At 73.0% G+C, this 57,671-nt stretch carries 47 protein-coding genes; 29 read left to right on the forward strand and 18 right to left on the reverse strand.

Translation table 11 applies throughout. From position 1 onward, the window contains the following. Positions 1-168: 168 nt before the first annotated feature. The 4 genes from DFQ13_RS15780 to DFQ13_RS15795 form a co-directional block, all read right to left on the reverse strand. Positions 169-2,496 carry a SulP family inorganic anion transporter gene (locus tag DFQ13_RS15780; protein WP_110080342.1) on the reverse strand — a complete coding sequence of 776 codons (2,328 nt, stop codon included), beginning with the start codon at positions 2,494-2,496 and terminating at the stop codon, positions 169-171. Positions 2,497-2,827: 331 nt separating this feature from the next. Continuing rightward, complete coding sequence (locus DFQ13_RS15785; RefSeq protein WP_110080552.1) at positions 2,828-4,483, reverse strand: glycoside hydrolase family 13 protein; 1,656 nt, start codon at positions 4,481-4,483, stop codon at positions 2,828-2,830. A gap of 57 nt (positions 4,484-4,540) precedes the next feature. After that, a complete protein-coding gene (locus tag DFQ13_RS15790) occupies positions 4,541-5,665 on the reverse strand; it encodes a S1 family peptidase (RefSeq protein ID WP_110080343.1) in 1,125 nt (374 codons plus the stop codon). Positions 5,666-5,799: 134 nt separating this feature from the next. Beyond that, a complete protein-coding gene (locus DFQ13_RS15795; RefSeq protein ID WP_233438432.1) occupies positions 5,800-6,642 on the reverse strand; it encodes a lysophospholipid acyltransferase family protein in 843 nt (280 codons plus the stop codon). A gap of 142 nt (positions 6,643-6,784) precedes the next feature. Here DFQ13_RS15795 and DFQ13_RS15800 point away from each other — a divergent pair, with 142 nt between their 5' ends. After that, the gene (locus tag DFQ13_RS15800) at positions 6,785-9,310 is read left to right on the forward strand and encodes an FtsK/SpoIIIE family DNA translocase (RefSeq protein ID WP_110080345.1); all 2,526 of its coding nucleotides are present in this window, start codon (positions 6,785-6,787) and stop codon (positions 9,308-9,310) included. A gap of 90 nt (positions 9,311-9,400) precedes the next feature. Further along, entirely contained in the window at positions 9,401-9,868 is a 468-nt protein-coding gene (locus DFQ13_RS15805) for a DUF5684 domain-containing protein (RefSeq protein ID WP_181400000.1), read from the forward strand. On the opposite strand, the gene DFQ13_RS15810 is transcribed toward DFQ13_RS15805, so the two are convergent. From DFQ13_RS15810 to DFQ13_RS15820, 3 genes are all read right to left on the reverse strand, one after another. Beyond that, the gene (locus DFQ13_RS15810; RefSeq protein ID WP_110080346.1) at positions 9,862-12,966 is read right to left on the reverse strand and encodes an NACHT domain-containing protein; all 3,105 of its coding nucleotides are present in this window, start codon (positions 12,964-12,966) and stop codon (positions 9,862-9,864) included. The two genes, DFQ13_RS15805 and DFQ13_RS15810, sit on opposite strands and share 7 nt — an antisense overlap. 95 nt (positions 12,967-13,061) lie before the next feature. After that, on the reverse strand, positions 13,062-13,514 hold the full coding sequence (locus DFQ13_RS15815) for a phospholipase (protein WP_052021923.1): 453 nt from the start codon (positions 13,512-13,514) through the stop codon (positions 13,062-13,064). Positions 13,515-13,638: 124 nt separating this feature from the next. Then, positions 13,639-14,133, reverse strand: a complete 495-nt coding sequence (locus DFQ13_RS15820; RefSeq protein ID WP_084176358.1) for an amino-acid N-acetyltransferase — start codon at positions 14,131-14,133, stop codon at positions 13,639-13,641. Positions 14,134-14,286: 153 nt separating this feature from the next. Here DFQ13_RS15820 and DFQ13_RS15825 point away from each other — a divergent pair, with 153 nt between their 5' ends. Further along, positions 14,287-15,501 carry an acetyl-CoA C-acetyltransferase gene (locus DFQ13_RS15825; RefSeq protein ID WP_110080347.1) on the forward strand — a complete coding sequence of 405 codons (1,215 nt, stop codon included), beginning with the start codon at positions 14,287-14,289 and terminating at the stop codon, positions 15,499-15,501. A 54-nt stretch (positions 15,502-15,555) separates the two neighbouring features. Here DFQ13_RS15825 and DFQ13_RS15830 read toward each other — a convergent pair whose 3' ends face one another. Then, the gene (locus DFQ13_RS15830; RefSeq protein WP_146241245.1) at positions 15,556-16,878 is read right to left on the reverse strand and encodes a lytic transglycosylase domain-containing protein; all 1,323 of its coding nucleotides are present in this window, start codon (positions 16,876-16,878) and stop codon (positions 15,556-15,558) included. A 304-nt stretch (positions 16,879-17,182) separates the two neighbouring features. Between DFQ13_RS15830 and rimO the strand changes: the two genes are divergently transcribed. The 7 genes from rimO (at position 17,183) to DFQ13_RS15865 (ending at position 24,221) form a co-directional block, all read left to right on the forward strand. Next, positions 17,183-18,652 (forward strand): 30S ribosomal protein S12 methylthiotransferase RimO, encoded by a 1,470-nt coding sequence (rimO, locus tag DFQ13_RS15835; RefSeq protein WP_219994469.1) that lies wholly within the window; start codon positions 17,183-17,185, stop codon positions 18,650-18,652. 167 nt (positions 18,653-18,819) lie between these two features. Further along, on the forward strand, positions 18,820-19,359 hold the full coding sequence (pgsA, locus tag DFQ13_RS15840) for a CDP-diacylglycerol--glycerol-3-phosphate 3-phosphatidyltransferase (RefSeq protein ID WP_084176362.1): 540 nt from the start codon (positions 18,820-18,822) through the stop codon (positions 19,357-19,359). Continuing rightward, positions 19,356-19,865 (forward strand): CinA family protein, encoded by a 510-nt coding sequence (locus tag DFQ13_RS15845; RefSeq protein ID WP_110080350.1) that lies wholly within the window; start codon positions 19,356-19,358, stop codon positions 19,863-19,865. Before pgsA ends, DFQ13_RS15845 begins: the two co-directional genes overlap by 4 nt. Positions 19,866-20,095: 230 nt before the next feature. Next, positions 20,096-20,554 (forward strand): helix-turn-helix domain-containing protein, encoded by a 459-nt coding sequence (locus DFQ13_RS15850; protein ID WP_110080351.1) that lies wholly within the window; start codon positions 20,096-20,098, stop codon positions 20,552-20,554. Positions 20,555-20,924: 370 nt separating this feature from the next. Then, positions 20,925-21,767: a PspA/IM30 family protein gene (locus DFQ13_RS15855; RefSeq protein WP_035288917.1), complete on the forward strand. Its 843-nt coding sequence runs from the start codon at positions 20,925-20,927 to the stop codon at positions 21,765-21,767. A gap of 27 nt (positions 21,768-21,794) precedes the next feature. Further along, the gene (gene pspM, locus DFQ13_RS15860; protein WP_110080352.1) at positions 21,795-22,706 is read left to right on the forward strand and encodes a phage shock envelope stress response protein PspM; all 912 of its coding nucleotides are present in this window, start codon (positions 21,795-21,797) and stop codon (positions 22,704-22,706) included. A gap of 228 nt (positions 22,707-22,934) precedes the next feature. Further along, a complete protein-coding gene (locus tag DFQ13_RS15865; RefSeq protein ID WP_324608988.1) occupies positions 22,935-24,221 on the forward strand; it encodes a uracil-xanthine permease family protein in 1,287 nt (428 codons plus the stop codon). Here DFQ13_RS15865 and DFQ13_RS15870 read toward each other — a convergent pair. After that, a complete protein-coding gene (locus tag DFQ13_RS15870) occupies positions 24,196-25,242 on the reverse strand; it encodes a quinone-dependent dihydroorotate dehydrogenase (protein WP_110080353.1) in 1,047 nt (348 codons plus the stop codon). The genes DFQ13_RS15865 and DFQ13_RS15870 overlap by 26 nt on opposite strands. A 33-nt stretch (positions 25,243-25,275) precedes the next feature. On the opposite strand from DFQ13_RS15870, the gene DFQ13_RS33125 reads away from it, so the two are divergent. Next, on the forward strand, positions 25,276-26,079 hold the full coding sequence (locus DFQ13_RS33125) for a hypothetical protein (protein WP_052021929.1): 804 nt from the start codon (positions 25,276-25,278) through the stop codon (positions 26,077-26,079). Positions 26,080-26,597: 518 nt separating this feature from the next. Further along, positions 26,598-27,062 carry a hypothetical protein gene (locus DFQ13_RS33130; protein ID WP_146241246.1) on the forward strand — a complete coding sequence of 155 codons (465 nt, stop codon included), beginning with the start codon at positions 26,598-26,600 and terminating at the stop codon, positions 27,060-27,062. Positions 27,063-27,677: 615 nt separating this feature from the next. Here DFQ13_RS33130 and DFQ13_RS15885 read toward each other — a convergent pair. Continuing rightward, on the reverse strand, positions 27,678-28,520 hold the full coding sequence (locus DFQ13_RS15885) for a DNA-formamidopyrimidine glycosylase family protein (protein WP_052021310.1): 843 nt from the start codon (positions 28,518-28,520) through the stop codon (positions 27,678-27,680). Between the two features lie 21 nt (positions 28,521-28,541). Continuing rightward, a complete protein-coding gene (locus DFQ13_RS15890) occupies positions 28,542-29,408 on the reverse strand; it encodes a ParA family protein (protein ID WP_110080355.1) in 867 nt (288 codons plus the stop codon). A 34-nt stretch (positions 29,409-29,442) separates the two neighbouring features. Between DFQ13_RS15890 and DFQ13_RS15895 the strand changes: the two genes are divergently transcribed. From DFQ13_RS15895 to DFQ13_RS15915, 5 genes are all read left to right on the forward strand, one after another. Beyond that, the gene (locus DFQ13_RS15895; protein ID WP_035284075.1) at positions 29,443-30,156 is read left to right on the forward strand and encodes a class I SAM-dependent methyltransferase; all 714 of its coding nucleotides are present in this window, start codon (positions 29,443-29,445) and stop codon (positions 30,154-30,156) included. Between the two features lie 30 nt (positions 30,157-30,186). Next, the gene (locus DFQ13_RS15900; RefSeq protein WP_035284078.1) at positions 30,187-31,461 is read left to right on the forward strand and encodes a DNA polymerase IV; all 1,275 of its coding nucleotides are present in this window, start codon (positions 30,187-30,189) and stop codon (positions 31,459-31,461) included. A 139-nt stretch (positions 31,462-31,600) separates the two neighbouring features. Beyond that, the gene (locus DFQ13_RS15905) at positions 31,601-32,539 is read left to right on the forward strand and encodes a hypothetical protein (RefSeq protein ID WP_110080356.1); all 939 of its coding nucleotides are present in this window, start codon (positions 31,601-31,603) and stop codon (positions 32,537-32,539) included. 185 nt (positions 32,540-32,724) lie between these two features. Then, entirely contained in the window at positions 32,725-33,156 is a 432-nt protein-coding gene (locus DFQ13_RS15910; RefSeq protein ID WP_052021312.1) for an ATP-binding protein, read from the forward strand. Beyond that, complete coding sequence (locus tag DFQ13_RS15915) at positions 33,153-33,935, forward strand: SigB/SigF/SigG family RNA polymerase sigma factor (RefSeq protein WP_052021313.1); 783 nt, start codon at positions 33,153-33,155, stop codon at positions 33,933-33,935. The genes DFQ13_RS15910 and DFQ13_RS15915 overlap by 4 nt, the downstream gene beginning before the upstream one ends. A gap of 54 nt (positions 33,936-33,989) precedes the next feature. On the opposite strand, the gene DFQ13_RS15920 is transcribed toward DFQ13_RS15915, so the two are convergent. After that, positions 33,990-34,286, reverse strand: a complete 297-nt coding sequence (locus tag DFQ13_RS15920) for a WhiB family transcriptional regulator (RefSeq protein WP_035284082.1) — start codon at positions 34,284-34,286, stop codon at positions 33,990-33,992. 187 nt (positions 34,287-34,473) lie between these two features. Between DFQ13_RS15920 and DFQ13_RS34430 the strand changes: the two genes are divergently transcribed. The 5 genes from DFQ13_RS34430 to DFQ13_RS15945 all read left to right on the forward strand — a co-directional run bounded on the left by DFQ13_RS34430 (position 34,474) and on the right by DFQ13_RS15945 (position 38,254). Beyond that, positions 34,474-34,785 carry an STAS domain-containing protein gene (locus tag DFQ13_RS34430; protein ID WP_035284084.1) on the forward strand — a complete coding sequence of 104 codons (312 nt, stop codon included), beginning with the start codon at positions 34,474-34,476 and terminating at the stop codon, positions 34,783-34,785. A 66-nt stretch (positions 34,786-34,851) separates the two neighbouring features. Further along, positions 34,852-35,481 (forward strand): ATP-binding protein, encoded by a 630-nt coding sequence (locus tag DFQ13_RS15930; RefSeq protein WP_233438433.1) that lies wholly within the window; start codon positions 34,852-34,854, stop codon positions 35,479-35,481. Positions 35,482-35,524: 43 nt separating this feature from the next. Continuing rightward, the gene (locus DFQ13_RS15935) at positions 35,525-36,865 is read left to right on the forward strand and encodes a PP2C family protein-serine/threonine phosphatase (protein ID WP_110080357.1); all 1,341 of its coding nucleotides are present in this window, start codon (positions 35,525-35,527) and stop codon (positions 36,863-36,865) included. 4 nt (positions 36,866-36,869) lie between these two features. Further along, entirely contained in the window at positions 36,870-37,928 is a 1,059-nt protein-coding gene (locus DFQ13_RS15940; protein WP_035284086.1) for a cobalamin B12-binding domain-containing protein, read from the forward strand. Continuing rightward, positions 37,925-38,254 (forward strand): STAS domain-containing protein, encoded by a 330-nt coding sequence (locus DFQ13_RS15945; protein WP_035284088.1) that lies wholly within the window; start codon positions 37,925-37,927, stop codon positions 38,252-38,254. Before DFQ13_RS15940 ends, DFQ13_RS15945 begins: the two co-directional genes overlap by 4 nt. A 48-nt stretch (positions 38,255-38,302) precedes the next feature. Here DFQ13_RS15945 and DFQ13_RS15950 read toward each other — a convergent pair whose 3' ends face one another. Then, on the reverse strand, positions 38,303-39,460 hold the full coding sequence (locus tag DFQ13_RS15950) for a PP2C family protein-serine/threonine phosphatase (protein ID WP_110080358.1): 1,158 nt from the start codon (positions 39,458-39,460) through the stop codon (positions 38,303-38,305). A 56-nt stretch (positions 39,461-39,516) separates the two neighbouring features. Between DFQ13_RS15950 and DFQ13_RS15955 the strand changes: the two genes are divergently transcribed. Continuing rightward, entirely contained in the window at positions 39,517-39,990 is a 474-nt protein-coding gene (locus tag DFQ13_RS15955; protein ID WP_035284090.1) for a MarR family winged helix-turn-helix transcriptional regulator, read from the forward strand. A 425-nt stretch (positions 39,991-40,415) separates the two neighbouring features. Here DFQ13_RS15955 and DFQ13_RS15960 read toward each other — a convergent pair whose 3' ends face one another. Continuing rightward, complete coding sequence (locus tag DFQ13_RS15960) at positions 40,416-41,426, reverse strand: PHP domain-containing protein (RefSeq protein WP_035286873.1); 1,011 nt, start codon at positions 41,424-41,426, stop codon at positions 40,416-40,418. 95 nt (positions 41,427-41,521) lie between these two features. On the opposite strand from DFQ13_RS15960, the gene DFQ13_RS15965 reads away from it, so the two are divergent. Together DFQ13_RS15965 and DFQ13_RS15970 are read left to right on the forward strand one after the other, a co-directional pair. Next, positions 41,522-43,552, forward strand: a complete 2,031-nt coding sequence (locus DFQ13_RS15965; protein WP_110080359.1) for an acyl-CoA dehydrogenase family protein — start codon at positions 41,522-41,524, stop codon at positions 43,550-43,552. Positions 43,553-43,714: 162 nt separating this feature from the next. After that, entirely contained in the window at positions 43,715-44,116 is a 402-nt protein-coding gene (locus tag DFQ13_RS15970) for a DUF3040 domain-containing protein (RefSeq protein ID WP_035286878.1), read from the forward strand. A gap of 596 nt (positions 44,117-44,712) precedes the next feature. Here the strand turns inward: DFQ13_RS15970 and DFQ13_RS15975 are convergent. The 3 genes from DFQ13_RS15975 to DFQ13_RS15985 are packed head-to-tail and all read right to left on the reverse strand — an operon-like array spanning position 44,713 to position 49,667. Beyond that, positions 44,713-47,166: a transglutaminase TgpA family protein gene (locus tag DFQ13_RS15975; protein WP_110080360.1), complete on the reverse strand. Its 2,454-nt coding sequence runs from the start codon at positions 47,164-47,166 to the stop codon at positions 44,713-44,715. After that, complete coding sequence (locus DFQ13_RS15980) at positions 47,163-48,428, reverse strand: DUF58 domain-containing protein (protein ID WP_110080361.1); 1,266 nt, start codon at positions 48,426-48,428, stop codon at positions 47,163-47,165. The genes DFQ13_RS15975 and DFQ13_RS15980 overlap by 4 nt, the downstream gene beginning before the upstream one ends. Before the next feature lie 39 nt (positions 48,429-48,467). Continuing rightward, positions 48,468-49,667: an AAA family ATPase gene (locus DFQ13_RS15985; RefSeq protein WP_407643170.1), complete on the reverse strand. Its 1,200-nt coding sequence runs from the start codon at positions 49,665-49,667 to the stop codon at positions 48,468-48,470. 674 nt (positions 49,668-50,341) lie between these two features. Here DFQ13_RS15985 and mraZ point away from each other — a divergent pair. The 4 genes from mraZ (at position 50,342) to DFQ13_RS16005 (ending at position 55,598) form a co-directional block, all read left to right on the forward strand. Next, a complete protein-coding gene (gene mraZ / locus DFQ13_RS15990) occupies positions 50,342-50,773 on the forward strand; it encodes a division/cell wall cluster transcriptional repressor MraZ (RefSeq protein ID WP_035290756.1) in 432 nt (143 codons plus the stop codon). A gap of 180 nt (positions 50,774-50,953) precedes the next feature. Continuing rightward, positions 50,954-51,910: a 16S rRNA (cytosine(1402)-N(4))-methyltransferase RsmH gene (gene rsmH, locus DFQ13_RS15995; RefSeq protein ID WP_110080362.1), complete on the forward strand. Its 957-nt coding sequence runs from the start codon at positions 50,954-50,956 to the stop codon at positions 51,908-51,910. Then, a complete protein-coding gene (locus DFQ13_RS16000) occupies positions 51,907-53,397 on the forward strand; it encodes a hypothetical protein (RefSeq protein WP_110080363.1) in 1,491 nt (496 codons plus the stop codon). Before rsmH ends, DFQ13_RS16000 begins: the two co-directional genes overlap by 4 nt. A 227-nt stretch (positions 53,398-53,624) precedes the next feature. Next, on the forward strand, positions 53,625-55,598 hold the full coding sequence (locus DFQ13_RS16005) for a peptidoglycan D,D-transpeptidase FtsI family protein (RefSeq protein ID WP_110080364.1): 1,974 nt from the start codon (positions 53,625-53,627) through the stop codon (positions 55,596-55,598). Between the two features lie 932 nt (positions 55,599-56,530). Here DFQ13_RS16005 and bla read toward each other — a convergent pair. Next, positions 56,531-57,475, reverse strand: coding sequence for a class A beta-lactamase (gene bla, locus DFQ13_RS16010; protein WP_110080365.1), 945 nt, complete (start codon positions 57,473-57,475; stop codon positions 56,531-56,533). Between the last annotated feature and the right edge of the window lie 196 nt (positions 57,476-57,671).

The raw sequence follows: 57,671 nt of genomic DNA on the forward strand, positions 1-57,671 counted from the left end.
CACCACGGCGACGGTGGCGGTCAGCAGTTGGCGCAGCAGGCGGTTGCGGTCGCGGCGCCGGTCTCGGCGGGTCGGGTCGGTCATGGTGGGCCACCCCTTCCGGTCCGGGTTCACCCGCTTCATCGCGCGAACCCGGACCGGCGTGACGGGGGTCACCCCATTGGCGGCCTACGTGGTGACCGGTGACCCGTTGGTCGCGGCCTTCGCGGCGTCCACCGCGGGCTCGCCGCCCGCGACCCCGTCTGCGGCCTTGGCCGCCGTGCGCTGCGGCGGGAGGGCCGCCCGGTCACCCGGCATGGGGGTGAAGCGGTCGTCCTCCAGCGACAGCACGGTGCCGGTGGGGATGTCGAAGAACATGCCCACCAGCCGCACGTCGGCGTCGCGGACCTCCGGCATCGAGCGCAGGGTGTCCAGTTGCACGGCCACGTTGACCATGGCGAGCTGGTCGACCTCCGACCAGCCGTCCTCCTCGGCCGCGCGGCCCAGGGGGTGGCCTGCCCGCCACTCGCGGACGCTGGGCTCGGCCCAGCGCAGCCACTGCGCGACCGCGCCGTCGCCCGCCTGGTCGGCCAGGGTGGCCGTCATCGCGCCGCAGCGGGAGTGCCCGCAGACCACGATGGTCCGCACGCCCAGGTTGCCCACCGCGTACTCCACGGCGGCCTGCACCGACTGGTCGTCGGACTCGTTCGGCCGGGGCACCAGGTTGCCCACGTTGCGGATGGTGAACAGGTCGCCGGGGCCGGACGCGGTGATCACGTTCGGCACGATCCGCGAGTCGGCGCAGGTCAGGAACAGCGCGTGCGGGGCCTGCGAGGAGGCCAGCTTGCGCAGTTGCGGCCGGATCACCGACGCGCCTCGGCGGTGGTACTCCCGCGCGCCGACGACCAGCGGGTCGCGCCGGGTCTGCGCGGGGATCTCCGGTTCCCCGGCCTGCCACTGCGACCAGGCCAGGAACGTGCGGGTGCCGACCACCCCGGGGCGCTTGCGCCGGGCGTTGGGGCCGGGGCCGCCGATCTCGTCGACGACGACGGTGCCGCCGCCCGCCACGTGCGTGGTCTTCCAGGTGGCCAGGTGCCCGTAGGCGGCGTGGTCGAGGTAGTCGACCACCAGTTCCACCGTCACGGCGCTGCCGTCGGGGACCTGCGCCAGCACCCGCGACAGCCGCGGCACAGACAGGAAGCTGAGGGTGCCTTCGACGACGACCGAGCGGGTCTCGCGGCCCTCCTCGTCGGGTCCGTCGCCGTCCTCGACCCGGACCCGGGCCCACACGACGCGGCGCAGCATCCCGAACATGGCCACGGCCAGGCCGATGAGCACGCCCTCCAGCAGGTTGAGCATCACCACGCCTGCCACGGTGATCAGGTAGACGTGCAGTTCGCCGTGGGAGCGGGCGGACCGGATGTCGTCCGGGCGCACGAGCTGGGTGCCGATGAAGACCAGCAGACCGGCCAGCGCGGCCATCGGGACCTGCTCGACCAGGCCGACCAGCAGCACGGTGAACAGCAGCACCCAGATGCCGTGCAGGACGGCGGAGGCGCGGGTCCGCGCGCCCGCGCGGACGTTGGTGGAGCTGCGGACGATCACGCCGGTGACCGGGAGGCCGCCGAGCAGGCCGGAGGCCACGTTGGCCGAGCCCTGCCCGATCAGCTCGCGGTCGAGGTTGGAGCGGTGGCCCTCGCGGAGCTTGTCGACCGACACGGCCGAGAGCAGGCTCTCCACGCTGGCGATGACGGTGAGGGTGAACACGCCGAGCGCGAAGGCGCCCCACTGCCCGTTCGGAAGCTGCGGCAGCGCGATCGCGGCGAACGGGGAGTCGGGCAGCTCAACGCGGTTGAGGGTGAGCGCGGCGAGCGAGGAGATGGCGGTGGCGGCGACGATCGCGACCAGCGGACCGGGGACCGCCCGGACGCGCGCGGGCAGCCTGGGCCACGCCACCAGCAGGACGATCACGCCGAGCCCGATGAAGGCGGCGGGGCTGTGCAGGTCGAGTAGCTGCCCGGGCAGCTCGCTGATGTTCTCCCAGGCTGAGGTGCCTGCCGCGCCGCCGAGCAGGACGTGCAGTTGGCCGAGGACGATGGTCACGCCGATGCCCGCGAGCATGGCGTGCACCACGGTGGGGGAGATGGCGAGCGCGGCGCGGCCGATCCGGCAGGCGCCGAGCAGCAGTTGGAGCGCACCCGCGATGACGGTGATCGAGCAGGTGACGGCCCAGCCGAACTGGGTGATGAGTTCCGCGACGACGACGGTCAGACCGGCCGCGGGTCCGCTGACCTGGAGCGCGGAGCCACCGAGGGCACCCGCGACGATCCCGCCGACGACGGCGGCGATGAGTCCGGCCATGACCGGCGCGCCGGAGGCGGCGGCGATGCCGAGCGAGAGGGGTACGGCTACGAGGAACACGACGAGCGAGGCCGGGATGTCGTGCCGGGCGTCTTGACCCAGCCACGACCGCAGGCGGCCGGGCGGGGCGTGGGCGTCGGTGCGTGCAGCACCCATGGGGTACCTCCAGGGATTGTGGTTGTCGGTGCGCCGTTGCACGGAGGGAGAACTACCGTGTGCACATCGTGACGAAGATGACACATGGTGTCCCGTTCGTCGAGTAAACGGATCTTTACCGACCAGGGTTCCACATGGGCAGACCTCTGTCCCGTATTCACCCTAATAGCCCAGTGGAGTGTGGCCGGGCTCTCGAATGAGTAGGAGTCGCCCAGCATCCTCACTGTGTGAAGTTGTGTCGTACAAGCAAAATCCCGGTTAACCGCTCGCGGTTAACCGGGATTCCCGTTGTGCAACAACCACTGACCGAGTGATGGGACGTTCTTTACCTTTACCGTCGGTACACGCGCGCCTCCCACGGACGCAGTGTCGTTCCCCCGTCCGAGTGGCTGCCGAGCACCAAGTGGGCGTCCCACCACGGAAACCCGAGGTCAGGGCGTTGCTCCTTCGGGGAGAAGTTGGCCAGCACCAACAACTCTGTGTCGCGGTGGGAACGCGAGAAGGCGTACACGTTCGGGTCGTCCGGCAGGAGCATGGTGAAGTCCCCGTGCACCACAGTCGGTTCCGAGTGTCTCAATGCGATCAGTGCGCGGTAGTGATGGAACACCGAGTCGGTTTCCGCGCGCGCCGCGGCGGCGTTCACCTCGGTGTGGTTCGGGTTCACCGGCAACCACGGCGTGCCCGTCGTGAAGCCCGCGTTCGGCGAGGCGTCCCACTGCATGGGAGTGCGCGCGTTGTCCCGGCTCATCGCGCGCAAACCGGGTAGTGCGGCGTCGCCCGCGAGCGCGTGGTGGTTCACCGACTCGATGTCGCGGAACTGCGCGGCCGAGGTGAACGGGTAGTTCGTCATCCCCAGTTCCTCGCCCTGGTAGATGAACGGCGTGCCGCGGTGCAGGTGGAGAACGGTCGCCAGCATTTTCGCCGACTCCACCCGGTACCGGCCGTCGTCGCCGAACCGGGAGACCACCCGGGGCTGGTCGTGGTTGTTCCAGTAGAGGCTGTTCCACCCGACGTCCGCCAGCCCGGTCTGCCACCGCCCGAGGGTCGCCTTCAGGTCGCGCAGGTCCAGGCCGGTCCGGTCCCACTTCGCGGGGCCGTGGTCGAGCTGCACGTGCTCGAACTGGAAGACCATGTCGACCTCGGCGCGCGCCGGGTCGGTCAGCAGCCGCGCCTCCTCGACCGTCACCCCGGGCATCTCGCCCACGGTCATCGTGGCGCCCGCCCGGTCCGCGAACACCTCCCGGTGCATCTCCCGCAGGAACTCGTGCAGCCGTGGCCCGTGCAGGTAGTGCGCCGACCCGTCGCCGCCGGGGCCGTCCGGCAGCGCGGTGTCCTTGGAGATCATGTTGATGACGTCCATCCGGAAGCCGTCGACGCCGCGGTCGAGCCACCAGCGCATCATCTCGTGCACCGCCGCCCGCACCTGCGGGTTCTCCCAGTTCAGGTCGGGTTGCTTGCGGGAGAACAGGTGCAGGTAGTACTCGCCGGTCGTCTCGTCCAGTTCCCAGGTGGGGCCGGTGAAGAACGACGTCCAGTTGGTCGGCTCCGCGCCCGGCGCACCCGCGGGCACGCCCTCGCGCGGCGGGCGCCACCAGTACCAGTCGCGCTTCGGGTTGTCCTTGGAGGAGCGCGACTCCACGAACCACGGGTGCTCGTCGGAGGTGTGGTTGACCACCAGGTCCATCACCAGCTTCATGCCGCGCTCGTGCACCCCCGCCAGCAGCCGGTCGAAGTCGTCGAGGGTGCCGAAGACCGGCTCGATGCCGCGGTAGTCGCTGATGTCGTAGCCGTTGTCGTCCTGCGGCGACGGGTACACCGGCGAGAGCCACAGGACGTCCACGCCCAGTTCGGCCAGGTAGTCCAGTTTCGACTCGACGCCCCGCAGGTCACCGACGCCGTCGCCGTCGGAGTCGGCGAAGCTGCGCGGGTAGACCTGGTACACCACAGCGCTCTTCCACCAGGGGTCGGTGCTCTCGGGGAGGCTCATGGCGCCCATGCCACCACGCCGGTCCGGACCCGGCAAGGGCCCGGACCGGCGCGGGGTTCACGCGGTGTGCAGGGTCAGGCCGTAGCGCTGGAGGATCTCGTTGACCGGCTGGAACCAGGTCTGCCCGCCGGAGGAGCAGTTGCCCCAGCCGCCGGAGGTCACGCCCTGGGCCTGGTCACCGCTGAGGAACGAGCCGCCGGAGTCGCCGGGCTCGGCGCAGGCGTTGGTCCTCGTCGCGCCGTGGAACGCGCCCTGGGCGTAGTTCACCGTCTCGTTCTTGCCCAGGACCGTGCCGCAGTGCCAGTGCGAGGTGGAACCCGAGCGGCACACCGAGGCCCCGACCGGCGCCTCGTTCGACCCGCGCACGAGTTGGTCGGACACCTGCCCCCAGCCGATCACCACCGGCACGGTCCACCAGCCGCCGCCGGTCCGGATGAAGGCCATGTCGTCGCCGGGGAACTGCGAGGCGGCGAAGTTGCCCAGGTACGAACCGTCCCAGCCGGTGGTGGAGCTGCCCGCGCCGCCGCAGTGCCCGGCGCTGACGAATCCACCGTGGACGGAGAAGCCGATGGAGCAGCGGGTGTTCCCGTTGATGTGGTAGGGGTCGCCGCCGACGGTGCCCGCGCTGAGCGTGGTCGGCTTCGGTCCGGGTGCGACGGTCAGCGGCGCCACCCGGCCCGCCGCCGCGAGGAAGGCGTCGACGTCGGCGCCCGGGGTGTTGACGCTGACCCGCACGCTCCCGGTCCTCGGGTCGGTCCGCCAGCCGGAGACGCCCGCGGGTGCGCCGGTGGGGAGCGCGTCCACGGCGGCCTTGGCGGCGTCGAGCCGGGCCGCGCTCGTGGTGGCGGTCGTGGTCTCGGCCCCGGTGGCCCGGACGGCGCCCGCGCGGGTCTGGTCGGTCAGCGCCACGACGAGCACGCCGCGCGCCGGGTCGAACCACGAACCGCCGTACGCCGCCCCGGCCGCCGCCTTGGCCGCGGGCTCGACCCGGGCGGCGGTGTCCTCCTGCGCCAGCCGGGTCGCGGCCTGCTCGGCGGTGAGCCCGAAGGCCCGCTGCACGGCGGGGACGAGCCCGGGGGACAGCTCCGGTGCGGCGTGCGCGGGGGACACCGCGCCCGCCGCCAGGAGCCCGGACAGCAGCAGGCCGGACGCGCTCGCGCGCATCACGAGGGATCGCTTCATGGAATTGTCTCTTTCCTCAGCGGGGGAGAGGAGGGAGAGCGCGCTCACCACCGAGGATGGTGAATTGTTGGCCAACCCGTCAAGGCTTGTCGACGGATTGGACCAGACCAATCAGGTCGAGGGGCGAACGGCCCCTACCCGCGCGGGGGAGCGGGCGGCCGCCACGGGCTCCGACCGGTGGTGGGCCGGGTCGGGTCGTGGAACCGCGCCTCGTCCGGCTCGTCCGCCCGCAGCGGCACCAGGTCCGCGGTGATCGCCTGCATGATCCGGGTGTGCGCGCGCATCGCGTCGCCCGGCTTGCCCGCCGACAGGTCCGACAGGTCCACCTGACCGCCGAAGTGCACCTTGAACACCGGCCGGTTGCGCACCGCGCGCAGGAACGACACCACCAGCGGCTTGACGTCCTTCCACCCGGACACGGTCTCGCTGCCCCAGTACACCGCCTCGTGCGCACCCCACTGGCTGATCGTCACCACCGGCACGCCGCCGCCCAGCGCCATCCTGGCCACCCCGGTCTTGCCCTTCTCCGGCCACATGCCCGGCTCCAGGGTCACCCGGCCCTCCGGGTACACCAGCAGCGGCACCCTCGCCGTCTTGAGCGTCTCCACGGCCCGGCTGAACGCGTCGATCACGTTCGCCTTGCCCCGGTCGACCCGCAGGTGGCCGCTGCGGCGCAGCAGCGGGCCCAGCACCGGCGCGTCCATCAGGCCCGCGGTGAGCATGAACCGCGGCAGGAACCCCTGCCCCTTCGCCGCGGCCATCAGCACGAACGGGTCGAACATGCCGATGTGGTTCGCCGCGACCAGCACCGGTTTGCCCAGCAGGTGCTCCGGGAAAGCGCCGCTGACCTCGACCCGGCCGACCAGCCGGACGAACGCGCGGTCGACGGCGTTGAGCACCCGCCAGATGTTCGGTGTGTCCGCGACCGCCTTCTCCCGGCGTGTCGCCTCGTCACTGCCCCCGGTCAGCGCAACCATGGGCGAGAGCATGGCACGGCCCAGGTCACCGGGGCCGGCCAGGTCCGCGCTGCCCGCACCCCGGTGCTCACGGGGCGGGATGTGCGCGTGTTGCCGCGGTGATGTCCGGGGCTGGAGAGGTCCGGGCGACTAGCCTGGGGTCATGGCGAGCCGCTCCACGACCCCCAAGAACTCCACGACCGGCCGGGCGCGGTCGTCGGCGGGCGGCACCCGCAAGACCCCGGCCAAGGCGCCCGCGAAGGCGCCCACCCGCACCGCGGCCAAGACCCCCGCCCGGTCCGCGGCGAAGGCACCCGCCAAGCGCGCCCCCGCGCGCGGCAAGGCCGCCCCGCCGCCGAGCAGGGGCGCGTTCGCCTCCGCCTGGGGCGTGCTCGCCAAGGGCGTCGGCTCCCTGGCCCGCGCGATCGGCCGCACCAAGGAACTCGACCCGGCGCACCGCCGCGACGGCATCGCCTTCGGGCTGATCGCCCTCGGCCTGGTGCTCGGCGCCGCCGTGTGGTGGCGGGCAGCGGGCATCGTCGGTGCGGGCCTGGAGATCGGTGTGCGCACCGTGTTCGGCGCGCTGGCGACCATCGTCCCGCCCGCCCTGCTGGCCGTCGGGGTGATCCTGATGCGCTCGGACCCGCAGCCGGAGAAGCGGCCCCGCTACGCCGTCGGCGCGCTGCTGATCTCGCTGGCGCTGCTGGGCGTGCTGCACGTGTTCGCCGGGATGCCCGAGGACAACCACGGGCGGATGTTCGCCGGTGGCGCGCTCGGGTTCTTCTCCGGCGGCCTGCTCGCCAAGGGCGTCACCGCCTGGGTCGCGGTGCCGGTGCTGTTCCTGGTCCTCGGCTTCGGCGTGCTGGTCTTCACCGGCACCCCGGTCCGCGAGATCCCCACCCGGCTGCGCGAGCTGGGCCGCCTCCCCGACGACGAAGACCTCGAAGACCGCCACGTCGGCATCGACGAACTCGACCTCGGCGACCCCGACCCGCTCGCCGAGCCGCCGCTGCGCCCGCGCAAGCCCCGCGGGCGCAAGGCCGCCGAGGAGGCCGAGGGCGCCCAGCCCACGCTGCCGCTGGACGCCCCCGCCGAACCGGTCCGCAAGCGCCCGGTGCCCCGGGTCGAGGAGACCCCGCAGGTCACCGAGGCCCCCCGCGACCCGGACAGCATCACCGTCACCCGCGTCGTCGACGGCGACTACCGGCTGCCCGACCCGTCGGTCCTGACCGCGGGCGACGCGCCCAAGACCCGCAGCAAGGCCAACGACGCGATGATCGAGGCCATCACCGGCGTCCTCGACCAGTTCTCCATCGACGCCCAGGTCACCGGCTTCACCCGCGGCCCGACGGTCACCCGCTACGAGGTCGAGCTCGGCCACGGGGTGAAGGTCGAGAAGATCACCGCGCTGACCAAGAACATCGCCTACGCGGTGGCCACCGACAACGTCCGGCTGCTGGCGCCCATCCCGGGCAAGTCCGCGGTCGGCATCGAGGTGCCCAACGCCGACCGCGAGATGGTCCGCCTCGGCGACGTGCTGCGCTCCACGACCGCCCTGTCCGACTCCCACCCCATGGTGGTGGGCCTGGGCAAGGACATCGAGGGCCACATGATCACCGCGAACCTGGCGAAGATGCCGCACCTGCTGTGCGCGGGCTCCACCGGTTCCGGCAAGTCCAGCTTCGTCAACTCCATGCTGGTCTCGCTGCTGGCCAGGGCCACCCCCGACGAGGTCAGGATGATCCTGATCGACCCGAAGATGGTCGAGCTGACCCCGTACGAGGGCATCCCGCACCTGATCACGCCCATCATCACCCAGCCGAAGAAGGCGGCGGCGGCGCTGACCTGGCTGGTGGAGGAGATGGAGCAGCGCTACCAGGACATGCAGGCCAACCGGGTCCGCCACATCGACGACTTCAACAAGAAGGTCAAGACCGGCGAGATCAGCGCCCCGCCCGGCAGCGAGCGCGTGTACCGCCCCTACCCGTACATCCTGGCCATCGTCGACGAGCTGGCCGACCTGATGATGACCGCCCCCCGCGACGTCGAGGACGCCATCGTCCGCATCACCCAGAAGGCCCGCGCGGCGGGCATCCACCTCGTGCTGGCCACCCAGCGCCCCTCGGTCGACGTGGTCACCGGCCTGATCAAGACCAACGTCCCGTCCCGGCTGGCGTTCGCCACCTCGTCGCTGACCGACTCCAGGGTCATCCTCGACCAACCCGGCGCCGAGAAGCTCATCGGCATGGGCGACGGCCTCTACCTGCCCATGGGCGCCTCGAAGCCCGTCCGCGTCCAGGGCGCGTACGTCAGCGACGAGGAGATCATGGCCATCGTCGCCTTCACCAAGGAACAGGCCCAGCCCGACTACACCGACGGCGTCACCGCCGCCAAGGCAGGCGAGAAGAAGGAGATCGACCCCGACATCGGCGACGACCTGGAACTGCTGGTGCAGGCCACGGAGCTGATCGTCACCTCCCAGTTCGGCTCCACGTCGATGCTCCAGCGCAAGCTCCGCGTCGGCTTCGCCAAGGCCGGTCGCCTGATGGACCTCCTGGAGACCAGGGGCGTCGTCGGCCCCTCGGAGGGCTCCAAGGCCCGGGACGTCCTGATCAAACCGGAAGAACTCGACGGCGTCCTGTACGAGATGCGCGGCGGCGGCCCGGTCGAGGTGTCCGATGAGGACTGACGTCTCGAACGGATAACGACCCACCCGGCACGCGGCACGCCCACGGGTCCGGGAGCGACCAACAGTCGCACCCTCCTGAAAGGACCCGCCGTGGCCCAGTACGACGTCCCCACCTACCCGACCACCGAATTCCCGTGGGGCGCCCTCATCGGCATTCTCGCCGTCACCGCGGTCTTCGCCGTCATCGGCATCGCCGCGATGTGGAAGATCTTCACCAAGGCGGGCGAACCCGGCTGGGCGGCCATCGTCCCGATCTACAACACCATCGTCCTGCTCAAGATCAGCGGCAAGCAGACCTGGTGGCTGATCATGTTCTTCATCCCGGTCGCGAACATCGTGTTCATGATCCTCACGCTGGCCGGGCTGTCGCGCTCGTTCGGCAAGGACGCGGGCTTCACGGTGCTGCTGGTCCTGCTCCCGTTCATCGGCTACCCGATCCTGGGCTTCGGCAAGGCGGCGTACGTGGGCCCGGGTGGCATCCCGAGGCGCTATGCCGACTACACGCAGCAGGGCGGCTACCACCTGCCGCAGCAGCACGGGTACCAGCAGGGCTACTGACGCCCTCCGGTCACGGTGATGTTCGGCCCGAGCTCGTCCAGCCCGGTCGCCTCCAACCCGCGCAGGTGGACCGCGACCGGCTGTTCAAGAACGGCAAGCGGAGCCAGATCGATCAAACCGCGGCCTGACAGGACCATTTCCTCCAATACTCGGGCATGCTGCACCAAGGTCATGTCCTGACCTGCTTCGATTTGAACCACGAGATGTCGAATATTTGGAACCAGAGGCAGGATCGACTCCAAGGCCACAGTTCTGGTGATGGTCAGATTTCGGATGCTTGGTGATTTGACCTTTCCGAAATTGAGGTCGGGTAAGGCCCCCAGGATGAGGTGGCGGAGTTTGGGAAGTGCCATCGCCGCAGAGGCGTCTTTCAGGTTGGCGGCACTGTTGATACCGAAATAGGCCAGCTTGTTGAGCGTGGAGACGAACTCCAGTGTTCGCGCTCGAGGTCGTGTCAGGAAGAGGAATTCGAGTTCAGGAAGTGATTGAAACACCTCAAGGCCGGTGGTTTCATGTTGCGAACCACCCTGCAATAAGAAGAAGCGTAGCTGCTGCATCTTGTGCAGCGGAGCCAAGTCGACGTCCGGGTGCTCGGCTGCGAAATCGATGCGGAGGGAGGTCAGTCGTTCGTCCACGCCCAGGAAGGACAAATCTTGCCGGTGGTTGGTGATTTGAACACCGTAGGTCTTGAGATGCCTCAACGCGTGCAGGTGCTGCACGTGGTCTGCCGATTGGATTTCGATGTGACCATGGATCAGCGGAGTGTCTGCCAAGACTTCTTTCGCGTAGCGCTCCGGGCTGGAGAATTTCCATCCACCCGCGATTTCTCCCTGGACTTCAAGTCTCGGATCGAGGGCATATCTGCTCAGCAGTCGTAGTGCTTGTGGGCTGCCCACCAAAGCGGCAGATCTCACGCATGCGGCAGCGGATGCGGCGGAGATGCTCGACAGGTCCGTGGGCAGGTGCCGAAGGGCCCGGTCGCCCAAGGTCGACAAAGATCGAGCTTCGACCGAGCGCCTGGGGGGAAACAGGGTTTTCAGGGTGGTATCCAGGCGTGCCGCAGTGTCCTCGTCCAGGGTGTGCGCAGTTTCCAGGCAGCCCGCCGCGACCAAGCGGAGTTTGCGGGAGTGGCGCGGCTCTGCGGTGGCCCGGTCGAGAATGGCGTCGATGATCTCTCGACGGACTGGGACCGCCGCGTGGCCCACACCCATGATCACCGTCTCGCGCCACTGTTCCAGGTGCGCCTTCTGTACCAGCACCTCGCCGTAGTGCTCCTCGGCCGCGTACTTGCCCGCCAGGTACTCCTGGAATGTCCGGTGCACGAAGTCCACCCGCCCCGGCACTGGCTCCCGCAGCAGACCACTCCGCTCCAGCAGATGCTCCAGCATCTCCCCGGCCTCGATGCCCTGCGCATGCGGAACACGGCGGATCGCCGCCCCGATCTGGTGCACCGCCTCCTCCACCTTCGCCTCTGAGCGGGCGCACAAGGTGAGCCACCAGGCCAGGTACTGGAGGATGGTGACCTTCGCCGATCCGCTCAGCAGGATCTCCGATGGAATCTCCCGTTCAACGTCCCGGCGCTCCAGCAGCAGGTCCAAGGCCGCCGCGTACAAGCGCATCCGGTCCGGCGGCAGGTGCTTGCGCCGGTCCAGGTTCAGCGCACACAGCATCGCGCACAGCAGCGGCGTGGCGGCCAGCGTGCGCAGGTGGCGATTGCCCTCCAACTGCCGCAGCAGGGCCGCCTCGTACTCGCCCAGTTCCTCCACCGGGCAAGGCAGCACACCGGTTTGCCGGGCAGCCGCGTGCCAGCGCCGGGTGAACTCGGCGATGTCCGCCGGGGTCATCGGCTCCAGGTCAAGCTCCTGGAACCCCAGTTCGGTCAACCACCGTGGTTTGGCCGCCGCCGGACGCGAGGTGACCACGACCTCGGTGTGCGGGTAGGCCACCAGCAGGTCCGCCAGCCAGCGGCGGACCCGAGACCTCCGGTCGGCGCGGAGCTCGTCCACGCCGTCGACCAAGAGAACCGCACGGCCGTTGACGAACTGACGGGCTGCCCACGCCGTCGGTTCGAAGTCCGCGACCGGTGCCGCCGCCGCCGCGATCAAGCCGCTCAGTTGGGGCAGGTTCCCGTCGGCGAAGCTGCGGAGGCGGACCAGGAAGGGGACCTTGCCGTTCCACGGGGCCAGTGGGCCGGTGAAGCCCGCCCGTGACGCCGTCACGGCGATCCACTGGAGCAGGGTCGTCTTGCCCGAGCCCGCTGTTCCGCGCAGCAGGGTGCGCCGGGCACCGGCCAGGGCCTGCTCGACCCGGACGCCTTCGGTGCGCTGGTGGTCGAGGATCGGCAGCCACTCCTCCTTCGGAGCCGCGCCGGAGACGGTCAGGCTCAGGTAGGCCACGCTGACCGACGTCCGGGGGCGGTACTGGCGGACGTCGATGCCGAACATCTCCAGTTCGTCCAGCGCCTCGCTCAGGAACCCCAGGTACCGCCGCGCGAAGTCGTCGTCCAGTGTCGTGCCGTCCGGGGCGGTGAGGCTGGGGCGGGGGAGGCGGTTGAGGACTTCGCCCACCGAGTCGGCGAGGTCGCTGACCCTGCTCAGCAGTTCCGTCAGCGCGCGGGGCTGGAAGGCCGGGAGTTGGGTGATGACGCTGACCAGGCAGGCGCAGGTTTCCAGCAGCACCAGGTCGAATAGGGCGACCGCGTCGGCGGACAGGCCCGCCCGGCGCGTGGCGTCGGGGACCTCGGACCTGATGCGGCGCACCAGTTCGGCCGGGTCCAGGTCCGCGCTCAGGAGCAGGGTGTCGGTCAGGTCGACGTCGCACAGCGTGTCGATGACGGCGTCCAAGGCGGCTTGGCGTTCGTGGTCCGGGAGGCCCCTCAGTTCCGTGTGCAGCGCCGGTTCGAGGCGTTGGGCGACGCGGTCGCCGATGTCCTCGAGCTGGCGGGACAGCTTGCGGCGGGTGAAGCCGTCCGCCGCCCCGGGCAGCGTCAGGTCGGTCAGCGACGCCGTCCGTTCGACCTTCTTGCGGCGGTCGCCCAGCCAGGCCTTGGCGGCGTGGGTGGCGACCAGTCTGCCCAGGGTCAGGGCGATCTCAAGCACGCCTCGATGATGCCCGGTCCAGGTGAGCCCGTGGGTGTGATCGGGCGACACGACCGGCGGTGACCGGGGCCGGGGCCCCGGTCACCCGGGCGACCTCAGCTATTGCCGAACTGGCGCACGGCCGTGTAGTACACGTCGGCGGTGCGGTTGCAGGACCAGTTGCCCGCGCAGATCGTGTACAGGTCCGACTTGAAGTTGTTGTCGATGCGCAGGCGGTTGTCCTCGGTGAACCGGCCCTGCTTCTTGTAGTTGCGGTACCCGAAGTCGTGGCGGTAGCAGGCCTTGACGAAGTTGAAGCCGAAGGGGTTGTCCGGGGAGTTGGAGCAGCCGTCCGACGACCAGTCGAGCTGGCTGGCGTACGGGCGGTTGGCCCGGGTGGTCTGGAAGGTGTTCAGGCTCTGGCTGAACAGGTAGCTGTCGGTGGTGCTGCGCAGTTGGGTGGCGCTGAGGTCGGCGGACGCGGTGCCCGCGCCGACGACCAGGGCGCAGGCGGCGGCGACGGACGCGACGACACCGCGGGAGGCACGACGCAGGGTGGACGTGGCCACGGGGTTCTCCTGGGGGAGTGGGGAAACGGCCCGTCATTCATCCCACCGCCGCCCCGGCGCGGGGTACCCCGCCGGACCCCACTGTGTGTGCCGGACCGCCCCTAGAGCGGGTTTGAGGGGTGCTTCAGAGCTTCAGCAGCATCCTCGTGTTTCCCAGGGTGTTGGGCTTGACGTACTCCAGGTCCAGGAACTCCGCGACACCCTCGTCCATCGAGCGGCGCATCTCCTCGTAGACCTCCGGGCTGACCGGGGTGCCGTCGATCTCGACGAAGCCGTGCCGGGCGAAGAACTCGGTCTCGAAGGTCAGCACGAAGATCCGCGCCAGGCCCAGCTCGCGGGCGACCGCGATCAGCCGGTCGGCGAGCAGGTGCCCGACACCCCGGCCCAGCGCCTCGGGGCGCACGGCGATGGTGCGGATCTCGGCGATGTCCTCCCACAGGACGTGCAGCGCGCCGCAGCCCATCAGCTCGCCGTCGATCTCGACCACCCAGAACTCCTGGACGTCCTCGTACAGGGTCACCGTGGGCTTGGCGAGCAGGACCTTGCCGACGTAGGCGTCGATGATCTTCTTCATGGCCCGGACGTCGGTGGTCTTCGCCCTGCGCACAACCGGTCTCATCCCCGGGAATCTAGTCCCGCCCCTCCGGTCCGTCGCGCCGGGACCGGCACCGGCGCGCGACACCGTGTGGCACAGCACATCGCCCGATCGGCCCCGGCGGGGCAGGCTGGGGACCCCGGTCCGCCCGGCCGGGCGGGGAGTGGAGGAGCAGCGATGCGCCAGGCAGTCATCTGCGAGCCGGTCCGCACCGCGGTCGGCCGGTTCGGCGGTGTGTACACCGGTGTGCCGGTGACCGAGTTGGCCGCGACCGTCATCCGCGAACTGCTCGCGCGCACCGGCGTCGACCCGGCGCTGGTGGACGACGTCGTGTTCGGCCAGTGCCACCCCAACGGCGAGGCGCCCGCGCTGGGCCGGGTCGCCGCCCTCGACGCCGGGCTGCCGGTGGGGGTGCCCGGCACCCAGCTCGACCGGCGCTGCGGCTCCGGCCTGCAAGCGGTGCTCGACGCCGCCATGCGGGTGCAGACCGGCGCGGCCGACGTGGTGGTCGCGGGCGGCGCGGAGAACATGAGCCAGGTCGAGTTCTACTCCACGGCGATGCGCTGGGGCGTCAAGGGCACCGGCGTCGAGCTGCACGACCGGCTGGCCAGGGCGCGGGTGACCGCGGGCGGGGTGAACTTCCCGGTCGACGGCGGCATGGTCGAGACCGCGGAGAACCTGCGCCGCGAGTACCGCGTCTCCCGCACCGCGCAGGACGAGCTGTCCGCGCGGTCGCACCAGCGGGCCGTGGCCGCGATCGAGGCCGGGCGCTTCGCCGAGGAGATCGTGCCGGTGGCGGTGCCGGGCAAGCGCGGCAAGCCCGCCACCCCGGTCGACCGCGACGAGCACCCGCGCGCGGACACCACCACCGAGACCCTGGCCGGGCTCAAGCCGATCATGGGCAGGCAGGACCCGGGGGCCACCGTCACCGCGGGCAACGCCAGCGGCCAGAACGACGGCGCGGCGGCCTGCCTGGTCACCACCCCGGAGAGGGCCGCCGAGCTGGGCCTGCGCCCGCTGGCCAGGCTGGTGTCGTGGGCCGCCGCAGGCGTGCCACCGCACCTGATGGGGCTCGGCCCGGTGCCCGCCACCGCCAAGGCCCTCGACCGCGCGGGCCTCACCCTCGCCGACGTGGACCTGGTGGAGCTGAACGAGGCGTTCGCCGCCCAGGTCCTCGCCGTGGCCGCCGAGTGGGGGCTGACCGAGACCGACTGGGACCGCGTCAACGTCAACGGCTCCGGGATCTCGTTGGGCCACCCGCTCGGCGCGACCGGCGTCCGCATCCTGACCACCATGCTGCGCGAGCTGGACCGCCGCGGGGGGCGGTACGCGCTGGAGACCATGTGCATCGGCGGCGGGCAGGGCCTGGCCGCGGTGTTCGAGCGGGTCTGAGACGCCGAGAGCCGCCCCGGGGTCCGGGCGGCTCTCGGCGTGCGGGTCAGCGGGTCACTTCATCCACGGGACCCAGACCGACCAGTCGTACCAGTCGGTGCCCGGCAGGGGCGGCCGCGTGGTGGTCGTGGCGGGCGGCCTGGTCGTTGTGGTCGGGGGCCGCGTCGTCGTGGGCGGCCGCGTGGTGGTCACCGGCGGCGGCGTCGCGGTCGGCGGCTTGGGGGCCGTGGTGACCGGGGGCTTCGGCGCGGTCGTGGTCGGCGGCTTGGGCGCGGTGGTGACCGGCGGGACCGGCAGCCCGGGGACCGGGACCTGCACGCCGGGGACCTGCACCCCGGTGCCCGGCACGGTGATCGGGGGAACCGCCACGCCACCGGTGCCGCCGGGGGTGTTGCCCGCCTGCGGGACCACGGTGGTGCCCGCGGCGGCCAGCGGCGCGATCGGGCCACCGCCGCCCGCCAGGATGCTGCCGGGACCGGGCGCCTGCGGGTTCGCCCCGGGCGGGGGGACGACCGCGGGCGGCTGGGTGACGCCCTCGGCGTAGGTGCCGACCCAGGCCAGCACCGACCGGACGTAGCTGTCGGAGTGGTTGTAGCGGAAGATCGCCCGCGCCTGCTGGGTCGGGTCGGACATGTCCGTGCCGCCCGCGCACAGGTAGCGGGCGGCGGACACGGCCGCGTCGTAGAGGTTGTTCGGGTCGGCCGTGCCGTCGCCGCTGCCGTCGGTGCCGTAGTAGGCCCAGGTGGCGGGGATGAACTGCATCGGGCCCACCGCGCGGTCCCAGGTGCGGTCGCCGTCCCAGCGGCCGTCGTCGGTGTCGGCGATCGCGGCGGTGTCGACGCCGTCGAGGACCGGGCCGAGGATCGGGGTCAGGGTGCGCCCGGAGGCGTCGACCGCCCCGGAGCCTGCGTGGCCGGACTCGATCCGGCCGATCGCGGCCAGCACGGTCCACTGGACCTTGCAGCCGGGCTGGGTGGCCGCGAGGAGCTGCTGGGCGCGGGCGTAGGCGCGCATGGCGACCTCGGGGATGCCCGCCTGGCTCAGGTCGATCCCGGCCTCGGGGCCGGGCGGCGGCACGGCCTGCGCGTCGGCGACGGCGGCGAGCACCTCGGGGCTCAGGTCGGAATCGGCGGGCATCGAGCCGTCGACGGCGAGCACGCTCACCGAGGCCGACACCGGCACGGACAGCTCCGGCGGCACCGCGTCCACGCCGGACCCGGCCAGGCCGGGCAGCGGGACGCCGTCACCGGTGGAGACCACCAGCACGACCGCGACCGGGACGACCACCGCCGCCGCTGCCGGAATCCTGCGCTTCTTCCGGTGTTTACCTCTGCTGGACATGCCCTTGCCGCTCCCCTCCATGGTGAACCAGGACACTGTGCACCATCACAGCGCGTATTCGTAGTTCCGATCCAGTCACGCGCGGGAACCCGACCGTGTCCAATAGCTCACCCGATCGTATTTTGTCCTCCGCAGACAACTCCCGGCGGGAGTCGATCACCCCTCGTCTCGGAACCGCTCATCGCGCGCGGCAACCGCGCCCCAGCAGCGCGCCCGCCCGGTGAGCACGCCCGATTCCCGCTCCCGGCGCGGGGGATGGCACCATTGCCCCGACGGCCGGTGGCGTTGACCAACCCCAACGCCCCGGCCGTCCTCGTCACCCGGCGGTTACCCTTTGGTCGTGTCTTCTCCGTCCACGTCACGTCGTGTCGCCATGCTCACCCTCGGTTGTGCCCGCAACGAGGTCGACTCCGAAGAACTCGCGGGCAGGCTGTCGGGCGGTGGGTGGGAACTGGTCGACCTCGACGGCGGCGCCGACGCGAGCCCCGACGTGATCGTCGTCAACACGTGCGGGTTCGTGGAATCGGCGAAGAAGGACTCGGTCGACACCCTGCTCGCCGCCGCCGACACCGGGGCCAAGGTCGTCGCGGTCGGCTGCATGGCCGAGCGCTACGGCACCGAACTCGCCGACAGCCTCCCCGAGGCCAGCGCCGTGCTGGGCTTCGACCACTACCCGGACCTGGCCGAGCGCCTGGGCGAGGTGGTCGCGGGCCACGCCGTCGCCTCGCACGTGCCGGTCGACCGGCGCACCCTGCTGCCGATCAGCCCGGTCGAGCGCCAGGCCGCCTCGGCCGAGGTCGCCGTCCCCGGGCACGCCTGGGGGCCGCGGATCGAGCGCAAGCGCCTCGACGACGCCCCGGTGGCCTCCCTCAAGATCGCCTCCGGCTGCGACCGGCGCTGCTCGTTCTGCGCGATCCCGTCCTTCCGCGGCTCGTTCGTCTCCCGGCTGCCCGAGGAGATCCTCGCCGAGGGCGCCTGGCTGGCCGCCCAGGGCGTGCGCGAGGTGGTCCTGGTCAGCGAGAACTCCACCTCCTACGGCAAGGACCTCGGCCGCGAGCACGCCGGGGAGCGGGCGCTGGAGGCGGTGCTGACCGGCCTCGCGGCCATCCCCGGCATCGACCGCGTGCGGGTGTCCTACCTGCAACCCGCCGAGACCCGGCCCAACCTGGTCCGCGCGATCGCCACCACGCCCGGCGTCGCCGACTACTTCGACATGTCCTTCCAGCACTCCAGCGAGACCGTGCTGCGCCGGATGCGCCGCTTCGGCGACACCGACTCGTTCCTCAAGCTGGTCGGGCAGATCCGCGAGCACTCGCCAGCCGCGGGCATCCGCAGCAACGTCATCGTCGGCTTCCCCGGCGAGACCGAGGCCGACGTGGCCGAACTGGTCCGGTTCCTCACCGAGGCCCGGCTCGACGCGGTCGGCGTGTTCGGCTACTCCGACGAGGACGGCACCGAGGCGGAGAACCTCCCCGACAAGCTCGACGCCGACACCGTCGCCGCCAGGGTGGCCCGGATCTCGGCGCTGGCGGAGGAGCTGACCACCCAGCGCGCCGAGGAGCGGATCGGCTCCGAGGTGGTCGTGCTGGTCGAGCGCCCCGACTCCGAGGACGAGGACTGCGCGGGCCGCGCCGCCCACCAGGCCCCCGAGGTCGACGGCGAGTGCGTGTTCGTCAGCGGCGACTCCCTCGACGTCACCGACCTCGCCGTCGGCGACCTGGTCCGCGCGCGCGTGGTCGACTCCGAGGGCGTGGACCTGGTGGTCGAACCGCTCGAGGTGCTTCCGCGCGTCGCCCCGGACTCGCCGTGAGCGCCGCGGCGACCGGGGGCCCCGGGGAGGCGGTGGAGGGTCCGGAGTGCACCGAGTCACCCGCGGGACCCGCCGACCTCGCCCAGCCGGTCGCCGCGGCCGTGCCGGAGCACCACGCGCCCGCCCTGCCGGAGCCGACGCAGGTCCCGGTGCTCAACATCGCCAACATGCTCACCGTGTCGCGGCTGCTGCTGGTGCCGGTGTTCCTGGCGGCGCTGTTCACCGAGGACGGCGCCGACACGTTCTGGCGGCTGGTCGCCTGGGCGATCTTCGCGGTCGCCTCGGTGACCGACCACATCGACGGCAGGCTGGCCCGCAAGCACGGGCTGATCACCGACTTCGGCAAGATCGCCGATCCGATCGCGGACAAGGCGCTCACCGGCTCGGCCCTGGTCGGGCTGAGCCTGCTCGGCGACCTGCCGTGGTGGGTCACCCTGGTGATCGCGGTCAGGGAGATCGGCGTCACGCTCCTGCGGTTCTGGGTGATCCGGCACGGGGTGATCCCGGCCAGCCGCGGCGGCAAGGCCAAGACGCTGGCCCAGGTCCTGGCGATCGGGCTGTTCCTGCTCCCGCTGCCCGCCCTGTTCGTCCCGTTCAACTGGACGGTCATGGGCATCGCGGTGGCGCTCACCGTGGTCACCGGCGTCGACTACGTCATCCGCGCGATCCGGCTGCGCGCCAGGGGCAAGCGCGCCCTGGTCACGTGACCGGGCTCGGCCTGCTGCCCGGCCTGCCCCCCGAGCCGGTGGCCGCGGTCGTCGCCGCGCTGCGCGCCCGGGGTGAGACGGTCGCCACCGCCGAGTCGCTGACCGGCGGCCTGCTGACCGCCGCGCTGACCAGCGTGGCGGGCTCCAGCGCCGTCGTCCGCGGCGGCCTCGTCGTCTACGCCACGGACCTGAAGGCGACCCTGGCCGACGTGGACGCCGACCTGCTCGCCGAGCGCGGGCCGGTGGACCCGGACGTCGCCGTCGCCCTCGCCGAGGGCGCGCGGCTGCGCTGCGCGGCCACCTACGGCGTCGGGCTCACCGGCGTCGCCGGGCCCGGCCCGCAGGACGGCAAGCCGGTCGGGACGGTGTACGCGGCACTGTCCGGACCGGACGGAACGCTGCTGTCGTCGCCGGTCGCGACGGGTGGCCGGGAAGAAGTTCGCTCGGTTGCCGTGCGTGCCGCCCTTGACCTGATCGCCCGTGCGGTCGGTACCCTTTCCGGGTGAGGACCCGTTCACTGTCGGTGGCGTTCCGCGCGCGACGCGTGTGGGACGCGGGCGTGGTACCCCGGGAACATTCCGGGTTCACCACTCGTTCGCTCTTGGCGGACTACCCGTGAAGTCGCTGCGCTGTGTCGGTGCCTCTCGGTAACGTTGTCTGTGTGACAGCCAGGTGCGGTTCCCGCTTCGACCGGGGGCGGCGCTCGGACTGAGGTCCCGAGGAAGGGAGGTGCGCGATGACCGTGCTGTTGCGCGAGGCGATCGGTGATCGGCTCCGACACGCCCGCACCAACCAGCAGCGCACGCTGCGGGAGGTCTCCCGCTCCGCGCGGGTCAGCCTGGGCTACCTCTCGGAAGTCGAGCGGGGCCGCAAGGAGGCGTCCAGCGAGCTGCTGGCGGCCATCTGCGACGCCCTGGAGCTGCCGCTGTCGGAGCTGCTGCACCACGTGGCGTCCGACATCAGCGCGCTGACCTCGGTGGAGGACGGCGTGCCGCAGCGGGTCGGCGCCGAGCCGGTGGAGGCCGTGGACGCCGCCAAGGGGCCCGCGGGTCCCCGCGCGTCGGCCGAGGGCGGCAGGCTGGTGCCCGCCGTCGTCGGCGAGAACCTGGCCGACCTGCGGTTGCAGCCCGTGCTCTCGCACCGGCTCGACACCACGCTGGGCGGCGCCAGGGCCGGGGCGGTCTTCGCCGCCTGACCCCCACCCCAGAGCACCGGCGCAGGCCCGGGCACCCGCACGCGGCGGGCGCCCGGGCCTGCGCCGCACCCGCCACGTCTCGGTTCGGCGTGGATTCCCGCGTTCGACCCGGCCGCGCGCCGATCATCGGGGACAATCGTCGGCGTGCCAGGACCGGGGCGACCCCGAGGTGGGCCCGTGTTCTCAGGGTGATCCCTGAATTACGCCGGGTCCGGTGGAACGGTCCCGGCGCACCTGACACGATGGAACGCACAGCCACGGTGGAACCCATGACGACGCCGGGACGTTGCCGTTTCGCGGACGACAGGTGCGCAGAGCGTGGCAGCGCTGAACCAGTGGACCGGCAGTACGAAGAAGGCAGGCGGAGGAGATGGCCAACCCGTTCGTGAAGTTCTGGAAGTACCTGATGGCGTCGTTCTCGTCGAAGATCGACGAGCACGCCGACCCGAAGGTGCAGATCCAGCAGGCCATCGAGGAGGCCCAGCGCCAGCACCAGGCCCTCTCGCAGCAGGCCGCCTCCGTGATCGGCAACCAGCGCCAACTGGAGATGAAGCTCAACCGCCAGCTCGGCGAGGTGGAGAAGCTCCAGTCCTCGGCCCGGCAGGCCCTGGTGCTCGCCGACGAGGCGCGGAGCAAGGGCGACGAGCAGAAGGCGACCCAGTTCGAGAACGCGGCGACCTCGTTCGCCACCCAGCTCGTGACCGCCGAGCAGGGCATCGAGGACCTCAAGACCCTGCACGACCAGGCCCTGCAGGCCGCCGCGCAGGCCAAGCAGGCCGTCGAGCGCAACGCCATGGTGCTGCAGAACAAGCTGGCCGAGCGCACCAAGCTGCTCAGCCAGCTCGAGCAGGCCAAGATGCAGGAGCAGGTCTCCAGGTCGCTCAACCAGATGAGCGAGCTGGCCGCGCCGGGCAACACCCCCTCCCTGGAGGAGGTCCGCGACAAGATCGAGAAGCGGTACACCACCGCCCTCGGTTCCGCGGAGCTGGCGCAGAACTCGGTGCAGGGCCGGATGATGGAGGTCCAGGCCTCCACCACCGAGATGGCGGGCCAGTCGCGGCTCGAGCAGATCCGCGCCTCGATGTCCGGCGGCGCCGTCGCGGGCCAGGTCACCGGTGGGCAGGCGGCGTCCGCGCCGACGGCCAACATCCAGAACGAGATCGCCCAGCGCGTCGCGCAGGAGCAGCGGGCGAACCCGCAGGCCGGGTCCTGACCCGCTGACGAGTCGATGAGGTGGACGATGGGGTCACGGAGGGACGAGCTGCGCAAGCTCGGCGGCGAGTTCGTCGACCGCCACCTCCGTGACCTCCGCCACCCACCGGCTCCGGGGACCGGCGAGGAGGGGGTCAGGGGGATCGGCGGCAGGGGGATCGGCAGCGGGGGGATCGGCAAGGAGATCACCCGCGGCCTCGGCCGCGAGATCAGCAGCGCCCTCCGCGAGCACGTGGGCGAGCAGATCCGCGGCGCGCTGTCCAACCGGCGCGACCCCAGGGCGAAGGCACTGCGCGAGCGCAAGCGGGCCGCCGTGGTCGCCAAGGGCTGGGCGGGCACGACCGCGGCCACCGGGGTCGGTGCCGCCGTGGTCGAGGTGGCTGTCGCCGCCCCGGGGGCCAGCCTGCCGCTGCTGATCGGCGGCGCGGTCGTCTCCGGCATCGCCACCGCCTTCTCCGGGGTGAAGTCCTGGCGGCTGCACCGCGCGCCGCTGCCCGAGCCCGCGCCCGTCCCGGTGGCGCTGCCCGGCCGCTCGTCGGCCGCCCGCGAACCCATGCGCGCGCTGGGCGAAGCCCAGGACGCCCTCGCCGAACTGCTCACCCAGCTCAGCCGCGCCGCCCTGGTGCCGCCGGACTCCGTCGAGCACGCCCGGCAGTCCGGTGCCGAGGCCGCCGCCGCCCTGCACGGCGTCTCCGCCCAGCTCCAAGCGGTCGAGCGGGCCCGCGACCACGCCCCGGCCGCCGACCGGGCCCACCTCTCCGAGGGCGTCCGGGCGCTGCGCCGCCAGCTCGACGACGGCGTGGAGGGCTACCGCGGCCTGGTCTCCGCCGCGGGCCGCGCGCTCGCCGCCACCAGCACCTCCGCCCCCCGCGAGGGGTTGACCGACGCCTCCGACCGGCTCTCCGCCCTGGCCCTGGCCCTGCGCGACCTCGCGGGCTGATCAGCGCGCCCGAGCGGTGTCCGCACCCGCCCGGCGCAGCGCTGTCCCCCCGCCCCAGCCCGCGGTGACGAGCCGTAGCGCACCCCGGCGGCGTCTGCGGCCCGGAGACCCGGCGCTGCGGCCATCGGTGTGAACATCACGGTGTCGTATCGACTGATCGACTACGTGCTGTGGCACCATGCACGGCATCCGGTCGGGGGCACCGGGGGGTGGAGGGGCGAGTTGACGGTGTGGTCCGTGCACGGGGACGGTCGTCGCCTCCGTGACGGCGAGGTCGTCGCGCCCGACGAGCGGCTGAGCTGGCCGCTCACCATCGGCCTCGGCGTGCAGCACGTCGCCGCGATGTTCAGCGCGACGGTGCTGGTGCCCGCCCTCACCGGCTTCCCGGCCACCACCACGCTGCTGTTCTCCGGCCTGGGCACCCTGCTGTTCGTGGTGATCACCCGCAACCGCATCCCCAGCTACCTGGGGTCGTCCTTCGCCTTCGTCGCCCCGCTGGTCGCCGCCGTCAACGAGAGCCCGGCGGCCAAGCTGGGCGGGGTGCTGGTCGCCGGGCTGCTGCTGATCGGCGTCGGCATCGCGGTCAAGGCGCTCGGGGTGCGGCTGCTGGAGTCGGTCATGCCGCCGGTCGTCACCGGCGCGGTGGTCGTGATCATCGGTTTGAGCCTGGTCCCCAACGCCACCGACAACTTCGGCGAGCAGCCGCTGATCGCCCTGGTCACCGTGGCGGTCATCACCGGCTGCACGGTCGTCGCGCGCGGCCTGCTGTCGCGGGTGTCGATCCTCGCCGGCGTGCTCGCGGGCTGGATCACCGCGGCCGTCGCGGGCGGCATCGACCCGGACAAGGCCGAGCGGCTGGGCGCCTCGGCCTGGCTGGGGCTCCCCGAGCTGCAGAGCCCGCAGTTCCGGCCGACGGTGATCCTGGTCGTCATCCCGGTCGTGCTGGTGCTGGTCGCGGAGAACGTCGGGCACGTCAAGGCGGTCGCCGCCGTCACCGGCCGCAACCTCGACGGCAGCGTGGGCGACGCGCTCATCGCCAACGGCCTGGCCACCGCGCTGGCGGGCGCGGGCGGCGGCTCCGGCACCACCACCTACGCCGAGAACATCGGCGTCATGGCCGCCACCAGGGTGTACTCCACCGCCACCTACGTGGTGGCGGCCGCGGCGTCGGTGCTGCTGTCGCTGAGCCCGAAGTTCGGCGCGCTGATCGACACCGTGCCCGCGGGCGTGCTCGGCGGGGCGTCGGTGCTGCTCTACGGGATGATCGCCCTGGTCGGCGTGCGGATCTGGCAGGAGAACCGGGTCGACTTCGCCGAGCCGGTCAACCTGGCCGTGGTGGCCGTCGCGGTGGCCGCGGGCGTCGGCAACCTGACCGTCACCCTCGGCGGGATGACCGTCGACGGCATCGGCTGGGGTTCGATCGCGGTGGTCGCCGCGCACCCGCTGCTGCGCTGGCTGCGCCGCCGCGGTCGCGGCGGCGGCAGCGACCTCAGCGCCCGTCGACCGCGCGGTTGACCGCCCGCACCAGCGGCGGACCGGAGTAGACGAACCCGCTGTAGAGCTGCACCAGGCTGGCGCCCGCGTCGAACATCCGCAGCGCGTCGTCGGTCCGCATGATCCCGCCGACGCCGATCACCGGCAGCGCCCCACCGGTCTCCGCGGTGACGAACGACACGACCTCCCGCGCCCGCTCGGTCAGCGGCCGACCGCTCAGCCCGCCCGCCTCGTCCTCGCCCGCCCGCACGTCGGCGGGGTCCAGCCCGCCGCGCCCGAGCGTGGTGTTGGTGGCGATCAGCCCGGCGACCCCGTGGTCGGCGCAGACCTGGAGCACCTCCGCGACCGCGTGGTCGGTGAGGTCCGGCGCGATCTTCACCAGCAGCGGGGTCGGCGGCAGCGCGTCGGCCAGCGCCAGCGTCTCCCGGCGCAGCTCGCCCACCAGCTCGTCGAGCTGCGCCCGGTCCTGGAGCCCGCGCAGGCCCGGGGTGTTGGGGGAGCTGACGTTGACGGCGAAGTAGTCGGCGAACCCGTGCAGGGCGCGCAGCGAGTACCGGTAGTCCTCGACGGCCTCGGCCACGGGGGTGACCTTCGACTTGCCGATGCTGATGCCCAGGGGGATGCCCGGCGGGCCGAGCTCGCGCAGCGTCGCGGCGAGCGCGTCGGCGCCGTGGTTGTTGAACCCCATCCGGTTGATGATCGCCTCGCTGGCGACCAGCCTGCGCAGCCGCGGCTTCGGGTTGCCCGGCTGCGGGTGCCGGGTGACCGTGCCCACCTCGACGAACCCGAACCCCATCCCGCGCCACGCCCGCAGCGCCACCCCGCGCTTGTCCATCCCCGCGCCCAACCCCACCGCGCCGGGGAACCGCACGCCGAAGACGGTGCGCTCGCGCCGGGGGCCGAACACCTTCGCCAGCGCGTCCACGGCCGGGGGAACCGCGCCGAGCCTGCCCAGGCCGTTGAGCACCCGTTCGTGGGCGGTTTCGGGGTCGCCCCCGCCGAGGCGGAACAGGACGGTGCGCGCGAGCTGCCGGTAGACCACGCGGTCATCGTGTCACGGTGGATGATGGTCCCCGTGACCGACGCCGACGACCTCTACGCGCTCCCCCGGGAGGAGTTCGTCGCCGCCCGCCGCGCCCTGGCCCGCGCGGCGAAGGCCGAGGGCGACCCCGCCCGCGCGGCCGAGATCGAGCGCCTGGCCAAGCCCACCACGGCGGCCTGGCTGGTCAACCGCCTCGTCCGCGACCACCCGGACTCGGTCACCGACCTGCTCGACCTGGGCGCCGACCTGCGCGCGGCGCACGCGGGCGGCTCCGGCGCGCAACTGCGCGCGCTGACCAGGCGCCGCACCGAACTCCTGGCCGACCTGGTGCGCACGGCCGCCGACGGCGCGTCGCCCAGCGAGCCGGTCACCCGCGAGCTGGAGGACATGTTCACCGCCGCTCTCACCGACGAGGCCGCGGCGGCCCGACTGGCCGAGGGCCGGGTGACCAGTGCCAAGGACTTCGCCGTCACCGAGGTCTGGCCCGGCCTGTCGATCGCCCCACCACCCGGGAAGGGCCGCTCCGCACCAGCCAAGGCCGCACCGACGCCCACCGACAAGGCAGCCCTCAAGGCGGCCCGCGCCGCGGTCAAGGAAGCCGAGTCCACCCGCGCCGACGCCGACCGCGCGGCAACCGAGGCCGAGCAGGCCATCACCGCGGCCGAGGACCGCGTCCGCGAGCTGAACGCCGAACTCGACGCGGCCGAACACGCCGAACTCGCCGCCCGCCGCGCCCTCCAGGTCGCCCGCCGCGAGGCCAAGGCCGCCGAACGGGCCGCGGGCCAGGCCTGGCGCCGCCTCCGCCAGGTCGAGGGCACCGACGCCACCGAAGACTGATCGCCTTGCGGAAGACCCGACCCGTGCCGCACCGGGAAGGCCCGGGGCTGCGGGTCGGAGAATCCGGCGGCCGGATGGCGCGGAAGCCGCCTCGAAGCAGAAGTGCCCAGGACAGGGCACAGCCCCCGGGCCTGCTCCCTCTCCCACGCCGAAGCGCGGAGGAGGGCCCGGGACGGACTACCCCGGGGGCCCGAGGGCTGGGTGACTGCCTGGTATTCGCCGACCACGCGCCGCGCCTACGGCACCGGGAGGACCCGGTGTCTGCCGTGGGCGGAGCCGGCAACCATCGTTGATGGGTGGTCCTTAGCGGACAGCCACCTCACGCGTCCTACTGGAATACACCGGTGGACCACCTCCTCTCTCGTGTAACTCAAATCTACGTCTCCGCGCCGCCGGCGACAACGTTTTTTCCACTCACCCGTTCGGGGGATGCTAGGGTGATCGACCATATACAGAGCGTGTGTGAATATCACTCACTGAGCTGATGGCCGACACTGCGGTGGTCGAGGGGGACGAGGGTGCGCGCTGCGCTGAGCAGGTCGGGTCGGGTGGCCCTCGGAGCGGTGGTCGGAGCGGCGGCGGCGGCCGTGCTCTATGAGGGCATCGCCGCCGAACCCGCCCAGGCCGACCTGCCCGCGTCCCGCCCCGCCGCCGAGGTCGCCCCGGAGCCGATCCCGGCGAACCCCACCGGCGGACCCACGATCCAGGTCGTCACCTCGGTGTCGGTGGTCATCACCCCAGCCGCCCCCGGCCCGACAACAACGACCACGCCCAACGCCGCCACCACCACGACGTCGTCGTCTTCGGCCATCCAGGCCCCGCCACCACCCCCGGTGACAACGACCACCACCAAGGTGGCCACCACCACCCCACCACCGCCCCCGGCGACCACCACCACGTTCAAGCCCCCACCCCCGCCCCCACCACCCCCGCCGCCGATCACCACGACGACGAACAAGCCCTGCGGCCTGCTCTGGTGCTGACCACCGGCTGAACCCGGACAGCAGCGGCCGGGAAGATCGCTCCCAGAACCAGCCAGCCACCCCGAAACCCGCCAGCCCGGCGAGCGAACATCCGGGTGGGTGGATGTCCCGAACGCAGGCCGACCACCCCACAAACCGCTGGCCCGGCTACGACAATGCCCGGCTGGGTGGATGCGCTTGCCCAGCCGACCACCCCCGCAACCGCCGGTCCAGCCACCAGCCACCGCGAACCCCACCGGCGCAGCGGCCCAGCCAGCCACCCCGAGAACCGCCGGTCCGACCAAGCAACTGCCCGGGTGGGTGGATGTGTTTGGCCGGGGGTGGCGATCATGTGACAGCCTGCCTGGGCGGTGGGGCATCTTTTCAGCCCCACCTGACGCACTGGAGCACATGATCGCCATAGGGGCCCCGGCCAAACACATCCACCCAGCCGGGCACACCCACCAAAACCCCGGCGCTTTGCAGGACACAGGCACGGCCGAGCACATCCACCCAGCCGGGCACACCCACCAAAACCCCGGCGCTTTGCAGGACACAGGCACGGCCGAGCACATCCACCCACCCGTGCATCCTCACCAAACCCCAAGCCGCACAACGGAACCCCGAAACACACCCTCAGAGGTACCTGACCGCGGCACGCGCCCGAGTGCCCGGAGCAGCAGCTCCACGAGGCCCCGGCTGGCACACCGGGCAGAAGTAGGCCACCCGTTCCCGCACGTCAGCCCCCTGCACCCCGGCCACCACCGCCCCACCGCAGCGCAGGCACGGCGTCCGCCGCCTCCCGTAGACCCACAGCTCCCGCCCCCGCCGCGTGTCCCCCGTGGTGCACCGGTCGACCCGCATCTTGTTGCGCTCCAGCAGGTCCCGGGCCAGCTCCACCGTCTCCTCGGCCGACACCGCAGACACCGGCGACCACGGCGAGACCCGCAGGATGTGGCAGATCTCCGCCTTGTACACGTTCCCGACCCCGGCCATCACCCGCTGGTCCAGCAGCGCCAACCCCAGTTCCCGAGCCGGGTCCGCGGTCAGCCGCGACTGCGCCTCGGCGGCCAGTTCGGGACCCCACGCCGGGTCGAGCAGGTCCGGCCCGAGGTGCGCGACGAGCCGGTCCTCCTCCGCCGTGGGCACCAGTGCCATCTCGTGCAGGTTGAACCCGACGACCTGGTGCTCGGCGTTGACCAGGTGGGCGCGGACCTGGTGGGCGGGCCTGCGCCAGCGCCCCCGCGGCGCGTAGACGTCCCAGGCGCCGTCCATGCCCAGGTGGCTGCGCAGGCTCAGGTCCCGGTCGAACCGGAGGAACAGGTGCTTGCCGACCGTGCGCGTGCCCACCACGACCCGGCCCGCCAGGTCCACCGTGGACAGGCGGGGGTGGCGCAGCTCGCCCTTGGTCAGGACCCGGTCGAGCAGGGCGGTGCGCAGGCGCGCGGCGGTGCGGTAGACCGTGTCTCCCTCGGGCATCCCCCCAGGGTGCCACCGCGCTCAGTCGGCCGCCCGCTGCGCGGGGTCGGTGGAGTCGGTGTCGTCGTCGTCCGGCCAGGCGATGGCCTGGTGGCGGCCGCGGCCACCGGTCCGCAGGACCCGGGCCAGCAGCAGGTTGAACGCCAGCGACACCTCCCGCGCCCCGGGGGTGTGCCACTGGTGGATCGGCATGCACGCGCCCTGCGCCTGCTGCACCGCCAGCCGGTCGGGCAGCGCCACCGGCATGACCAGCGAGCCGAAGCTCTCCCGCAGCTCGGCGATGCGGAACTGGTGCTCGTAGGAGTGCGTGCGCACCTTGTTGACCACCACGCCCAGCGGCACCAGGTTCGGGTTCTGCTCGCGCCGGGTGTGCTCGACCGCCTCGAACGCCCGCTGCGCCCCGGACACCGCGTACAGCGTGGGCTCGGTCACCAGCAGCGCGCCCTGCGCGGCCACCAGCGCCGACCGGGTCAACCGGCCCAGCGACGGCGGGCAGTCCATCAGCACCATCTGGTACGGCAGCTCGTCCTCGGCCAGCAGCGAGCCCAGTTCGGCCAGCGCCCGGCCCAGCTTCTCCAGCCTGCGCTGCCCCGGGTCCGGGTCGTTGAGCGATTCCAGCTCCTCGGAGCCGACCATCACGTCGACCTCGTCGCTCCACCCGCTCGGGGCGATCGCGGCGCGCAGCACCGAGGGGCGGGGGGTCTCCAGCACGTCGGCCAGGGTGGCCTCGGTGTCCGCCGGGTCCAGGGTGGCGGTCGCGTTGCACTGCGGGTCCAGGTCGACGACCAGCGTGCGGGCGCCCCGGCGCAGCGCGGCCGAGGCCAGGCCGAGCACCACCGTGGTCTTCCCGACGCCACCCTTGAGGCTGAGCACTGCGACCGTTTGCACGTCCTAGACCTTAGAGTCTCTAGAGTCCCTGTCCATGCGACCGGATGCTGTTCGCCGAGTGCTCGACGCCGAGCTGACCGCCGCCCGCGACCGCCGGGGGGCGGCACCGCACGTGCTCGACGTGGGCGCGGGCAGCGGGGTCCTGGCGGTGTCCCTCGCCGCCGACGGGTGCGCGGTGACCGTGGTGGAACCCAGCCCGAACGCGCTGGCCACCCTGCACCGCCGCGCCGTCGAGGCGGGCGTGGCCGACCGGATCACCGCCGTGCAGTCCGACAGCGACGCCCTCGCCGACGTCGCCACCCCCGGCGGCGTCGACCTGGTCCTCGCGCACGGCCTGCTGGAGGTCGTCGACGACCCCGGGACGACCCTCGCCGCCCTCGCGGGCGCGGTCGCCCCCGGCGGTGCCCTGTCGGTCGTGGTGGCCAACCGGTTCGCCGCCGTCCTGCACCGCGCGGTCGCGGGCAGGCTCGTCGACGCCCGCAGGCTGCTCGACGACCCCGCGGGCACCCTGCGCGCGCCGGGGGAAACCCTGCTGCGCCGCTTCGACACCGACGGCCTCACCGCCCTGCTCACCGACGCGGACCTGGTGGTCGAGGTGCTGCAGGGCCAGGGCGTGGTGTCGGACCTGGTCGGCGGGTCGGTGCTGGAGGCCAACCCGGACGCCCTGGCCGAACTGGAGGCCGCCGCCGCCCGCGTCCCCCCGCTGCGCGACATCGCCACCCGGCTGCACGCCCTGGCCCGCCGCTGATCGTCGGACCCCTGTGGTTTGCTCAGGGGCGTGGGGCGCAGCGCTGACCTGCCCAGGGGGCTGGTCGAGAGGTACCGGGCCGGACCGGGCGGGTGGCCGGAGGACACCGGCTGCCCGATGCTGCACGTCGACATGGACGCCTTCTACGCCTCGGTCGAGATCCGCGAGCGCCCGGAACTGCGCGACCGCCCGGTGGTCGTCGGCGGCGTCGGGGTGCGCGGGGTGGTGTCCTCGGCCAACTACATCGCCCGCCGACACGGCGTCCGCTCGGCCATGCCCACGGTGCAGGCCCGCAGGCTGTGCCCCAGGGCGGTGTTCCTGCCCCCCACGTTCGCCCTGTACCAGCAGGTCTCCGCGGGCGTCCTCGCCATCTTCCGCGAGATCACCCCCCTGGTCGAGCCGCTGAGCCTGGACGAGGCCTTCCTGGACGTGTCGGGTTCCCTGCGCAGGCTGCGCACCACCCCGGCGGGCGTCGGCGCCGAGATCCGCCGCCGGGTCCACGCCGAGCACGGCATCGTCTGCTCGGTCGGTGTCGGGCCCACCAAGTTCGTCGCCAAGCTCGCCTCCGGCCTGGCCAAGCCGGACGGCATGCTGGTCGTCCCGAAGACCGAGGTCACCGCCTTCCTGCACCCCCTCCCCGTCTCCGCGCTGTGGGGCGTGGGCAAGAAGACCGCGGAGCGCCTGTTCGACGTCGGCCTGGAAACGGTCGCCGACGTCGCCGCGGCCCCCCTGCCCCGGCTGCGGCGGATGATCGGGGTCGCCATGGCCGAACACCTGCACGCCCTGGCCCAGGGCCACGACGACCGCCCGGTGGTCCCGCGCAGCGCGGAGAAGTCGGTGGGCGCCGAGGAGACCTTCGACACCGACCACCACGACCGCGCCCTGCTCCGCCGCGAACTGCTGCGCCTCGCCGAGCGCACGGCCACCACCCTGCGCTCCCGGGGCCTGCGCGGGCGCACGGTGGCGATCAAGGTCCGCTACGCCGACTTCACCACCATCTCCCGCTCCCGCACCCTCCCGGTCGCCACCGACGTCACCCAGGAGATCTACCGCACGGCGGCCCAACTCCTCGACGAGCAGACCCCGCCCGGCGCGGTGCGGCTGATCGGTGTCCGCGTGGAGCAACTGGGGGCGGGGGAGTCGGAGCAACTGGCGCTCGACGCACCGGAACAGGGCTGGCGCGAGGCCGACCAGGCCGCGGACAAGGCCCGATCCAAGTTCGGCGACCTCGCCATCCGCCCGGCGGCGCTGCTGGGCAAGGGGCCGGACCGGGCGGGCACCACGAAACCCGGCCCGGACCGCTGACCCGACCGGTGGAACCGGCGCGGCCCGGTGGCCGAGGCTTCCCCGGCCGACGATCACGATTTGGCGTGCGGGCCACCCCCGCTTCACACACGTGCGGTAGTCACATGATCACACCCCACACACGGGAGGTCCCTGCCGCATGTCCCGCCTGACCGTGCTCGCCTGCGCCTTGGCCGCGGCGAGTGTCACCCTGCTCCCCACCCCCGCCGCCGCCGCGCCGTCCGACCTCGCGCTGGCGACCCGGTGGGCGCCGATCCACTACCAGGACACCGATTCCAGCGACTACGACGCCGACTACCTCTCCCGCGTGGACTACGACGGGGACTGGAACGCGGTCAACAACTGGGAGAACCAGTCCGCCGACGTCAACCGGCTCAAGGGCGCCGTCTACTACAGCGTCGTCGAGACGGGGACGCACTGGTTCCTGACCTACGCGCTCTACCACCCGCGCGACTGGGAGGACTTCCCCGACCCGTTCGAGCAGTTCACGCACGAGAACGACATGGAGGGGCTGCTGCTGACCGTGCGCAAGGACGGGTCGACCTACGGCGCCTTCGAAGGCATGGTCACCGTCGCGCACAGCGACTTCTACTCCTACACGCCCGCGGGCAGTCCCTTCACCAGTGGTGGGGAGAGCGTCGACGGGCAGGTCGTCATGCAGACCTACAACGGTGTGGCGCACCCCACGACCTTCCAGGAGGCCAAGGGGCACGGGCTCTACGCCAAGAACGCCCAGCACGCCCCCGACGGCGACGGCGTCGTCTACTACCCGAGCGGCACCGCCGAGGTCCCGTCGTCGGGCACCGACAGTTCGGTGGGTTACCAGTTGGTGAACATGCTGGACGCCGGTGGGCTCTGGGCGCGGCGCGCGAACACCGAGACCTACGCGGCCCCGGGCACGTTCCGGGGTGACAACGGCAAGGACAACGCCGCGAACACCTCGTGGGGCTGGGACGACGGCAACGACGGGTCGGTGCCCCGGGGTTCCGTCGCCACCGACCCCGCGCTGCTGGTCGGGACCTACTTCGGCGGCCTCGGGGACTTCTCCCGGACCTACTCGCGAAATTCTTTCCGCTAGACCGGTTTAACTCTGATCAAGTCGGGGTACCAGCTCACGGGTCCTGCCCCCGTGAGCCCGTTGCCGTGGGGCGGGGTGGTGATGGCGCCGGTGACGGCGCGAATCCCACCCCGCTCCACCACCGTTCTGCGGAGGTCGCGCAGGGGGTACGGTCCCGGGACAGCTTGGGACGGCAGGAGGTACGTGTGTCTGAGGTCGGAACCAGCCCGGTCGTCCGCGCCCACGGGGTGCGGGCCGTCGAGGTGAAGGTCTTCGCCGACGCCGAACAGGTGCCGCTGCTGCGGTCCTTCGCCGCCGACATCGCCATGCGGTTGGACTTCGACCTCGACGCCATCGAGGACCTGCGGATGGCCGTGGACGAAGCCTGCTCGCTGCTGGTGCGCGCGGCGGTGCCCGGTTCGGCGTTGGCGTGCGGGTTCGAGCCGGGGGAGCAGGTGATCACCGTCCGCGTCGGCGTCGACGCCACGGGGCCGACCCCGCCGTCGGCCGACGCGATGGGTTGGCAGATCCTGACGACCCTGGCCCAGGGGGTGACCGAACGGGTCGAGCCCGCGGGCGGCGGCCACCGCGTCACGATCGAGCTGACGTCGGGGCCCGCCGGAATCGATTCGCCGTGAGCACCCGCGAGGACGCCGCGCGCGACAAGGAGGCGCGCGACGCCGCCGACATCGCGCGGTTCCGCAGACTGGCCGAACTGGACCCGGCCGACCCGGCCCGCGCCGCGCTGCGCGGTGAACTGGTCGCCGACCACGTCGACCTGGCCCGCAACCTCGCCCGCAAGTTCGACCGGCGCGGTGACCAGCTCGAAGACCTCGTGCAGGTGGCCACCATCGGCCTGATCAAGGCGGTCGACCGGTTCGAGGCGGAACGGGGCAACTTCTACGCCTTCGCCATCCCCACGATCATGGGTGAGCTGCGCAGGCACTTCCGCGACACCGGCTGGGCGGTGCGGGTCCCGCGCCAGCTCAAGGAGTTGCACGTCACCGTCGCGGCCGGGCGCAACGAGTTGAGCCAGCGGCTCGGGCGCGCACCGAAGCCCAGCGAGCTGGCCGAACACCTCGGCCTCACCAAGGAGCAGGTCTACGAGGCCCTCGTGGCGAGCGCGGGCAAGCAGGGGACCTCGTTGGACGCGCGGCTGTCGGAACCCAGCGGCGACCGGTTCGGCTACGAGGACGAGCGGCTGGCGGAGGTGGACAACCGCCGTGCCCTCGGGCCGCTGCTGGCCGAGCTGCCCGAGCGGGAGCAGCGCATCATCGTGCTGCGCTTCTTCCGCGGGCTGAGCCAGGCCGACATCGCCCGCCGGGTGGGTGTGTCGCAGATGCAGGTGTCCCGGCTGCTGGCCAAGACGCTGGAGCGGCTGCGCGCCGCCCTCGGCGAGGACACCCTGGCAGGCTGACGCTCCCATGCCCAGAAACGGACGGGAGGGGGCCGCGGCCCCCCGGCCACCCGGCTACGAGACGCGGACCTCGCGCCTGCGCTGGGCGATCAGCGTGCGCCGCTCGCCCTCGCCCATCGCACCCCAGATGCCGTACGGCTCCTGCACGGCCAGCGCGTGCTCGCGGCACTGCGCCAGCACGGGGCAGGCCCGGCAGATCTCCTTGGCGCGCTCCTCGCGGGCGTGCCTGGCCGGTCCGCGCTCGGCGTCCGGGTGGAAGAACACCATGCTGTCGGTGCCCCGGCAGGAGCCTGCGAGCTGCCAGGCCCACTCGTCGGAGACCGGCTTGGGCAGTCGGGTGATCTCGGCCATGGTGGTTCCCTCCTCAAGGTCCCGCTCCGCGCCGCGGGGGTGCGACCACGACTTACCCAGGAGTTCGCCGGGCGAAACGGTTCCTCCTGGGGCAAGATCCGCCCGCCCGCGCCCGGTGCGCGCCGGGGTGCGGCACTACTGTCACCCGGGTGTGGGCGTGTCCCCACCCGCCGAGGGAAGGAACAACGTGGACATCAAGAGCGAGGGCACCGACCCGGTCGTCGTGTCGGTGACCGGCGAGGTCGACCTGGCGACCGCACCGCAGCTGGAGGCCGAGCTGTCCGACGCGCTCGCCACCCCCGGCGCCACCGGCGTGCAGGTGGACCTGGCGGGCGTGGAGTTCATGGACTCGGCGGGCCTGCGGGTGCTGGTCGCTGCGCTGCGCACCGCCGAGGAGGGCGGGCGGACGCTGACGCTGTCCGCCCCGCACGACCGGGTCCGCCGCATCATCGAGATCACCGGGCTCTCCGAGGTCTTCGGCCTCGCGGGCACCGCCTGACCCGCCCCCGACCAGCCGGTCCGGCCCGGTGGTTCACCGGGCCGTGAACGGGGTACACCCCCGGTCGTGAGCGAGCAGGCAGTGCGGCGCGTGCCGGTGGTGCACAAGCGGGGGGCCGCCCGCGGTCACACCACCCCGTCCGGTGTGGGCCTGCGGTGGCGGGTTCCCGCGTTCGACGGACGGAGGGCGGTGGCAGGTGCGGTGAACGGGATGGCACCCGACAGCGGGAGGGTGCGGCGACTGGTCACCCGCCTCCCGGCGGTCGAGTCCTCGGTCGGCGAGTCCCGCGACTTCGTGTCCGCGGCGCTGGGCTCGTGGGCCGTGCCGCGCGGTGAAGCGGGCGACCTCGTCCTCGCCGCGTCCGAACTGGTGACCAACGCCATCGAGCACGGCTGCGGCGAGGTCGACGTCGAGGTCGTCCTCGCCGCGGCCGTGGTCCGGCTGCGGGTGGGCGACCACTCCGCCGGGCTGCCGGTGCGCCAGGCACCCACCCTGCTCTCCGAGCGCAGCCGGGGCCTGGTGATCGTCGAGGCGCTCAGCACCGCGTGGGGTTACGAGGGGATCGCCGGGGCCGTGGGCACGGACGCGGGCAAGTGGGTGTGGGCCGACTTCGCCGTGACCGCCCCGCTCGTCGAAGTGGCCACCGTCGCCGCCGACCGGCGGTCGGCGACCCCCGTGCCGCTCGACAACCAGTAGGCTGGTCCCCATCTCCTGGCTTCGGAGAGGGAAGCGTGGCGCGATGATCCCCGGGACCACTGGTCCGGCGGCGGGCATCCCGGCCCCACCGCTCGACGGGCCCGGCGCGCGGACCCGGGGCGGTGACCACGGCCCCGGCCGGTCCGGGCAGCACGCCGAGTTGGCCGACGAGGTGACCACCGCCCTCGCCGGATCGCTGAACCTGCGCCGCACGGTGCTGCGGCTGGTGGACCTGCTCCGCCCGCGCTTCGCCGACTGGGTCCTGGTCGTCCTCGCCGACCACCGGCTCGGCAGGCTCTCCCTGCACGGCGGCACCGACCCGACCTTCACCGACTCCGTCGCCCGCAACCCCGCCGAGGACCTCGGGGTGGGCCGCGTGCTGCGCTCCGGGCAGGGCGAACTGCTGCACGTCGCCCCCGACTCACCCACCACCGACGGCCTCGACAGCCTCATCCCGCACGACGCGCTGCGCGCCCAGGCCGTGGACCTGCGACCCGCCGACGTGCTCGGGGTGCCGCTGACCGCGCGCGGCAGCACCATCGGCGTGCTGGTCCTGCTGCGCGGCGGCGACCGCGGCTTCCCGGCCGAGGACATCGCCCTCGCCGAGCGGATCGCGGGTCGCGCCGCCACCGCGCTGGACTCCGCCCGCCTCTACGAGGACCGCAGCCGGGTCGCCTCGGTGCTCCAAGCCGGGCTGCGCCCGCCGTCGCTGCCGCGCATCCCCGGGATGCGCATCGCCGCCGGGTTCCGCGCCGCGGCCGACCACAGCGACATCAGCGGCGACTTCTACGACGTGCACGGCCACGGCGACGACTGGCTGCTCGCCCTGGGCGACGTCTGCGGCAAGGGCGTCGAGGCCGCCGTGCTCAACGGCCGCGCCCGGCAGAGCATCCGCACCGCCGTGCACTTCGACCGCTCACCCGCCGTCGTCCTCGGTGCGCTCAACAGCGCCCTGTACGACGACGGCGACGCCCGCTTCGTCACCGCGGTGTGCACCAGGGTGCGGCCAGGCGCCGACGGCGGGGCGGAGGTGACCGTGGCGGTCGCCGGGCACCCGCCGCCGATCGTGCTGCGCGCCGACGGCACCGTCGAGGAGCTGACAGCGCGCGGGATCGTAGCGGGCGTGCGGCCCACGGCCACCTACACCGAGGTCAAGGACACCCTGGCCACCGGGGACACGCTGCTGATGTTCACCGACGGCATCTACGAGGCCCGCGGCGCCCGCGGGTTCTACGGCATGGACCGGCTCACCCGGCTGCTCCCGGTCTACGCGGGCGCGGGCCCCGAGGCCGTGTGCGAGGCGGTCGAGCAGGACGTGGTGGAGTATCTCGCCGGTCGTCCGCACGACGACATGGCCCTGTTCGCGGTGTTCTGCGGGAGGTAGGGACTTGCCAGGCGGTTTCCCCGACACACCCGGCGCCCCGGACCCGGCGGCGCGGTTCGACGACGCCCTCGGCCGGGTCGACGCCGACGCCGCGGTCGAGGTGGTCGACGGCCTCCTCGACGCGGGCGCCGACCCGCTGGGGGTGCTGGTCGACGTGATCGCCGCGGGCCTGCGCCGGATCGGTGAACGCTGGCAGCGGGCCGAGTGGACGGTCGCCCAGGAGCACGCCGCGACCGCGGTCGCGGTCGTCGCCACCCGCGCGGTCGCCCGGCGCGCCGAGCGGGTCCCCGCCACCCGCGGCCAGGTCGTGGTGGCCTGCGCCGAACGCGAGTGGCACGCCCTGCCCGCCACGATCATCGCCTGCGCGCTGCGCACCGCGGGCTGGCGGACCACCCTGCTCGGCGCCGCCACCCCGGCCCGGCGGCTCAGCCAATACCTGCACGACCTGGGCCCGGACGCCGTCGCGGTGAGCTGCTCGGTGCTCGGCTCGCTGCCCGCCACCCGCCACTTCATCGAGGCGGGCACCGCCGCGGGCATCCCGGTGCTCGTCGGCGGCGCCGCCTTCGGCCCGGACCCGGTCCGCGCCCTGGCCCTCGGCGCCACCGCCTGGGCCCCCGACGCCCGCGCCGCCGTGACCGCCGTGGCCGGACTGCCCGCGGTGGTGCCGACCGCGCCGCCGCTGCCGCAGGCGGTCGCCGCCGAGCAGGCCGCCCTCGCACTGGCCCACGACCGGCTCGCCGCGGACCTGCGGGTCCGCTGGTCGCCCACCGCCAGGGTGGTGGGCACCCCACCGCTCGACGGCGTCGACGGCGTGGTCGGTTCCGTGGTCGACCAGGCACTGCACGCCATCTCCGCCGTCCTGCTCACCGGCGACACCCGGGCGCTGTCGTGGACCGCGGACTGGGCCGAGGCCCTGCTCGCCGCCCGGGGTGCCGACCCGGCCCTGGTCACCGAGCTGGGTGACCTGCTGACCGCCGCCCTGCCCGAGTTCCCGCTCGCGCTCGACCTCGTCGAGCGCCACTGGGACCGCGGCCTCACCACGTCAGGACACCTGCCGACATGAACGACTTCAACCACACCGTCAGCACCGACCCCGGGCGGGTCGTGGTCACCGTCGAGGGCGAACTCGACATGCACACGTCGGTCGAGTTCAAGCAGGTCCTGATGGACCTGGTGGCTGACGACACCGACCTGCTGGTGGACCTGTCCGGGCTGACGTTCGTCGACTCCAGCGGGTTGAGCGCGTTCATCGCGGTGCACAAGTCGACGTTGAACCACGAGCGGGCGAGTCTGCTGCTGGCCAGGGTTCCGCCGTTCCTGAACCGAATCCTCGCCGTGACCGGGTTGGCGGCCGTGCTGCCGATCGCGGGGGCCCAGGCGAACAGCTAGCCGGGGTTGCGCGCCCGGGCCCGCCGGTGCGACGGCGAGCGCGGGAACTCAGGTCCGGGTGGCGGGGCCGTGCCAGTCGAGGCAGACCACCACGGCGTCGTCGTCCAGGTCCTCTTGGTCGCGGAAGACCGCCAGGTCGGAGAGGACTGCCCGGACGGCTTGGCCGGGCGGCAGGGCCCGGGTGGTGCGCACCGTCCTGGGGAGCGCCACGTCGGCGTAGCGGCGGTCGCCGCTCTGGGAGTCGAAGACCCCGTCGCTGACCACGAGGAGGCGGTCGCCGGGGCGGAGGGTTTCGTTCTGCACCCGGTAGTGGGTTTCCTCCAGGGAGCCGAGGGGGACCTGGGTCTCCAGGAGGATGCGGGTGCACTCGTCGTCGCGGACGCGCCAGACCTGGGGGGAGCCGCAGTCGACGATGCCCAGCGCACCGGTCTCCAGGTCCAGGGACAGCAGCAGCGCCGCGACGAAGTGGGTGCCCGCGTACTGGCCCCACACCGCCTGGTCGGCCAGGGCGGCCGCCTCGGCGATGCCGTGGCCGGAGCGGCGGGCGTTGCGCATGGCGGTGATGGCGATGGTGGTCAGCAGCGCCGCGTCCAGGCCCTCGCCCATCCCATTGGTGAGGGTGAGCGTGAGCTTCCCGGGGTCCACGCTCCAGTCGAAGTTGTCGCCGCGCACCCCGTAGGCGGGCTCCAACTGGCCCGCCAGGGTGAACTCCGGGCAGGCCAGGCCGCGGCCGGGCAGCAGCTCCCACTGCATCTCCGCGGCCACCGTCATCCGCCGGTCGCGGCGCACCCTGGCGAGCTGGTCGGTGCCCAGGTCGGCCACCTGCAACGCGTCCGCCAGGGCGTCGGCCACCTCGCGCAGCTCCACCAGCCGCGCGTCGTCCGGCTCGGACAGCACGGTGCCGCTGAGCACGCCGTGGCAGTTGCCCCGGCACAGCAGCGGCAGGTGCACCGTCCAGTCGTTCTGCACCACGGCCTGCTGCTCGCGGAACGCCGCACCGGGCAGCGTGCCGGTGATCGGGACCGCCTCGGCGGCACCCACCAGCGGCACCAGGTTCGCCGCCGGGTAGTCGACCAGCCGGACCGTGGCGCCGAGCAGGGCGGCGTGCTCGGTCAGCAGCTCCGGCAGCCGCTCGGCGAACGAGTGCAGGGGCAGCGATCTCAGCGTGGTCTCGAACACGCGCAGGCTCTCGGCAGCGGTCGTCACGGGGTCCTCCGGTGGGCGTGGGGCCGACAGGGCCGCCGGTGTGCGAGAGTTGCAGTATGGCTGCGTCGTCGGGTTCCCAGCCGCCGGGTGCGGGCGCGGCGGACGAGGCCGAGGCCGCCGCCGCCGCCCTCGGGCTGGTGCTGGCCAAGGCCACCGCCGGGGTGTACCCCAAGGTGCCCGCGGTGCAACTGCGCGCGTTGCAGTTCATCGGCGACCACGAACCGATCAACCTGACCCGGCTCACCGAGGAACTGGGCACCATCGCGTCCTCGGCCAGCAGGCTGTGCGACCGGTTGCAGGCCGCTGGTCTGCTGGACCGGCGCTCCGCCACGACCGACCGCCGTGAGGTGGAGCTGGTGCTGACCGGTGACGGGGTGCGGTTGCTGGAGCGGTTGCGGGCGGCTCGGCGGGCCGGGCTCGCCGAGGTGCTGGAGCGGATGAGCCCGCAGGGACGGGCCGCGCTGCTGCGTGGTCTGCACGAGTTCAGCATCGCTGCTGAGCAGGTGGCGTTGCACGAGGACACCGCCTGAGCTTTCAAGCCCCGTTCTTTTTGTGGTTGGTGCCCGGCTGGGTGGATGTGCTCTGGTTTCGAGCCCGGTCGTTTGGTGGGTGGTGCCCGGCTGGGTGGATGTGCTCTGGTTTTAGAGCCCGGGTTTTCGGTGGGTGTGCCCGGCTGGGTGGATGTGTTTGGCCGGGGCCCCTATGGCGATCATGTGCTCCAGTGCGTCAGGTGGGGCTGAAAAGATGCCCCACCGCCCAGGCAGGCTGTCACATGATCGCCACCCCCGGCCAAACACATCCACCCACCCGGGCAGTTGGCTCGCCGGGCTGGCGGTTGCTTGGGTGGCCGGTTGTCGCTGCGCCGGTGAGGTTCGGGGTGACTGGTGGCCGGGCTGGCGGTTGCGGGGGTCACCGGTTGTCGCTGCGCCGATGGGGTTCGGGGTGGCGGGTGCGTTCAGGTCCGGGCGGCTATGCCTGCGAGGAGGGCGTCGGCGGTGCGGGTGTTGATGACCTGGTCCGGGCCGATGCCGCACTCCTCTGCGCGCTCGCAGCCGTAGGGCTGCCAGTCGAGTTGGCCGGGGGCGTGGGCGTCGCTGTCGATGGCGAAGGTGCAGCCGAGGTCGCGGGCCAGGGTGAGGAGTCTGCGGGGTGGGTCGAGGCGTTCCGGGCGGGCGTTGATCTCCACCGCGACCCCGTGCTCGGCGCAGGCGGAGAAGACCGCGTGGGCGTCGAACTCCGATTCCGGGCGTGGCTTCTTGGTCACCAGCCTGCCGGTGCAGTGGCCCAGGACGTCCACGTGGGGGTTGGCCACGGCGGTGAGGAGGCGCTCGGTCATCTCCGGTTCGGGCATCCGCAGCTTGGAGTGCACGCTGGCCACCACCACGTCCAGCCGGGACAGCAGGTCGTCGGTCTGGTCCAGGGCGCCGTCGAGCAGGATGTCGACCTCGATGCCGGTGAGGACCAGGAAGGGCGCCAGCTCCACGTTCAGCTCCGCGACCTCCTCCAGTTGCCGCTCCAGGCGGTCGGCGGAGAGGCCGTTGGCGATGCGCAGCCGGGGGGAGTGGTCGGTGAGGGCGATCCACTCGTGGCCCAACGCCGCCGCCGCCTCGGCCATCTCGCGGATCGGGCTGCCGCCGTCGGACCAGTCGGAGTGGGTGTGGCAGTCGCCACGCAGGGCGGCGCGCAGGTCGGCGCCGCCCGCCACCGGTTTGCCCGCGGCCTCCACCAGCCGGGTCAGGTAGGCGGGCTCGCCGCCCGCCGCCGCCTCGGTGATGACCGTGGCGGTGGTGTCGCCGATGCCGGGCAGGTTCCGCAGCGTCCCGGTGTCTATCCGCAGGTCCAGCTCGCCTCCCGGCAGGGCGGCCACGGTCGCCGCCGCCCGGCGGAACGCGCGCACCTTCTGCGTGTGCTCGCCCGCCCGCTCCAGGAACAGCGCGATCTGCTTCAACGCCGCAACGGGGTCCATGGCGCCAGGAAACCGCACCCCGCCGCGCTGCGCACGCCGGGCGCGCGCCGCCGCGCGCCACTAACTTCGGGGGTGAACCACCCCGAGGAGGAACGATGGACATCCCCGCCACCCCCGCCGCGCCCACCGGACCGCTGACCGAGCTGCTCGACGGTCGCTGGGCGCACGTGCGGCGCGCGGCGCGGGAGCGGATGAGCGAGCTGCCCTCGCCCGCCACCTACGACCTGACCACCGAGCAGCACCGCGCCCTGGTGTTCGACGAGCTGCGCGCGCTCGCCGACGCGGGCTACCCGAGGGTGGGGTTCCCCAAGCAGTACGGCGGGGACGGGGACACCGGCGGCTCGCTGACCTCCTTCGAGATGCTCGGCTTCGGCGACCTGTCGGTGATGGTCAAGGCGGGCGTGCAGTGGGGCCTGTTCGGCGGGGCCGTCGAGGCGCTGGGCACCGAGCGCCACCACGACGCGCACCTGCGGGCCATCATGGAACTGGACCTGCCCGGCTGCTTCGCCATGACCGAGACCGGCCACGGCTCCGACGTGCAGCACCTGCGCACCACCGCCGTCTACGACCCGGCCACCCGGGAGTTCGACCTGCACACCCCGCACGAGGCCGCCCGCAAGGACTACATCGGCAACGCCGCCCGCGACGGCCGGATGGCAGTGGTGTTCGCCCAGCTCGTCGCGGGCGGCGCGGGGCGCGGCGTGCACGCGCTGCTGGTCCGCGTCCGCGACGACGAGGGCAACCCGGTCCCCGGGGTGCGGATCGAGGACTGCGGGCGCAAGGCCGGGCTCAACGGCGTGGACAACGGCCGCATCTGGTTCGACCACCTGCGGGTCCCGCGCGAGTCGCTGCTCAACCGCTACGGCGACGTCGCCGAGGACGGCACCTACAGCAGCCCCGTCGAGGGTGACGGCAGGCGCTTCTTCACCATGCTCGGCACCCTGATCCGCGGCCGGATCAGCGTGGCCGGGGCGGCGGGCAGCGCCACCAAGAGCGCGCTGACCATCGCCGTGCGCTACGGCCTGGCCCGCCGCCAGTTCGAGCGGCCGGGCAGCGGGTTCGACGAGGTCGTGGTCCTGGACTACCTGGCCCACCAGCGCAAGCTGCTGCCCGCGCTCGCCACCACCTACGCCCTGCACTTCGCGCAGGAGGAGCTGGTCACGACCCTGCACGAGCTGTCCGAGCGGGACCACGCGGCGGTGGAGTACACCGACGGCGAGCAGGGCACCGAGGAGCACGACCGCCGCCAGCGCGAACTGGAGTCCCGGGCCGCCGGGCTCAAGGCGGCCACCACCTGGCACGCCACCCGCACCATCCAGACCTGCCGCGAGGCCTGCGGCGGTGCCGGGTACCTCGCCGAGAACCGGCTGCCGCAGCTCAAGGCCGACACCGACGTGTTCACCACGTTCGAGGGCGACAACACGGTGCTGTTCCAACTCGTGGCCAAGGGCCTGCTGACCGGCTACCGGCAGCACGTCGGCGAGCTGGGCAGCGTCGGCATGGCCCGGTTCGTCGCCGACCGGTTCGTCGAGACGGTCATCGAGCGCACCGCCGCCCGCTCGGTGATCGAGCGCCTGGTCAACGCGGTCACCCCGAACGACGAGGAGACCGACCTGCTCGACCGCGGCTGGCACGTCAAGGTCTTCGAGGACCGGGAGAAGCACGTCCTCGACACCCTGGCCCGCCGCCTGCGCCGCGCCGGGGACGCCGACGCCGACCCGTTCGAGGTGTTCAACGACGCCCAGGACCACGTGCTGCGCGCGGCCAGGGTGCACGTCGACCGGATCGTGCTGGAGGCCTTCGTCGCCGCCATCGACCGCTGCACCGACGAGGCGACCACCGCGCTGCTCAACCGGCTCTGCGACCTGCACGTCCTGTCGAACGTCGAGGCCGACCTGGACTGGTTCCTCGGCCACGGCCGGTTCACCACCGCCAGGGCCAAGGCGGTCACCGGGGCGGTCAACGACCTGTGCGCGCACCTGCGCCCGCACGCGGCCACCCTGGTCGACGCGTTCGCCATCCCGGAATCGCTGGTCGCCGCCCCGATCGCGACCGGCGCCGAGGCCCGGCGGCAGGCTACGCAGCGTGAACACGACGTCGCGGAGGCCACCGGAACCACCCGGTGACCGACCGGTGACGAAAACCCGTCGTTCCGTGATCGAGGATCGGGTAGTCGCCGGGCGCCACTCGCCGTATCCTGGAGACCGACACCCCCGTGCGGGGTGCCCGCCGGGTCCGGCGGCAACCGTGATCGCCCGGCGCCCGCGACTGTGCCGGAGGAGGAAAGAATGCCACTCTCCGAGCACGAGCAGCGACTGCTCGACCAGATCGAGCGCGCGCTCTACGCCGAGGATCCCAAGTTCGCGTCCACCGTCCGAGGTGCCCGCCTACGCAAGCCGTCCCGCCGACGCCGCCTGCTGGGCATCGCCCTGTTCATCGTGGGCGTGGCGCTCCTCGTGCTGGGTGTGCCGTTCAACCCCGCTGGTTTCCCCGCAGTGAGCCTGCTCGGCTTCCTGGTCATGTTCGCCGGTGTCCTGCTGACGCTGACGGCCATGCGCCGGGGCTCTGACCCCGCAGAACCCGGTCAGGAGTCCCCCGGTGGCGGCGGGCCCGCGCCCGCCCGCGATCGGAGTTCGTTCTCCCAACGCATGGAGGAGCGCTTCAAGCGGCGCTTCGACGAGGAGCGCTGATCCGGGGGTTCCTGGGTCTTCGTGGTGTTTGGCTCGGCGCCTGCCCTGGTTTTGGGGGCGGGCGCCGAGCCGTTTTCGGTCTGGGCCGTGCCGTGGTTTTAAAGCCCGGTCGTTTGATGGTGGTGCCCGGGTGGGTGGATCTGCTTGGGCGGGGCCCCTACAGCGATCATGCGTCCAGTGTGACCGAGTGGGGCTGAAGGGATGCCCCACAGCCCGGGCAGGCTTGCATATGATCGCTTCCCCCACCCAAGCACATCCACCCACCCGGGCATTCAGGCGCCGGGCCGGCGGTTGGCGGGGTGGTCGGTAGCTGCGCGCGGTGGGATAGCGGGTGGCTGGCTGCCCGGCTTGCGGTTGGTGGGGTGGTCGGTAGCTGCGCGCGGTGGGATTGCGGGTGGCTGGCTGCCCGGCTTGCGGTTGGTGGGGTGGGCGGCTGCGCCCAGCGAGGTTCGGCGTGGCCGGCCACCAGGCCAGCCAGCGGCGGGGCCGATGGGGTTTGGGGTGGTTGGTGGCCGGGCCTGCGGTTGTTGGGGTGGTCGGCAGAGGCGCCGGTGGGGGCGGGGTGGCCGGTGGTCGGGTCCTCCGCGTGGGTGGGATCAGTCCTGCTTGCGCCGCCGGGGCTTGAGGACCGAGCGGGGGAGCAGGCGGGACTTCCAGTCCATCGGGGCGGTGCGGCGCAGGCCGCGGACCACCTCGTCGAACGCGGCGGGCAGTTCCGGGGCGTCGGCCCGACCGCCGTACCAGGAGCGTTCGACGGAATTCACCACCGTCCGCAGGGCCTCCTGCCCATCCCTGTCCAGGCCGTGTTCCTTGACCAGCCTGCGGGCGGCCGTGCGGACGGTGTCCGACTCGGCGGTCTCCGCGCCCCGGTCCCAGGACTCGGCCATCAGCTCCGCCCACGCCGCGCCCGCCGCGTCGGTGTCCCGAGCGGCCACCGCCTGCTGGTGCTCGCGGCGGCGCCAAGCCCGGACGGCCGCGGGGACCGCGGCCGCCACGAGCACCACCACCAGCGCGCCGAGCCACCACGACACCGCCGACACCAGGAAGAACACCGCCAGCACCGCGGCGGCCGCGGCTGCCGCCACCGGGCGCCACGCCGTCCGCGAGCGGGCCTTCGCCGCCCGGGCGCCCAGCGCCGCCAGTCCGCCCGCCAACGCGATCAGGGCCAGCGCCAGCCACACCTGCCAGGGCAGGCTGAACCCGCCGCCGTCCGCGTTCGGGGCGGCGGCCTGCTGGTCGTCGGCGGTGCCGGTTTCCGGGGCCTGCGCGGTGGGGGTGTTCTCGGTGCTGCCGCCGGGGACCTCCTCCTCGGTGACCGTCGTCGACGGGCCGGTGCTCGCGTCGCCCTGGACGTACGGCGGTTGGTAGCCGCGGCCGTCGCTGAGGGGGGTCGGGTCGAACGACACCCAGCCCTGGTCTGGGAAGTAGACCTCCACCCACGCGTGCGCGTCCTGGGTGGTGATCGACCGGTAGTCGCCGGAGACGAAGCCCGCCGTGTAGCCGATGGCCACGCGGGAGGGGATGCCCGCGGCGCGGGCCAGGACGCCCATGGCCGAGGCGTACTGCTCGCAGAAGCCGACCTTCGAGCGGAAGAGGAACTCCTCCAGGGCGTCCTCGTCGCTGGAGGTGCCGGTCTGGGTCTGGTACTTGAAGCCGTTCACCGGGTCGAAGTACTTCTGCAGGGCCAGTGCCTTGTCGAAGGTGGTGGGCTGGTCCGCGGTGAGCTGCCGGGCCAGGTCCACCACCTCCGGGTCGATGCCCTCCGCGCCCAGGTACACCGGGTCCAGGCCCTCGGCGGGTCGGGTGCCCGCCGACCGCAGGTCCTGCGCGGCGGGCTGGCCCAGGTCGGCGTCCTCGACGTAGCGGTCCAGCTTGCGCGGGCTGCGGGAGTAGACCATCCCGCCGTTCTGGTCGTAGTACATGTCCGGGGGCAGGTCGCTGAGCCTGCGCGGGATGCCGTAGACCGGGGCCCACAGGTCCTGGGAGTTGACCGGCTCGATCTCGATCCGGGTGACCGCGCCACCGCCGTCGTCGCCGAGGCCGTTGGGCAGGTCGCCGTCGGCCGGGACCGCGTCCGACAGGGCGTCCGCCGCGGTCCAGCCGCCGTTGCGGTCGAACCGGGGCAGGGTCATCGCGCGCAGGTAGCGGCTCTCGTTGCCCAGGCCGCGCACCCGGAACAGCTCCACGTTGCTGCCCTGGTCGAGCATCCCGCGCAGGGCGGTGAACGGCTTGAGGGCCAGCCCGCCGCCCCCACCGCCGCCGCCCCCGCCGGGGAAGCCGCCGACGGTGCCGATGCCGGTCGCGGTCAGCCCGGCGACCAGCCCCAGGGCCAGCGCCGAGGCCACCACCGCCACCGGGGCGCCCAGGCCGCGGCCGGTGGCGGGCATGGCCGGGCGGTTGCGCCACAGGTGGTGGCGGTGCGTGCCGTCGACGGCCAGCAGCCCGGCGAACGAGATCGCCCCCAGCACGAACGACCACCACGGCAGCAGCTCGTCGGACAGCGACGCGGGCACCGCGTAGACGCACAGCAGCACCAGCCCGCACGCCGCGGGCGCCCCGGCGGCCACCGCCAGGGTGTCCACCAGCACCGCCACCAGCCCGATGGCGATCACCACCAGGCACAGCACCGGCGCCGTCGCGCCCACCGGCGGCACCCCGACCCGCACCGCCTCCACCGACTGCCCGAGCACGTCGCCCAGGGCGCCGATGGCGTCCGGCCCCGGCAGGATGCCGACGACCCCCTCGTTGGTGAACAGCGCGACCAGCAGGCACAGCAGCGCGAACAACTGCGCCAGGCCGACGACCGCGGTGGGGGTGCGCATCGCGCGCAGGCCCATGCCCACCGCGGCCACCACGATGATCGCCACGCCCGCGTAGCCCAGCCAGCGCACCCCGTCGATCACCCCGGACAGCGCCGTCGAGGCGCACAGGGTGGTCACCGCGGCCACCGCCGGGGTCACCGTCGTCGTCCACTGCACCGCGTCGGAGTCGTGCTCGGGCGGCGCGGGGGGCCGCGGTGCGTGCTGGGGTGGGTGCTGCGTCGTGGTCATGTGCCCGCTCCGGCGATCATCGTCCCGTCCCGGCGCGAACCGGAACGGCACACGTTGGCCCACACCCGGTTCATCGGGATGTCCGGCCTGGCCAGCGTCACGCCCCAGCCCGCGCCGGTGAGCAGCGCGGCCGCGGCGGTCGGGTCGACGGCCGGTCCCTCGCCCGCGCCCCAGGCCCGGGTGTCCAGCAGCACGGCCAGGCTGCGCGTGCCCCGGGTGCGGTGGCGGATCAGCCTGCCCAGGTCCTCCGGGGTGGCGCTGCCCAGGACGGCGATCAGCTCCTGGCCGCCACCGGGGTCGGCCGGGCAGGCGATCTCGCGCTGGTGGCTCGGTTGCAGCGCGGCCAGCGCGTCGAGGACCGCGGTGTCGCTGTGGCTGCCGTCGCCCGCGTCGGAGACCAGCACCCCGCCGGTCTCGGTCACCAGCCGCACCTGGTGGCCGTAGCGGTGCAGGTGCACGCAGGCGCTGGCGGCGAAGGACACCGCCCACTCCAGGCTGGAGTCCGCGCCGCTGCCGCGGTGCCCGGGCGCCCGGTGGTCGAGCAGGACCGTGGTCCCGCCGCGCCACGGGCTCTCCTCGACCCGCACCATCATCTCGTCGCGCTTGGCCGTGGAGCGCCAGTGCACCTTGCGCAGGTCGTCGCCCTGCCGGTACGGGCGCACCACGGCGTCGTCCTCGCCCTGCCCGGCGGAGAGCCGGTTGGAACCGTCGTCACCGGAGCCCAGGCCGGAGCCGCCGGGCACGCTGGTGAGCGGGAACACCCTGGGCACCACGACCAGCCGCGAGGTGCGGGCCAGTTCGCGCTCGAACTCGGCCAGGCCGAACGGGTCGGTGACGGTGGCCATGAGCGGGCCGAGCTGCTGGATGCCGCGCAGCGCGGGCCGCACCGTGTACCGCAACCGGGTCCCGGAGTGCCGGGGCAGCCGCTCGATGAGGAACCGCGGCTTGCCGCCCAGCGCGTAGGGCACCCCGTCGGAGACCAGCAGGCCCACCGTCGGCAGCCGCCCGGTGCTGCGCACGTCGAGCGCCACCTCCGCCCGGCCGCCCACCGGCACCCTGGCCGGGGTGATGTGCCGCTGCGCCCGCAGGCCCACCCTGGTCGCCGCGGTCAACCCGCACACCAGCAGCGGCAGGGCCACCACGAACACCGACACCCGCAGCAGGTCGCGCTCGTTGAGGATCAACGAGCACAGCGCGGCCGCCAGCCCCGCGGCCAGCAGGCACCGGCCCCGGGTGGTCAGACCGGACAGAGCTCCGCGCATCGCGCGACCGCCTTCCTCCCGTGCCGCGACCGGATCGCCTCAGCGCCTGCCGCCCGGACCCGACCACTGCGCACCGCCGTGGTCGGGGGTGGCCTGCGGCACCGGCACCCGCTGCACCAGGCCGCGCACCAGGTCCGCCGGGGGCCGCCGCGACGCCTGCGCCTCCGGGGTGAGCACCAGCCGGTGCGCCAGCACCGGCACCGCCACCGCGTGGATGTCGTCGGGCACCACGAAGTCGCGGCCCGACAGCGCCGCCTGCGCCCGCGCCGCCCGCACCAGGTGCAGCGTCGAGCGGGGGGAGGCGCCGATGCGGATCTCCGGCAGCCGCCGGGTCGCCGAGACGATCTCCACCGCGTACCGGCGGACCTCCTGGGCGATCTGCACCGCCCGGACCGTCTCGATGAGACCGCGCACCTGCTCGGCGTCGGACACCGACTCCAGCGTCTTGAACACGTCGTGCGCGGCGTGCTCGTCCACCATGGCCAGTTCCGCCGCCGGGTCCGGGTAGCCGATCGACACCCGCGCGGTGAACCGGTCGCGCTGGGCCTCGGGGAGGGCGTAGGTGCCCTCCATCTCGATCGGGTTCTGGGTGGCGATCACCATGAACGGCGAGTGCAGCGGGTAGGTGTGCCCGTCCACGGTGACCTGGTGCTCCTCCATGCACTCCAGCAGCGCGGACTGCGTCTTGGGGGAGGCCCGGTTGATCTCGTCGCCGACGACGATGTTGGCGAACACCGGTCCGGGGCGGAACTCGAACCCGTTGGTCTGCCGGTTGAAGATCGACACCCCGGTCACGTCGCTGGGCAGCAGGTCCGGGGTGAACTGGATGCGGCTGACCGAGCAGTCGATGGACCGGGCCAGCGCCTTGGCCAGCGAGGTCTTGCCGACCCCCGGCACGTCCTCGACCAGCAGGTGGCCCTCGGCCAGCAGCGTCACCAGCGCGATCCGCACCACCTCGGGCTTGCCGACGAGCACCCGCTCCACGTTGGCCGCGATCCGGCCGACCGCGGTGTGCAGCTCGGCCAGGCCGTTCGACGGCGCCTGCTGGTGCGGTGGCGCCGCCGGGTGGTGCGCCCCGGTGCCCGGACCGCCAGCCGGGGCGCCGGTGCCCGGGTGGGGCGCGGGTGCGCCCGGGTACCTGCCGCTGGGCCCGTTCGCACCGGGGCTGGGGTACTGCTCGCCGCCGCCCGCTCCGTAGGGGGTGCCCGGGGGAGCGGTGGGCGGGGTACTCGACGTCACGCGACCTCCTGCTGGTTCTCCGCGGCCGTCCGGTCCGGCGGCCGGGAGGCGGTGTCGGGCTCACGCCGTCGGGGTCCCGTGCCGGACGTCAGCCTGGCATTCAGTGTGTCAAACCGCGGCGAGGTACCCCACCCTTTCCGGCGAGCCTCCCCGCCGGGGAGGCGGGGCGTTGATCCTGCCGCACGCCGCCGGGACACCTCCGTCCGCCCGGCCCCTGGTCCGTTCGGCGCAGCGGTGCTGCGGCCGGGCGGCGCCGGGGGACCGGCGGACAGGCGTGGGCCGTTCAGGTGACGTTGAGTACGCAACCACCGAGTGGGCTGACTCTCCGTGGGCGCCCGCCCGGGCGGTGTGGGCACCACCCCCGGCCCCCCACTCCGCTCCACCGGTTCCCCCACCTCGCCCCACGAACCCCCGTGACGTGCGCCTCGGGGGCCGCGGGGAGGTGCTCCGGGGGGTCTTGCGGCGTCTCGGGCGGCAACCCGAGTCGGTGACGCCCCCACCACCCCCCACTGCCACCCCCTGCCCCTCTAGCTGCGGAAACGCACAATTTCCCGGCTCCGACACGGCTGGTTTCGCGTTGACTGTGGTGAAAAGTGGGGTACTGTGGCGCCAAGTGGGGCAGCAGGGGGCTCCACGGCCGATCCGATGGGTTCGGTGGGGAGGTGGGTGTCGAGATGTTCCTCGGTACGCACACCCCCAAGCTCGACGACAAGGGGCGGCTGACACTGCCCGCCAAGTTCCGGGACGCACTCGCGGGTGGGCTCATGGTCACGAAGGGTCAGGACCACTGCCTCTACGTGTTTCCACGAGCGGAGTTCGAGGACATGGCGCGGAAGGTGGCGGCGGCTCCCTTGACGAACGAGGCGGTCCGCGCCTACCAGCGGTACCTGTTCGCCGGAACGGACGAGCAGCGTCCCGACGGTCAGGGGCGGATCACGGTCGCACCGGAACTGCGGCGCTACGCGGGCCTGGCCAAGGACTGCGTGGTCATCGGGGCGATCACCAGGCTGGAGATCTGGGACGCGAAGGCGTGGCAGACCTACCTGGACGAGCACGAGGACGACTACTCCCAGGCCCGGGAGGAGGTCCTGCCCGGCGTGTTCTGAGCACGGACAGGAGACGAGGGGGATTCGGGTGCCGCCAGGCCTCGGTCCGCTCGCCTTCGGCCTTGGCGCACCTTCCCCGGTGCCAAGTTCGACGAGCGGGCGGGGACCTGGCGGCATCCGTCGATCCGGCCGGGCAGGTCGTGGCCTGCAGTTCGGGAGTGTGGGAGAAGGTGCGTGCGCGTGACTGAGCGACCCCGCCACGTGCCGGTCCTCCTCGACCGCATCCTGGAGCTGTTCGCCCCCGCCCTCACCGACCGCGACGCCGTCCTGGTCGACGCCACCCTCGGCCTCGGCGGCCACGCCGACGCCCTGCTCTCGGCCCACCCCCGCCTCACCCTCGTCGGCCTCGACCGCGACCCGCACGCCCTGGCGCTGTCCGCCGAGCGGCTGGCCCGCCACGGCGACCGGGTCCACCTCGTGCACACCGTCTACGACGGACTCCCCGAGGCGCTGTCCGGCCTGGGACTGTTGCGTGTGGAGGGCGTGCTGTTCGACCTCGGCGTGTCCTCGATGCAGCTCGACGTCCCCGAGCGCGGCTTCGCCTACGCCCGCGACGCCCCGCTGGACATGCGGATGGACCCCACCACCGGACCCACCGCCGCCGACGTGCTCAACACCTACTCCCACGGCGACCTCGCCAGGGTCCTGCGCGACTACGGCGAGGAGCGGTTCGCGGGCAAGATCGCCAAGGCCGTGCTGGTCGAACGGGACAGGGCGCCGTTCACCACCAGCGCCCGGCTCGTCGAACTGCTGTACTCGGTCCTGCCCGCGCCCAGCCTGCGCACCGGCGGGCACCCGGCCAAGCGCACCTTCCAGGCCCTCCGGATCGAGGTCAACGCCGAACTGGACGTGCTGCGCCGGGCCATCCCCGCCGCCCTGACCGCCCTGGCCGTCGGCGGTCGCATCGTCGTGGAGTCCTACCAGTCGCTGGAGGACCGGATCGTCAAGCGGGCGATCACCGCGCTCGCCCATTCGACCGCCCCGCCGGACCTGCCGGTGGAGCTGCCCGAGCACGCCCCCCAGCTACGCCTGATCACCAGGGGCGCGGAGATGGCGGACGAGCGCGAGACCGAACACAACTCCCGCGCGCAGTCGGTGCGCCTGCGCGCGGCGGAACGCATCCGGGAGGCCCCATGACCGCGCCCGCGAGGAACTCCTCCGACCCGGCGCGGTCCCCCCGGGGCACCACCCCCGCCGAGGAGCCGGAGGCGCCGCGCCGCACGCGCGCGACCCCCGCCCGCCGCGCCGACCCCGCCGACGCGGAGCAGCCCCGCGCGGACCGGGCCGGGGCGTCCCGCCGTCGCGCGGAGGCCGAGGACCCGGAACCGCCGACCCGCGAGCGGTCGGGCTCGTCCCGCCGCCAGGCCGACGACGGCGAGACCCCCCGCCGCGGACGCGCGGGCACAGCCCGCCGCCGCACCCGGGCCGACGACGGGGACCCACCCCGGGGCGGGCGCGCGGGCACCGAGGACGAATCGCCGAAGGGTGCGCGCGCGGGTTCTGCGCGCCGCCGCGCGGCCGGGGACGAGGACACGTCCCAGGGTGGGCGTGCGGGCATCGCGGACGAGTCGTCGCGGGGTGGGCGTGCGGGTTCTGCGCGCCGCCGGGTGGCCGCCGGGGACGAGGACGCGCCCCGGGGTGGGCGTGCGGGCTCGTCCCGCCGCCGTGCGGCGGGCGAGGGGGAGAAGTCGTCCAGTGGGCGCGCGGGTTCCCCCCGCCGCGCCGTCGCCGATGACGCGTCCCGCACCGGGTCGGCACGTCGGCGTGCCGAGGGCCAGCAGCCCGCGCGCCGCAGGCCCCGCCGCGAGGAAGCGGAACCGCGCCGCGGTCGGGGCGAGCCGTCCCGCCGCCAGACCGAGTCGTCGGTGGTGTCCCCGCCCCGCCCGACCGGCAAGCCCACCCGCGCCACCCCCGACCGCGTCGAGCGCACGGCCGGGCGGTCCCGCACGGTCGCCGCCGAACGCGCCTACGCCCGCCGCGCCCTGCGCGAGGGCCACCCGCCCGCGGCGGGCAGGGCGTCCGCGCACAACTCCGGCAAGGTGCCCACGCACAACTCCGGCAAGGTGCCCGCGCACAACTCCAACCACCGCAGGAACACCACGGTCGCGGCGGAGGAGGAAGCCACCTCCGGCCGCGCGTCGTTCGTGGTGCTGATCATCGCGCTGCTCGTCGTCGGCGTGGCCACCACGCTGTGGCTCACCACCCAGGCCATCGCCGACTCCTACCGGCTGGAAGCCGCCAAGCAGGAGGCCACCGTCCTCGCCGAGCGCGCCGCCGAACTCCAGCGCGAGGTGGCCAGGCAGGAGTCCGCCCCCGCCCTGGCCGAGCGCGCCCGCCAGTTGGGCATGGTCCCCGCGGGCGACCCCGGCCACATCGTGGTCGACGCCAACGGCGGGGTGACCGTGGTCGGCGACCCCGAGGCCGCCACCACCCCGACCCAGGTCCGCTCACCCGAGGAGATCGCGGCCCAGCAGCAGGCGGCCCAGCAGGCCCAGGAGCAACAGGCCCAGCAGGCCCAGGAGCAACAGGCCCAGCAACAGCAGGTCGAGCAGCAGCAGACCCAGCAGGGGCAGCCCGCCCCGGGTGGGACCGGCGAGCAGACCCCGCCTCCGGCGGGCGGCTGACGCGGGTGGTTCCCCCCGCTCGACCTCGCCCCCACGTCCGTGGCGGCAGGTTCGACGAGCAGCCGTCGGGCATTTCCGCAGCGCCCCGCGCCCGCGGTGGCCGGGCCGGGCGCCGGGTCTCACCCGGCGGTGGACCGGCGGTCGTGGTCGAGCCGGGCGGGCGACGACGTCCCGGTCGGGTGCGGCCGGGGATGAGGACAGCGTGACTGGCGGGAGGGTGTCGGCGGATGGCTGAGCAGTACCGGGGTGGGCCGGGTGGGCGGCGGCCCTCGGCGCGGCGGGCGGTGCCCGTGCGGCGGGGAGAGGCCGTGCGCAGGCCCTCGCCCGCCCCCGGGCGGATGCGGCGGGTCACCAAGCGGGCGGCGGGGACCGACCACCGGGTGCGGGTGGTCGTCGTGCGGTTCCTGCTGATCGCCGCCCTGGTGGCCGCCGGGTTGAAGCTGGTGCAGGTTCAGGGGTTCAAGGCAGAGGCCCTGGCCGAGCGGGCCGAGCGGCAGCGCACCAAGCCCATCCCGATCCCGGCCGCGCGCGGGGCCATCCTGGACCGCAACGGGGCGGAGCTGGCGTTCAGCGTGGAGACCCGGGCCATCGCCTACCGGCCCAACCCCCAGCGCAAGGAGATCGAGAAGGAGGTCGAGAAGGCCAGGGCTGCGGGCAAGACCAGCCCGCTGTCGTTCGACCAGGAGACCGCCGACATCGCCCGCCGGATGCGCGAGGTGCTCGGTGACCAGGTCAACGAGGCCGACCTGCTGGCCAAGCTGCGCTCGGACAAGGCGTTCGTCTACCTGGTGGACAACGCCGAACCCGGGCTCACCCGGGTCCTCGCCGAGGAGTTCCCCCAGCTCAACGTCGAGAACCGGGCCATGCGCGAGTACCCGGGCGGCTCGCTGGCGGCCAACGTCGTCGGCTACGCGAACTGGCGCTCGGACGACCCCGACCCGGAGAAGCACAGCGTGCACGGGCTGATCGGGTTGGAGATGCTGCACGACAACGAGCTGTCCGGCCAACCGGGCAGGCAGATCGTGGAGACCGAGGGGGGCGCCGACGTCGTCATCCCCGGCACGGAGCGCGACCGCCAGCCCGCCGTCAACGGCTCCGACCTGGTGCTGACGATCGACTCGGACCTCCAGTTCTTCACCCAGCAGAAGGCGGCCGAGTTCGCCAGGCGCTCCGGGGCGAAGAGCGCCAGCGTCGTGGTGCTGGACGCGAAGACCGGCGAGGTCTACGCGCTGGCCAACGACAAGACCTTCGACGCGTCGCAGCCCGGGGGGGTCGACCCGAAGCTGCTGTCCGACCCGGCGGTGACCACCCCGTACGAGCCGGGATCGGTCAACAAGATCGTCACCGCCATGTCAGCCATCGAGTACGGGGTGACCACCCCGGAGGCGGTGCACCAGGTGCCCGGGTCGATCAAGGTCGCCGACCGCACCGTCGGCGACGCCTGGTCGCACGGGGTGCTGAACCTGACCACCACCGGCATCTTCGCCAAGTCGTCCAACGTGGGCACCCTCATGCTGGCTGACCAGGTCGGCCCCGACCGCTTCTCCGACATGCTGGGGCGCCTCGGCATCGGCAAGCGCACCGGCGTCGGCCTCCCCGGCGAGAGCCCCGGCAACCTGATCCCGCGCAACCAGTGGTCGGGCAGCACCTTCGGCAACCTCCCCATCGGGCAGGGCCTGTCCATGACCGTCCTGCAGATGGCCGGGATGTACCAGGCCATCGCCAACGACGGTGTCCGCGTCCCACCCCGGGTGGTGGCCGCCCGGATCGCCCCCGACGGCACCCGCATCCCGGAGCCCCGCCCGGAGAGCGTCCGCGTGGTCAGCCCCGAGACGGCCACCACCGTCCGCGACATGCTCCGCTCGGTCGTGCAGAAGGCACCGCACCAGAACAGCGGCACCGCCCCGGACGCGGCCCTCACCGGCTACCAGGTCTCCGGCAAGACCGGGACCGCCCAGCAGTACGACAGCGCCATCGGCCGCTACAGCGACTCCAAGTACTGGATCACCTTCGCGGGCATCCTCCCCGCCGACAACCCCCGTTTCGTCGTGGGCATGGTCTACGACACGCCCGTCTACAGCTCCCCCGAGGGCCACTCCGCCGCCCTCTTCTTCCACGACGTCGCCTCCTACATCACCCAGCGGTACAACATCCCGCTGTCGAAGGAGCAGGCGCCGATCGTCCCGCTGGTGATCCCCTGACGCGGTGCCGGTGAGCAGGGTCGCGCGGCGTCCACACAGGACGCCGCCGGCCCTGCTCACCGCTGCCTTCCGACACCGGCCAGCCTGCCCGCACCGGCTGGCCACTCGCTCGCACCGGCTGGCGGCTTGCCCGCGTTGGTCAGGCGCCTGCTCCTGGCGCGTATCCTCCGGCCGCCGAGGGGTTTGGTGGGTGTACCCGGGTGGGTGGGTGTGCTCGGCTTTCGAGCGCCGGGTTTTTTGCGGGTGTGCCCGGCTGGGTGGATGTGTTTGGCCGGGGCCCCTATGGCGATCATGTGCTCCAGTGCGTCAGGTGGGGCTGAAAAGATGCCCCACCGCCCAGGCAGGCTGTCACATGATCGCCACCCCCGGCCAAACACATCCACCCACCCGGGCAGGGGCGTAACCGGACCGGCGGTTGCGGAGGTGGTCGGTTGGCCAAGCGCCTCCATCCATCCGGGTAGTTCGCTTGCCGGGCCGTCGGTTTCGAGGGTGGTTGGCTGGCCAGGCGCCTCCACCCACCCAGGCAGTTCCGTAGCCGGGCCGCCGGTGTGTTGGGGTGGTCGGCTGGTCAAGCACCTCCATCTACTCGGACATTTGCGTAGGCGGGCCGCCGGTTCGTGGGCCGGCTTTGAGGACAAGCCCCAGTGGCCGGCTGCTCGCCGGCGTTGGTCGACTACCCGTTCGCATCGGCAAGCCGCTCACCCGCGCCGGTCGGCTGCCTACCCGCGCCTGCCGGCCACCCGCCCGCAGCAGGCGGCTGCTTGCCGGCCGGCCGCTCGCATTGGCCAGCCGCTCGCATTGGCCAGCCGCTCACCCGTGCCGGTCGGCCACCTGCTCGCGCTTGCCAGCCACCTGCTCGCGCCTGCCAGCCACCTGCTCACAGTGGTCGCCGGTCCGCCCGTCCGCCTGTCTGCGCCGGCAGGTGGGTTCGGTCAGCCCAGTGCGCGTGCGACGATGCCCGCCGCCGCCGCGACCGTGGTCCTGCCCCGCGTCGTCTTCGGGTCGGTCGGCGAGGTGAAGACGGTGATGACCCAGGGTGCCCGGTTCGGCGGCCAGACCACGGCGACGTTGTTGACCTCCCCCTGGGCGCCTGAGCCGCTCTTGTCCGCCACGTCCCACCCGGCGGGCACCCCCGCGCGGATCAGGTCCTTCCCGGTGACGCTGGCGCGCATCCACCCGGCCAGCAGCTCGCGCCCCGGCCGGTCCAGGCCGTCGTCCACCACCAGCGCGCGCACGGTCGACGACAGGGCCAGCGGGGTGGAGGTGTCGCGCTCGTCGCCGGGGGCGGTGACGTTCAGGTCCGGTTCCGGGCGGTCGAAGCGGGTGGTTCGATCGCCTAGGGTGCCGACGAAGTCCGTCACCCCCGCCGGACCGCCGACGAGCGGGAGCAGCAGGTTGACCGCCGTGTTGTCACTGCGCGTCAGCGCCGCGACGCACAGGTCCGCGACCGCCATGCCCTCGGCCACGTGCTCGGAGGTCACCGGCGCGTACTCCAGTAGGTCCGCCTCCGTGTAGCGGATGACCCGCTCCAGCAGGCCCGGCTCGGCGAGCCGCCGCCGCAGCACCGCCGCCGACACCGGCACCTTGGCGGTGGAGCACATGAGGAACCGCTCGTCCGCGCGGTGGCGGACCTCGGTGCCGTCGGCGGTGTCCACCGCGTACACCCCGAGCCGCCCGCCGAACGTCGACTCCAACGCCACCAGTTCCTCCGCCGCCCCGGCGGCGGCGGAGGACAGGGTCGGGGAAAGCCCTGTGCCGGAAGTGGTTGCCCGCGGTGTGGCCGGTGTGGACGGATCGGCGCACCCGGCCAGAACGGCACCCAGCCCGGCGAGGAGGACGGTGCGGCGGTTCGGGGACGGGACTGGCGTGTTGGGCACTGCGTGCTCCTCGCGGTTGTCGTCGAACTCTCACCGGAAGGACGCGCGAGTCGTTGCCGAGTTGCATGCCGCGGTGGGGCGTTGAGCTGAACATGTGTTCGACTTTACCGGGTTTTCGCTGCTCCGGACGTGGGTGGACAGTGCTCCACCTGATCGTGTGATGTACCCCCGGACGGGGTCACCCCGGGCCCGTCTA

This window comes from Actinokineospora spheciospongiae (assembly GCF_003182415.1).
Classification (GTDB): Bacteria; Actinomycetota; Actinomycetes; order Mycobacteriales; family Pseudonocardiaceae; genus Actinokineospora; species Actinokineospora spheciospongiae.

What these genes read in the sequence shown, in the direction of transcription:
- DFQ13_RS15795 (WP_233438432.1), bottom strand. Translation starts at nt 6,642, where the DNA reads ATGGTTGCGCTGACCGGGGGCAGTGACGAGGCGACACGCCGGGAGAAG.
- DFQ13_RS15905 (WP_110080356.1), top strand. Translation starts at nt 31,601, where the DNA reads ATGTCCCGCCTGACCGTGCTCGCCTGCGCCTTGGCCGCGGCGAGTGTC.
- DFQ13_RS15920 (WP_035284082.1), bottom strand. Translation starts at nt 34,286, where the DNA reads ATGGCCGAGATCACCCGACTGCCCAAGCCGGTCTCCGACGAGTGGGCC.
- DFQ13_RS15895 (WP_035284075.1), top strand. Translation starts at nt 29,443, where the DNA reads ATGCGACCGGATGCTGTTCGCCGAGTGCTCGACGCCGAGCTGACCGCC.
- pspM (WP_110080352.1), top strand. Translation starts at nt 21,795, where the DNA reads ATGGGGTCACGGAGGGACGAGCTGCGCAAGCTCGGCGGCGAGTTCGTC.
- DFQ13_RS15960 (WP_035286873.1), bottom strand. Translation starts at nt 41,426, where the DNA reads ATGGACCCCGTTGCGGCGTTGAAGCAGATCGCGCTGTTCCTGGAGCGG.
- DFQ13_RS16000 (WP_110080363.1), top strand. Translation starts at nt 51,907, where the DNA reads ATGACCGCGCCCGCGAGGAACTCCTCCGACCCGGCGCGGTCCCCCCGG.
- DFQ13_RS15955 (WP_035284090.1), top strand. Translation starts at nt 39,517, where the DNA reads ATGGCTGCGTCGTCGGGTTCCCAGCCGCCGGGTGCGGGCGCGGCGGAC.
- DFQ13_RS15850 (WP_110080351.1), top strand. Translation starts at nt 20,096, where the DNA reads ATGACCGTGCTGTTGCGCGAGGCGATCGGTGATCGGCTCCGACACGCC.
- DFQ13_RS15780 (WP_110080342.1), bottom strand. Translation starts at nt 2,496, where the DNA reads ATGGGTGCTGCACGCACCGACGCCCACGCCCCGCCCGGCCGCCTGCGG.
- DFQ13_RS15980 (WP_110080361.1), bottom strand. Translation starts at nt 48,428, where the DNA reads ATGCGCGGAGCTCTGTCCGGTCTGACCACCCGGGGCCGGTGCCTGCTG.
- DFQ13_RS15825 (WP_110080347.1), top strand. Translation starts at nt 14,287, where the DNA reads ATGCGCCAGGCAGTCATCTGCGAGCCGGTCCGCACCGCGGTCGGCCGG.
- pgsA (WP_084176362.1), top strand. Translation starts at nt 18,820, where the DNA reads ATGCTCACCGTGTCGCGGCTGCTGCTGGTGCCGGTGTTCCTGGCGGCG.
- DFQ13_RS15965 (WP_110080359.1), top strand. Translation starts at nt 41,522, where the DNA reads ATGGACATCCCCGCCACCCCCGCCGCGCCCACCGGACCGCTGACCGAG.
- DFQ13_RS15800 (WP_110080345.1), top strand. Translation starts at nt 6,785, where the DNA reads ATGGCGAGCCGCTCCACGACCCCCAAGAACTCCACGACCGGCCGGGCG.
- DFQ13_RS15785 (WP_110080552.1), bottom strand. Translation starts at nt 4,483, where the DNA reads ATGAGCCTCCCCGAGAGCACCGACCCCTGGTGGAAGAGCGCTGTGGTG.
- DFQ13_RS16005 (WP_110080364.1), top strand. Translation starts at nt 53,625, where the DNA reads ATGGCTGAGCAGTACCGGGGTGGGCCGGGTGGGCGGCGGCCCTCGGCG.
- DFQ13_RS15935 (WP_110080357.1), top strand. Translation starts at nt 35,525, where the DNA reads ATGATCCCCGGGACCACTGGTCCGGCGGCGGGCATCCCGGCCCCACCG.
- DFQ13_RS15945 (WP_035284088.1), top strand. Translation starts at nt 37,925, where the DNA reads ATGAACGACTTCAACCACACCGTCAGCACCGACCCCGGGCGGGTCGTG.
- mraZ (WP_035290756.1), top strand. Translation starts at nt 50,342, where the DNA reads ATGTTCCTCGGTACGCACACCCCCAAGCTCGACGACAAGGGGCGGCTG.
- DFQ13_RS15970 (WP_035286878.1), top strand. Translation starts at nt 43,715, where the DNA reads ATGCCACTCTCCGAGCACGAGCAGCGACTGCTCGACCAGATCGAGCGC.
- DFQ13_RS15885 (WP_052021310.1), bottom strand. Translation starts at nt 28,520, where the DNA reads ATGCCCGAGGGAGACACGGTCTACCGCACCGCCGCGCGCCTGCGCACC.
- DFQ13_RS15855 (WP_035288917.1), top strand. Translation starts at nt 20,925, where the DNA reads ATGGCCAACCCGTTCGTGAAGTTCTGGAAGTACCTGATGGCGTCGTTC.
- DFQ13_RS15790 (WP_110080343.1), bottom strand. Translation starts at nt 5,665, where the DNA reads ATGAAGCGATCCCTCGTGATGCGCGCGAGCGCGTCCGGCCTGCTGCTG.
- DFQ13_RS15975 (WP_110080360.1), bottom strand. Translation starts at nt 47,166, where the DNA reads ATGACCACGACGCAGCACCCACCCCAGCACGCACCGCGGCCCCCCGCG.
- DFQ13_RS15820 (WP_084176358.1), bottom strand. Translation starts at nt 14,133, where the DNA reads ATGAGACCGGTTGTGCGCAGGGCGAAGACCACCGACGTCCGGGCCATG.